General features: G+C 71.7%; 35 protein-coding genes, 1 tRNA gene and 2 pseudogenes (1 of these 38 only partly in view). 22 read left to right on the top strand and 16 right to left on the bottom strand.

Annotation, left to right across the window (positions count from 1 at the left end; genetic code table 11):
• Both SH587_RS05265 and SH587_RS05270 read left to right on the top strand, forming a co-directional pair.
• Nucleotides 1-567, top strand: partial view of an ABC transporter permease gene (locus SH587_RS05265; protein ID WP_320669530.1) — the 3' portion only. Its footprint begins 267 nt before the window's first position; the window shows 567 of its 834 coding nt (coding positions 268-834); its start codon lies off the left edge, out of view; it ends in the stop codon at nt 565-567.
• Nucleotides 564-1,700 (top strand): ABC transporter ATP-binding protein, encoded by a 1,137-nt coding sequence (locus tag SH587_RS05270; protein ID WP_320669531.1) that lies wholly within the window; start codon nt 564-566, stop codon nt 1,698-1,700. The genes SH587_RS05265 and SH587_RS05270 overlap by 4 nt, the downstream gene beginning before the upstream one ends.
• A 46-nt stretch (nt 1,701-1,746) precedes the next feature.
• Here SH587_RS05270 and SH587_RS05275 read toward each other — a convergent pair whose 3' ends face one another.
• Nucleotides 1,747-3,021, bottom strand: a complete 1,275-nt coding sequence (locus SH587_RS05275; protein WP_320669532.1) for an NAD(P)/FAD-dependent oxidoreductase — start codon at nt 3,019-3,021, stop codon at nt 1,747-1,749.
• Between the two features lie 154 nt (nt 3,022-3,175).
• On the opposite strand from SH587_RS05275, the gene SH587_RS05280 reads away from it, so the two are divergent.
• The 3 genes from SH587_RS05280 (at nt 3,176) to gap (ending at nt 5,239) form a co-directional block, all read left to right on the top strand.
• Nucleotides 3,176-3,574 (top strand): cupin domain-containing protein, encoded by a 399-nt coding sequence (locus SH587_RS05280; protein WP_320669533.1) that lies wholly within the window; start codon nt 3,176-3,178, stop codon nt 3,572-3,574.
• A gap of 74 nt (nt 3,575-3,648) precedes the next feature.
• On the top strand, nt 3,649-4,215 hold the full coding sequence (locus SH587_RS05285) for a TetR/AcrR family transcriptional regulator (RefSeq protein ID WP_320669534.1): 567 nt from the start codon (nt 3,649-3,651) through the stop codon (nt 4,213-4,215).
• A gap of 28 nt (nt 4,216-4,243) precedes the next feature.
• Nucleotides 4,244-5,239, top strand: a complete 996-nt coding sequence (gene gap, locus SH587_RS05290; RefSeq protein WP_320669535.1) for a type I glyceraldehyde-3-phosphate dehydrogenase — start codon at nt 4,244-4,246, stop codon at nt 5,237-5,239.
• Between the two features lie 11 nt (nt 5,240-5,250).
• Here the strand turns inward: gap and SH587_RS05295 are convergent, their stop codons facing one another.
• Genes SH587_RS05295 through SH587_RS05315 form a run of 5 tightly spaced genes read right to left on the bottom strand, consistent with a single transcriptional unit; the run spans nt 5,251 to nt 10,865 of the window.
• Nucleotides 5,251-6,468, bottom strand: coding sequence for a cytochrome P450 (locus SH587_RS05295; RefSeq protein WP_320669536.1), 1,218 nt, complete (start codon nt 6,466-6,468; stop codon nt 5,251-5,253).
• Between the two features lie 15 nt (nt 6,469-6,483).
• Nucleotides 6,484-7,413 carry a VOC family protein gene (locus tag SH587_RS05300; protein ID WP_320669537.1) on the bottom strand — a complete coding sequence of 310 codons (930 nt, stop codon included), beginning with the start codon at nt 7,411-7,413 and terminating at the stop codon, nt 6,484-6,486.
• Nucleotides 7,410-8,297, bottom strand: a complete 888-nt coding sequence (locus SH587_RS05305; protein WP_320669538.1) for an SDR family oxidoreductase — start codon at nt 8,295-8,297, stop codon at nt 7,410-7,412. The genes SH587_RS05300 and SH587_RS05305 overlap by 4 nt, the downstream gene beginning before the upstream one ends.
• Nucleotides 8,294-9,856: a bifunctional 3-(3-hydroxy-phenyl)propionate/3-hydroxycinnamic acid hydroxylase gene (locus SH587_RS05310; protein ID WP_320669539.1), complete on the bottom strand. Its 1,563-nt coding sequence runs from the start codon at nt 9,854-9,856 to the stop codon at nt 8,294-8,296. Before SH587_RS05310 ends, SH587_RS05305 begins: the two co-directional genes overlap by 4 nt.
• A gap of 4 nt (nt 9,857-9,860) precedes the next feature.
• Complete coding sequence (locus tag SH587_RS05315; RefSeq protein ID WP_320669540.1) at nt 9,861-10,865, bottom strand: fumarylacetoacetate hydrolase family protein; 1,005 nt, start codon at nt 10,863-10,865, stop codon at nt 9,861-9,863.
• A gap of 99 nt (nt 10,866-10,964) precedes the next feature.
• Between SH587_RS05315 and SH587_RS05320 the strand changes: the two genes are divergently transcribed.
• Nucleotides 10,965-11,576, top strand: a complete 612-nt coding sequence (locus tag SH587_RS05320; protein WP_320669541.1) for a TetR/AcrR family transcriptional regulator — start codon at nt 10,965-10,967, stop codon at nt 11,574-11,576.
• 77 nt (nt 11,577-11,653) lie between these two features.
• On the opposite strand, the gene SH587_RS24600 is transcribed toward SH587_RS05320, so the two are convergent.
• On the bottom strand, nt 11,654-12,133 hold the full coding sequence (locus SH587_RS24600; RefSeq protein WP_375341734.1) for an ATP-binding protein: 480 nt from the start codon (nt 12,131-12,133) through the stop codon (nt 11,654-11,656).
• On the bottom strand, nt 12,126-12,836 hold the full coding sequence (locus tag SH587_RS05325) for a sensor histidine kinase (RefSeq protein ID WP_320669542.1): 711 nt from the start codon (nt 12,834-12,836) through the stop codon (nt 12,126-12,128). Before SH587_RS05325 ends, SH587_RS24600 begins: the two co-directional genes overlap by 8 nt.
• Nucleotides 12,837-13,240: 404 nt before the next feature.
• Between SH587_RS05325 and SH587_RS05330 the strand changes: the two genes are divergently transcribed.
• Together SH587_RS05330 and SH587_RS05335 are read left to right on the top strand one after the other, a co-directional pair.
• Nucleotides 13,241-14,485, top strand: a complete 1,245-nt coding sequence (locus SH587_RS05330; RefSeq protein ID WP_320669543.1) for a PucR family transcriptional regulator — start codon at nt 13,241-13,243, stop codon at nt 14,483-14,485.
• 146 nt (nt 14,486-14,631) lie between these two features.
• A complete protein-coding gene (locus SH587_RS05335; RefSeq protein WP_320669544.1) occupies nt 14,632-16,401 on the top strand; it encodes an FAD-dependent oxidoreductase in 1,770 nt (589 codons plus the stop codon).
• Between the two features lie 61 nt (nt 16,402-16,462).
• Here SH587_RS05335 and SH587_RS05340 read toward each other — a convergent pair whose 3' ends face one another.
• A complete protein-coding gene (locus SH587_RS05340; RefSeq protein ID WP_320669545.1) occupies nt 16,463-17,047 on the bottom strand; it encodes a TetR/AcrR family transcriptional regulator in 585 nt (194 codons plus the stop codon).
• A 130-nt stretch (nt 17,048-17,177) separates the two neighbouring features.
• On the opposite strand from SH587_RS05340, the gene SH587_RS05345 reads away from it, so the two are divergent.
• From SH587_RS05345 to SH587_RS05370, 7 genes and pseudogenes are all read left to right on the top strand, one after another.
• A complete protein-coding gene (locus tag SH587_RS05345; protein WP_320669546.1) occupies nt 17,178-17,498 on the top strand; it encodes a 2Fe-2S iron-sulfur cluster-binding protein in 321 nt (106 codons plus the stop codon).
• A 38-nt stretch (nt 17,499-17,536) separates the two neighbouring features.
• A complete protein-coding gene (locus tag SH587_RS05350; protein ID WP_320669547.1) occupies nt 17,537-18,979 on the top strand; it encodes a cytochrome P450 in 1,443 nt (480 codons plus the stop codon).
• A 29-nt stretch (nt 18,980-19,008) separates the two neighbouring features.
• Nucleotides 19,009-20,250, top strand: a complete 1,242-nt coding sequence (locus SH587_RS05355; RefSeq protein ID WP_320669548.1) for an NAD(P)/FAD-dependent oxidoreductase — start codon at nt 19,009-19,011, stop codon at nt 20,248-20,250.
• A gap of 290 nt (nt 20,251-20,540) precedes the next feature.
• A complete protein-coding gene (locus SH587_RS05360; protein ID WP_320669549.1) occupies nt 20,541-30,443 on the top strand; it encodes an RHS repeat-associated core domain-containing protein in 9,903 nt (3,300 codons plus the stop codon).
• A 10-nt stretch (nt 30,444-30,453) separates the two neighbouring features.
• Nucleotides 30,454-30,693, top strand: coding sequence for a hypothetical protein (locus SH587_RS05365; protein ID WP_320669550.1), 240 nt, complete (start codon nt 30,454-30,456; stop codon nt 30,691-30,693).
• Between the two features lie 220 nt (nt 30,694-30,913).
• Nucleotides 30,914-31,018, top strand: a pseudogene (locus SH587_RS24605) (colicin E5-related ribonuclease); the annotation flags it as partial.
• 169 nt (nt 31,019-31,187) lie between these two features.
• Nucleotides 31,188-31,865: a hypothetical protein gene (locus tag SH587_RS05370; RefSeq protein ID WP_320669551.1), complete on the top strand. Its 678-nt coding sequence runs from the start codon at nt 31,188-31,190 to the stop codon at nt 31,863-31,865.
• 287 nt (nt 31,866-32,152) lie between these two features.
• Here SH587_RS05370 and SH587_RS24610 read toward each other — a convergent pair whose 3' ends face one another.
• The 4 genes from SH587_RS24610 to SH587_RS05385 are packed head-to-tail and all read right to left on the bottom strand — an operon-like array spanning nt 32,153 to nt 34,751.
• Nucleotides 32,153-32,527, bottom strand: coding sequence for a ubiquitination-like system serine protease family protein (locus tag SH587_RS24610; protein ID WP_375341732.1), 375 nt, complete (start codon nt 32,525-32,527; stop codon nt 32,153-32,155).
• Nucleotides 32,515-33,897, bottom strand: coding sequence for a ThiF family adenylyltransferase (locus SH587_RS05375; protein ID WP_320669552.1), 1,383 nt, complete (start codon nt 33,895-33,897; stop codon nt 32,515-32,517). Before SH587_RS05375 ends, SH587_RS24610 begins: the two co-directional genes overlap by 13 nt.
• Nucleotides 33,887-34,285: an E2/UBC family protein gene (locus SH587_RS05380; RefSeq protein WP_320669553.1), complete on the bottom strand. Its 399-nt coding sequence runs from the start codon at nt 34,283-34,285 to the stop codon at nt 33,887-33,889. The genes SH587_RS05375 and SH587_RS05380 overlap by 11 nt, the downstream gene beginning before the upstream one ends.
• Nucleotides 34,278-34,751 (bottom strand): hypothetical protein, encoded by a 474-nt coding sequence (locus tag SH587_RS05385; protein ID WP_320669554.1) that lies wholly within the window; start codon nt 34,749-34,751, stop codon nt 34,278-34,280. The genes SH587_RS05380 and SH587_RS05385 overlap by 8 nt, the downstream gene beginning before the upstream one ends.
• Before the next feature lie 337 nt (nt 34,752-35,088).
• Between SH587_RS05385 and SH587_RS05390 the strand changes: the two genes are divergently transcribed.
• Nucleotides 35,089-36,423: a helix-turn-helix domain-containing protein gene (locus SH587_RS05390; RefSeq protein ID WP_320669555.1), complete on the top strand. Its 1,335-nt coding sequence runs from the start codon at nt 35,089-35,091 to the stop codon at nt 36,421-36,423.
• A gap of 551 nt (nt 36,424-36,974) precedes the next feature.
• On the opposite strand, the gene SH587_RS05395 is transcribed toward SH587_RS05390, so the two are convergent.
• Nucleotides 36,975-38,708 carry an RNA/DNA-binding domain-containing protein gene (locus SH587_RS05395; RefSeq protein WP_320669556.1) on the bottom strand — a complete coding sequence of 578 codons (1,734 nt, stop codon included), beginning with the start codon at nt 38,706-38,708 and terminating at the stop codon, nt 36,975-36,977.
• A 371-nt stretch (nt 38,709-39,079) separates the two neighbouring features.
• On the opposite strand from SH587_RS05395, the gene SH587_RS05400 reads away from it, so the two are divergent.
• Nucleotides 39,080-39,889 (top strand): hypothetical protein, encoded by an 810-nt coding sequence (locus tag SH587_RS05400; protein WP_320669557.1) that lies wholly within the window; start codon nt 39,080-39,082, stop codon nt 39,887-39,889.
• 100 nt (nt 39,890-39,989) lie between these two features.
• On the opposite strand, the gene SH587_RS05405 is transcribed toward SH587_RS05400, so the two are convergent.
• Nucleotides 39,990-40,062 (bottom strand) — tRNA-Ala (locus tag SH587_RS05405).
• A 373-nt stretch (nt 40,063-40,435) separates the two neighbouring features.
• Between SH587_RS05405 and SH587_RS05410 the strand changes: the two genes are divergently transcribed.
• Both SH587_RS05410 and SH587_RS05415 read left to right on the top strand, forming a co-directional pair.
• The gene (locus SH587_RS05410; RefSeq protein ID WP_320669558.1) at nt 40,436-42,145 is read left to right on the top strand and encodes a hypothetical protein; all 1,710 of its coding nucleotides are present in this window, start codon (nt 40,436-40,438) and stop codon (nt 42,143-42,145) included.
• The gene (locus SH587_RS05415) at nt 42,135-43,187 is read left to right on the top strand and encodes a hypothetical protein (RefSeq protein ID WP_320669559.1); all 1,053 of its coding nucleotides are present in this window, start codon (nt 42,135-42,137) and stop codon (nt 43,185-43,187) included. The genes SH587_RS05410 and SH587_RS05415 overlap by 11 nt, the downstream gene beginning before the upstream one ends.
• Nucleotides 43,188-43,205: 18 nt before the next feature.
• Here the strand turns inward: SH587_RS05415 and SH587_RS05420 are convergent, their stop codons facing one another.
• Nucleotides 43,206-44,993, bottom strand: coding sequence for a thiamine pyrophosphate-binding protein (locus SH587_RS05420; protein ID WP_320669560.1), 1,788 nt, complete (start codon nt 44,991-44,993; stop codon nt 43,206-43,208).
• A 150-nt stretch (nt 44,994-45,143) separates the two neighbouring features.
• Here SH587_RS05420 and SH587_RS05425 point away from each other — a divergent pair, with 150 nt between their 5' ends.
• The 3 genes and pseudogenes from SH587_RS05425 to SH587_RS05435 form a co-directional block, all read left to right on the top strand.
• Nucleotides 45,144-45,998 carry an alpha/beta fold hydrolase gene (locus SH587_RS05425; protein ID WP_320669561.1) on the top strand — a complete coding sequence of 285 codons (855 nt, stop codon included), beginning with the start codon at nt 45,144-45,146 and terminating at the stop codon, nt 45,996-45,998.
• 60 nt (nt 45,999-46,058) lie between these two features.
• Nucleotides 46,059-47,930: a diguanylate cyclase gene (locus tag SH587_RS05430; RefSeq protein WP_320669562.1), complete on the top strand. Its 1,872-nt coding sequence runs from the start codon at nt 46,059-46,061 to the stop codon at nt 47,928-47,930.
• Nucleotides 47,931-47,940: 10 nt separating this feature from the next.
• A pseudogene (locus SH587_RS05435) lies at nt 47,941-48,554 on the top strand (hypothetical protein); the annotation flags it as partial.

Consider the following 48,554-nt stretch of genomic DNA (forward strand, 5'->3'; position numbering starts at 1 on the left):
GCGTCTCCGCGCGGGCGCAAGGTCATGGACGGCGCCACCTACGTGCGCCTGATCCTGCCGGAGGTCGTGATGGCCTTCGCGCTGTTCATCGTGCTCCGCGCGCTCAACGTCCGGCTCGGCTTCTGGCCGGTGGTGGCCGGGCACGTGGTGGTCTACTCGGCCTACGCCACCCTGGTGCTGCAGGCGCGGCTGGGCAGCCTCGACCGGACCCGCGAGGAGGCCGCGGCCGACCTCGGCGCCCCGCCGCGGCGCGTCTTCCGGCGCGTGACCCTGGTGCAGCTGATGCCGGGGATCGCCGTCGCCGGGCTGCTCACGTTCACCTTCTCCTTCGACAACGTGGTGATGTCGCGGTTCCTCGGCGGGTCGCAGACCGAGACGCTGCCGGTGCTGATCATCAGCCTGATCCGCCGCTCCGTCAGCCCCGAGGTCAACGCGCTGGGGGTGCTGATCATGCTCGTCATGCTGCTCACCGTCCTGGTGGCCGCGGTGATCACCTACTTCCGCCCGAGCTCCGGCAACGACCGGCTGCTGGTGGATCCGACCAACAAGGACCAGTCGCTTCGATGACCGTCAAGAGCACGTCGCAGACCGTTCCCGTCGATCGCCGCGGCTCGGGCACGCCGTCGTTGCGGCTGCAGGCGCTGCAGCGCCGCTACGAGGACTTCGTCGCCGTCGACGCGATCGACCTGGAGATCGCCGAGGGCGAGTTCTTCTCGCTGCTCGGGCCGTCCGGCTGCGGCAAGACGACGACCCTGCGGATGATCGCCGGGCTCGAGGAGCCCAGCTCGGGCGCGATCGAGCTCGAGGGCGAGCCGATCACGAAGATCCCGGCCCACCGCCGGCAGGTCAACACGGTCTTCCAGAACTACGCGCTGTTCCCGCACCTGAGCGTCTTCGACAACGTCGCGTTCGGGCTCCGCGAGCGGCGGCTGCCGAAGGCCGAGATCCGCCAGCGGGTCGGCGAGATGCTGGAGTTCGTCGACCTCGGGCACCGCGGCGACGCGAAGCCCGACGCCCTCAGCGGCGGTCAGCAGCAGCGCGTGGCGCTGGCCCGCGCGCTGGTGCTGCGGCCGCGGCTGCTGCTGCTCGACGAGCCGCTGGGCGCGCTCGACCTGAAGCTCCGCAAACGGATGCAGCTGTTGCTGAAGGAGATCCAGAACGAGGTCGGCATCACCTTCGTCTACGTCACGCACGACCAGGAGGAGGCGTTCTTCATGTCGGACCGCGTGGCCGTGATGCGCAACGGGCGGATCGAGCAGGTCGCCAGCCCGTCCGAGGTCTACGTGCGCCCGACGACGGCCTTCGTCGCCGACTTCGTCGGCACCTCGAACCAGATCGAGGGGCGGGTCGCCGCGGTCGACGGCGACGGCCGTTACGACGTCGACCTGCTCGGCCACGTCTGTCGCGGGGTGCCGGGGGTGCCGGGCCTGGCGGCGGGCGACGAGGTCGTCACGATCGTGCGGCCGGAGGTGCTGTCGTTCGTCGACGAGCCGGATCCGCGGGCGCTGCGGGGACGGATCGTCGACGTCGCCTTCCTCGGTCCCCAGACCTTCGTCGAGGTGGCGCGCGAGGACGGCGGCGGCGCGGTGACGGTCGCGCTGCCGAGCCGGCACCTGCGCGACGGGCGCACGATGCACGTCGGTGACGAGGGCTACCTCGCCTGGCCGATCGAGCACGCCTGGGTCGTCCCGCGGCCCTGACGCGGGGCGTCTCCCCGGCGCCACCGGGGAGACGCGCCGGCGGCGCTCAGCTCCAGGGGTAGGGGCTGTTGGAGACCGGGTGCAGGTCGCCGCTCTCGAAGCGCGCGAAGCGGAAGGGGTGGAGCAGGCTGCTGTGCTCGCCCTGCAGCACGCGGGCGACCTCGCGGCCGACGGCGATCATCTTGAAGCCGTGGTTGGAGTCGGCGATCACGTAGGCGTTCGGCCGCATCAGGTCGAAGACGGGGAAGTTGTCGGGCGTGAACGCCCCCATCCCGCCGCAGCGGACCTGGCGGTAGCGGGCGCGGCCGCCCTCGAACCGGCCCAGGCAGTGCGACAGCGCGGCGGCCCACATCTCGGGGAAGCCGTCGTCGACGGTGCCGGTGGGGTAGGGGTCGACGGGCGGGTGGTCGGGCAGCGGCAGCGGCTGCGCGCCGCCCTGGATCGAGGAGTGGTCGGGCTTGACGTAGATGCCCCATTGCTCGTCGGTGATCAGGCGGCCGTCGTCGGCGTGCAGCGGGCTGGTGCTGTCGACGTGGAGGACCGGCGACGGTGCCCCGGCGTTGGTGGTGAAGAGCGCGGGCGGCAGCTCCAGCTCGCCCTCCTGCAGGTACCAGTGCTTCCACATCGGCACGTCGGCGGTGACGGTCCCGTCGGGCGAGCGGACGTCGATCGCGGCGGGCAGCTCGAGCATCGCCCAGAGCTGCTGGGCCCACGGCCCGGGCGCGACCACCACCTGCTCGACCGCGACCGCGCCGGCGTCGGTGCGGACCTCGGTGACGGCGCCGCTGTCGTCGAAGGCGAACCCCTCGACGGTCACGCCGGTGACGATCCGCGCGCCGGCGGCCCGGGCCTTGGCGGCGATGCCCTCGATCGCGGGCCGGTTGAGGGCGAAGCCGCCGGCGGTCTCGTGCAGGCAGACGCTCAGGTCGGGGGCGCGCCAGTCGGCGTAGATGCCGCGCATGTGGTCGCGGACCTCGCGCTTGCCGAGGATCAGCTGCGACGGGTAGCCGATCCGCTCCTGGCGCTCGAAGACGGCGGTCAGGTCGGATTCCTGGTTCTCGGGGCCGAGCGCCAGGTAACCGGAGCCCTGGTAGTGGAAGGCCTCGGGATCGGACTCCCAGATCTCCACGCAGGCGGCCATCAGCTCGGACATCGCCGGCTGGAAGTAGTTGTTCCGGACCACGCCGCAGGCGATCCCGGACGCCCCGGCGGCGACGCCGGTCTTGTCCACGACCGTGACGTCGACGCCGTCGCGCGCGAGTTGCCAGGCGGTGGACAGACCGTGAACGCCGGCGCCGACGACGAGCACGGTGGTGGACATGGGCAGGGCGGTGGACATCGGGCTCCATCGAGAGTCGGAAGCGAGCCCGAACAGTATGCCAACTGCTGTTGGCAATCTGGCGAATTTGCCGAAGGTCGGCTATCGTGCGGGCGCGCCATCGCTCGGCGCGGCAACCACCACCGGAGTCGGACGCATGACCTTCCCGAAGATCCTCAACGACCTCCGAGCCGGACGTCAGCCGTCGACGGCGTCGTGGTTCGAGGGCACGGTCCACGAGCTTGAGATCCACGACCCCGGCGACGCGCCCGCGAGCATGATCTGGGCGATCTGGTTCGAGCCGGGATCGCGGGCCAAGCCCCACGTCCACCACTTCGACCAGACGCTGCACGTGATCGAGGGCGAGGGCATCCTGGCCACCGCCGACGAGCGCCGGCCGCTGCGGGTCGGCGACTGGGTGACGATCCCGGCCGGGGTCTGGCACTGGCACGGCGCCACCCCCACCAGCGGGGTCTGCCACGTCACGATCCAGCAGCGGGGGACGTCCGACTGGGACGTCGAGCGCAAGGACTTCGACGAGGGCTACGGCGCCTGATCGCCGGCCCGTCGCCGACGACGAGCGGCCGCCCCGCCGCTCGCCGTACATACTAGTTGTTACAGTGCGCCGCCATGGACTCGCGAGCGCAGCTGACGGGCGCGATGGCGGAGCTGCTCTGGGAGCGTGGGTACGCCGCCACGAGCCCGCGCGACGTGATGGCGCGGGCCGGCGTCGGCCAGGGCAGCATGTACCACCACTTCTCGGGCAAGCACGAGCTGGCGGTCGAGGCGCTCTCGTCGGTCGCCGCCGACCTGGCCGGCGCCTCGGCGATGCTGGAGGGGGAGGGGTCGCCGCTGGAGCGGATCCAGCGCTACCTCTCGCTGCCGCGACCGGGCACCCGCGGCTGCCGCGTGGGTCGGATGACCCAGGATCCGCAGGTGGTCGCCGATCCGGAGCTGCTGGCGGTCGTCGCGGACGCCTTCGACGTCATCCTCGACCGCTGGGAGCGGACAATCGCGGCGGCGGTCGCCGCGGGCGAGCTGCCGGACCGGATCGTCCCGGCCGAGCTCGCCCGGACGCTGGCCGCGGTGCTCCAGGGCGGCTACGTCCTGGCCCGCGCCAAGGGCGAGCAGGGCCCGATGGACGCCGCGGTCCGCGGGGCCCTGGGCCTGCTCGACGCCGCCCGCGACTCCAGCTGATCGACCACCCCGAGGAAGAAGGCTCCCCATGACCGTCCGGATCGGCATCAACGGCTTCGGCCGGATCGGCCGCGGCGTCCTGCGCGCGGTCCTGCGCGGCGCGGCCGACGTCGAGGTGGTCGCGATCAACGACCTGGCCGACGCCACGACGCTCGCCACGCTGCTGGAGTGGGACTCGCTGGCAGGCCACCTGGAGGGCGTGCGGGTCGACGGCGACGCGATCGTCGTCGGCGGGGCGCGGATCACCGTCACCGCCGAGCGCGAGCCGGCCCGGATCCCCTGGCGCGACGTCGACGTCGACGTCGTGATCGAGGCGACCGGCCGCTTCGCCGATTCGCGCCGCGCCCGCGAGCACCTGGCGGCGGGGGCCCGCAAGGTCGTCATCTCCGCCCCGGCCGACGACGCCGTTCCCGCGCTCGTCCTGGGGGTCAACGACGACGCCGTCGACCTGACGGGGGACGTGTTCTCCAACGGCTCTTGCACCACCAACTGCCTCGCGCCGATGGCGAAGGTGCTGCACGAGGCGTTCGGCGTCGAGTCCGGCCTGATGACGACGATCCACGCCTACACCAGCGATCAGCGCCTGCACGACGCCCCGCACGGCGACCTCCGCCGGGCCCGCGCCGCCGCGCTGTCGACGATCCCGACCTCCTCCGGCGCGGCCCGCACGATCGGACGGATCATCCCGGAGCTCGACGGGAAGCTGACGGCGGTCTCGCTGCGCGTGCCGGTGCCGGTCGGATCGATCACCGACCTGACCGCCAAGCTCACGCGGCCGGCGACCGTCGAGCAGGTCAACGCCGCCTTTCGCGCGGCCGCCGCGACCCCGGCGCTGTCGCGCTACCTGGCCTACTCCGAGGCGCCGCTCGTCTCCGCGGACATCGTCGGCAACGCCCACTCCGCCGTCTTCGACGCGCCGCTGACCCAGGTCGTCGGCGATCAGGTGAAGGTCTTCGCCTGGTACGACAACGAGTGGGGCTTCTCGAACCGGCTCGTCGAGCTGTCGCGGCGCGTCGGGGCGTAGGGCGGTGGCGCTCAACCCTCGCGTCGTTCCGGGTCGAGCGAGTGCAGCCGCGCCGGCAGTCGCTCGATGCCCTGGAGCGTGTTGTTGTGCAGCCAGGTCGGCTGGCCGGTCTCGACCGACGCGACGCGGGGGACCATCGCGTGCAGCAGGGCCTGCATCTCGAGCTTCGCCAGGTGGATGCCGACGCAGGTGTGCGGGCCGTTGCCCCAGCCGAAGTTGGCGGCGGGCCGGCGGTCGAGGTCGAAGCGCCGCGGCTCGGCGAACTGGCGCTCGTCGTGGTTGGCGGCGGCGTAGAGCACCGCCACCCGGCTGCCGACGGGCAGCGTGGTGCCGTCGACGACGGCGGGGCGGGCCACCCGGCGGGTGAAGCCGCGGATCGGGGACGACAGCCGCACCGACTCCACGACCGCCGCCGGGATCCGGTCCGGCTGCTCGCGCAGCCGCGGCCACAACCCATCGACGGTCGCCAGGTCCCGCAGCAGCGCCGCCGAGGCGAGGATCGTCGTGTCGAGGCTGGGGGCGACGAAGTCGATCACCATCGTGCGCGCCTCGCGCTGGCTGATCTCGCCGGCGTCGGCCGCGTCGAAGACGCTCTCGGCCCAGCCGCCGGGGACCACCATCTCGCGCCGCAGGCGCCGGGCGTAGCGCCAGAGGTCGAGCGCGGCCCCGGCGGCGCGCAGGCCGCGGCCGTTGACCGGTCCCAGCCCGTCGAACGTGGCGCGGCCCCAGGCGAGCAGCCGCTCGTGCGGGACGCGGACGCCGACGAGGTCGGCCACGACCCGCAGCGGCAGCGCGCTGGCGAAGTCCTCGACGCCGTCGAACGCGCCGCCCGTCAGCAGCTCCTCGACGACCTGCTCGGCCTCCCGCTGGACCTGCTCGCGCAGGTGGGCCAGCGACTTCGCGCCGACCGAGCGCAGCAGCACGCCGCGGCGGGTGGCGTGGACGTCGCCGTCGGCGGAGATCGTGGTCCGCCGGCCGAGCCGGTTGGCGAGCGGATTGGCGGCCACGCCGTCGCCGCTGGCGAAGGTCTCGGAGTCCTTGAGCGCGGCGCGGACGTCGGCGTAGCGGCCGATCGCGAAGATCCGGTGGCGGGGCAGCCAGACCGCCGGCCCGGCGTCGCGGATCGCGGCGTAGGTGCCGTCGGGATCGGCGAGCGCCCGGCGGTCGTAGAGGTCCAGGTCGAGGACCGGCGCGTCGGATCCGCGCGGCGGCTGATGGCGTCGGCGCACCGGGGCTCCCGTCGCCTAGTCCGCGGCCGGCGGGGACGGCTCGTCGCCCGGGCCGATCGCCCAGCTGGGCCGACCCGGCTCGGGCGGGACGATCGGGTAGCCGGTCAGCAGGAACCGCGCCGGCGGCGGGCCGCCCCACTGGTTGATCGTCGTCGGATCCCAGCGCCAGCGGCGCGGCTGGTAGTCGCCGACCGGCGGCATCTGCGCCAGCTCGGAGCAGTGCTCGATCATCGCCCCGTCCTCGTCGTGGTGGTAGGCGAAGTGGTTGTTGCCCGGCCCGTGCCGGCTGGGGCCCCAGATCAGCTTGCGGTCGCGCTGCGCCAGCCGGTCGGCGACGCGGCCGAGGGCGTTGAGGTCGGGCCAGGCGTAGGCGTAGTGCGACAGCGCGGCGGTCGGCGACCAGACGACCGCGATCCCGTGGTGGTCGGCGTCGGCGTGCCACCAGCTGGCGAACGGGCCCATCCGGTCGGAGAACCGCAGGCCGAGGCCGTCGCGCAGGAACCGCTCGAAGCGCCCGGGGCGCCGGACCTTGACCGAGACGTGCTCGAACTTGCGCGGCCGGTCGCCGGCCGGCGGCGCGGCGACGCGCCGCATGCCGTGGAAGAGCTTGAAGACGTGGCCCTCGGCGCTCGCGATCCGGATCGCGCGATCGATCCCCGGCTCGCCCTCGTAGACGTCGCCGAGGACGCGGCCGCCGAACCGCGCGACGCGGCCGGCGATCGCCTCCAGGTCGGCCGGGTCGTCGACCTCCAGCGCGATGTGGTCGTAGCCGCGGCGGAGCGGGTCCTCGATCAGGATCAGCTCGTGGTGGCGGTCGTTGCAGGTCAGGTACGAGACGCCGGCCAGGCGCTCGCTCTCGACCATGCCGATGACCTCCTGCTGGAAGCCGACGGCGGCGTCGAGGTCGGCGACGCGGAGGGCGATGTGGCCGATCCGGTTGATCACGACGGGGTCTCCTGGAGGGCGGGTGCGGGGGCGTGCCGGGCGCTGGTCCCGGTGAAGGCGTCGGCGTGCTCGGCGAGGAACCCGGCGAGGTCTCGCGGGGGCCGGCCGGTCAGCGCGCGGACGGCGGCGGTCGTGCCGCCCTCGGCGCCGGAGGCGTAGAAGCGCGCCATCCGCAACTGGTGCTCGCGCTCCCACGCGCTGCCGCCGCGTCGGCGCAGCGCGCGGGCGACCAGCGGCAGCGGCAGCCGCAGCAGCCGCGCGTCGAGCGCCGCGGCGATCTGGCGGTGCGTGACCGGCGCCGGGCCGGTGAGCGCGTGGGCGTCGTCGCCGGGGGTCGGGGCGACGAGCAGCGCGGCGGCGCAGGCGGCCACGTCGCGGGCGTCGACCATCGCGATCGGCTCGTCGGCGAACGGCCCGATCAGCGCGCCGGTGCGGGCCACGATCGGCGCGACCGTGTCGAGCAGGTTCTGGAGCAGGAACGCCGGCCGCAGGAACGCGAACGGCACGCCGCTGCGCTCGATCAGCCGCTCGGTCCGCCAGTGGCCCGCGGCGGCCGCGGTCGGGCCGTTCGGCGACAGCGACGCGGCGCAGCCGGAGACCTTCACGATCCGCTCGACCCCGGCCGCGAGCGCCGCGTCGACGGCGGCGCGCTCGTGGGCCTCCTGCTCGGGTCCGTGCGGCGTGAGCAGGAACAGGCCGCGGCAGCCCGTGAGCGCCGTGGCCAGGCTCGCGCGGTCGCGCAGGTCGCCGCGAACCGCCGGCAGCGGCAGGTCGCCGCGGCCCGGGTCGCGGACCAGCAGCCGGGCGTCGACGCCGCGGTCCGCCAGCTCGCGCGCCAGCGGGGCGCCGATCCGGCCGCTGCCGCCGAGGATCGCGATCGTCACGCCACGACCTCCGGGCGGCGGCCGGCCGGGACGCGAGCGGCCGGGCCGAGGTGGCGGGCCAGCGCGGCACGGGCGTCGGCGAGGTCGCCGGTCGCGCCGCTGGCGTAGACCCAGCGGTCCGGCCGCAGCAGCACCCAGGTCGCGCCGCGCGCGCGGAGCCAGCGGGCGATCGCGCCGTCGCGGTCGTCCAGGTCGCGGCCCACCCGAACGGTCCGCCAGGGGCCGTCGGCCGGCTCGTCGTCGCCACCGGTGGTCAGCAGCGTCCAGCCGCGACCGACGGCGTCGTCCAGTCGCGTCGGGACGCCGTCGCGGGTCACGAGCGGCTGCGGGAAGAGCGAGCCGGTGACGCGGCGGAACGGCAGCCGCCGCGGACGGCGGGCGAAGGTGCCGGCGGCGACGTTGGGCCGCGGCATCGCGTGGCGGCGCGCGATCGCGACCACGCCGACGCGGTCCAGCAGCGGCAGCAGCCGGTCGCGCAGCGCCGCCGTCCGCGGGTCGGTCGTCTGCAGCACGCCGCCCCAGCGCACGGCCAGCCGCTGCATCGCCCGGACGTGGCCGCGACGTTCGCGCTCGTAGTCGTCCAGCAGCCGCGACGGCGCGCCGGCGAGCACGGCCTCGAGGCGCCAGGCGAGGTTCGCCACGTCGCGGGCGCCGGACGAGAACCCCTGGCCGATGAACGGCGGCATCACGTGGGCGGCGTCCCCGGCCAGCAGGACCCGGCCGCGGCGCCACCGCGAGGCCGTGCGGGCGTGGAACGCGTAGACGATCGCCCGCTCGACCTCGAGGCCGAGGCCGGCGCTGGTCCACGGCGCCAGCAGCCGCGCGAGCCCGGCGGGCGCGAGCAGCGGCGCCGGGTCCTCGTCCGGGCGCAGCATGAACTCCCACCGGTGGCGTCCGGGCGACATCGGCAGCGACACCGTCGGCCGGTCGGGATCGCCGACGAAGTGCGGGTGCGGCGCGCCGGGAACCGGGCCGTCGACGAGCGCGTCGAGGACGATCCAGCGCTGGGCGAAGGTCGAGCCGCGGAAGCCGGCGCCGATCCGCCCGCGGACCGGACTGCGGCCGCCGTCGCAGCCGACCAGCCAGCGGGCCCGCAGCCGGGCGAGCGGTCCGCCGGTCGCCGGCCGGACCCACGCGTCGACGTGGTCGGCGGCCCGGTCGACCGTCTCGATCCGCGTCCGCCAGCGCACGTCGACGCTCGCGAAGCGGCCGAGCCCCTCGACCAGGCGCCGTTCGATCGACGGCTGGTGGATCGAGACTAGCCGCGGCTGCGCGAGCTCGCCGCGCTCGGGCCGGAGGATGTCGACCGCCGTGCCGTGCTGGGTGACGTAGGTGATCGCGCGCTGGACCTGGGCGTCGCGCAGCACCGCCCGGTCGAGGTCGACGGCCTGGAAGATCCGCAGCACCTCGTCGTCGACGACGGCGGCGCGCGGCAGGTCGTAGGTCCCGGCGGCCTCGTCGACGACGATCGTCGCGACGCCGGCCTGGCCGAGGTGGTTGGCCAGCAGCCCGCCGACCGGTCCCAGGCCGACGATCAGGACGTCGCAGTCCACGGTCATCGCCTCATCGAGCGCCGAGCACGGAGGCCGGGGTGGCCGTCGGCGAGACCGTCGTGGTCAGCGAGCCGATGCCGTCGATCTCCAGCCGGACGGTCTGGCCGGGCGCGATCCAGCGGTCGATCTCCAGCCCGCAGCAGCCGGGCATGGTGCCGGTCGAGACGACGTCGCCGGCGTCCAGGTACTCGCCCTTCGAGGCGTGGGCGAGCATGTCGCCGATGTCCCAGGTCGCGTCGGCGGTGCTGCCCTCGCACCACAGCTCGCCGTCGACGAGCACGCGCCCGGTCGCCCGCCGCCAATCCGGCAGCGCGTCGGCGGTCAGCACGTCCGGCCCGATCGAGTTGGCGAACGTCTTCGACTTCACGACCGGACCGAAGACGCTGGTGCGCGCGTCGTCGGCCTGCACGTCGCGCGCGCTCCAGTCGTTGAGCACGAACCAGCCGCCGATCGCCGCGCGGGCCTCGTCGGGCGTGGCGTCCGACAACGGGCGGGCCAGCACGCAGGCGAGCTCCAGCTCGAAGTCGAGGAAGCGGGTGTAGGAGGGCCACCACAGGTCCTGGCCGTCGGCCAGCATCGCGCTGTGGTTGCCGACGTACATCGGGGGCGCCGCGTAGAAGGCCGCGTTCGGCTTGAGCTTCGGGAAGGTCCGTCCCGTCACCCGCTCGAAGGTCGCGACCGCGCGGGCCTGGGGGGCGGGGAAGAACCGCCGGACCAGCATCCGCGACGACTGCTCGACGTGGCTGGGGAAGACCATGAAGGCCCGCATCGAGCGCGCGCTGAAGGGCAGGCCGGCGTCCGCGGCGTCGACCGCGGCGTCGTCGTCGGCGACCGCGAGCAGCGGGGCCAGGGCGGCGCGGGCCGCGTCGTCGGCCAGCAGCGCCAGCAGGTCACCGTCGTGCAGCGGGCTGTCGGCGGGCAGCTCGGCCGCCGCCGCGACGCGTCGGACGTCGAGCCAGCGATCGCGGGCGGCGTCGTGGACGGCGGGACCGGAGGGAAGGGTGCGAAGGAGCATGCGGCCAGTGCGTCGGAGAGCGGGACGCGGCCAGCGTACGGCAAGACTGATGAACTTGTCAATATTGATGTCTGGATCGATAGCGATAGGATCATGCCGATGAGCACCTCCCGGATGGCCCGGCGGCGGGCGGAGACGCGGGCGCGGCTGACGAACGCCGCCCGCGAGCTGTTCGCCGAGCAGGGCTTCGACGTCACCCGGATCAACGAGATCACCGACCGCGCCGACGTCGGCTTCGGGTCCTTCTACAACCACTTCGACTCCAAGGACGCGATCGTCGAGGCGGTGATCGAACAGGCGGTCGAGGCGCACGCCTCGGCCGTCGACGCGCTCACCGAGTCGCTCGACGACCCGGCCGAGGTGATGGCGGTCGCCCACCGCTACTTCGTCCGCCTGGCGGGGCGCGACCCCGTGTGGGCCTGGCTGCTGGTGCGCCTGGACACCTCGCACGACGTGCTGCGCCACGTCCTCGGGGCGCGCGCCACGCGCGACCTGCAGCGCGGGATCGACGAGGGCCGCTTCGCCGTCGACGACGTCCCGACGGCGCTGTTCGCGATGGGCGGCGCGCTGCTCGGCGTGATGCGCGCGGTGCTCGATCACGTCGCCGGGCCGACCGCCGAGCAGGCGCACGCGGCGGGCGTGCTGCGGATGCTGGGAGTCGACGCCGCCAACGCCGCGGCGATCACGGAGCGGGCGCTGCCCGAGGGGTAGGGGTGGCGGACGGCGCGATCCCGCGGCGGGCGGCGGCCGGCGAGGAAGGCGAAGCCCGGAACTGCTGTCGCGCGGGCTCAGATCGCGGCGCGATCGGGCGTCTCGACGGCTCGGCGGGCGCGCCATCGGTCCGCCCGGGCGCGGGCGGCGGCGCGCGGGCGGGCCTGGGGGCGCGGACGCGCGGTCGCGTCCTCCGGTCGTGCGAGCAGGGCAACGGCGGGGATCAGGGCGGTGGCGACCGTGCCGCCGGTGGGCGCGGGCCGCACGCTCAGGCTGCCGCCCCGGCGCGCGAGCCGGGCCCGGAGCAGGGTGAGCCCCGTGCCCGGGATGATCTCGTCGGGGCAGGTCCCGTCGTTGCGGACCTCGACGCGGATCCCGTCGCGGGCGGACCGCAGGTGGGCGGAGACGGACGGGCCGTGCCCGTGCCGCGCCGCGTTCGTGAGGAACTCCCTCGCGGCGTTGAGCGCGAGGGGGTCGATCGTCGTGAGGTGGCGGTCGATGTGGATCGACCAGGTCAGGGGCCGCCGTGTGGACAGGACCTCGCACCAGTCACGCAGCGCCTGGGCGGTGGCGGCTCTCGACTGCGGCGTCGGCGATCAGCGCGCGCAGTTCGATCGCGGCCCGGCGGAGGAGATCGGCGGTGTCCGTCGCCCGTCGCGGGTCATCGATGTGGAGCGCGGCGGCGTAGAGCGTCTGCAGCGGGCCGTCGTGGATCTCGCCGGCGACCTGCAGGCGTGCGTCGCGCTCGAGCGCGACGGCCTCTGCGGTTCGGATGCCGGTGGCGCGCGATCGGGCGCTGCCGGTTGCCCTGCCCCGCCAGGCCCCGGCGATGAGGGCCGAGCCCAGGGTCAGCCAGAGGCCGTTGACGATGACGATGACGATCGACGGCCAGGGGTCGCCGTGGGCGACGCAGACGCCGGTGAGCCCGGTGGTGAGCAGCGCACCGAGCAGCAGCGGGGTGCGAGGAGGGTGGCCCAGGGTCCAGAACAGGATCGCCCCGAAGGCCGCGAGATGCACCAGGTGGCTGGGGCTCGAGCCGGCGACGACGAGCGCGCCGAGCAGCGTCGGCAGCGCGGCGTAGGGCCGGTTGCGGAACGGCCCGGTGGCGAGCACCGCGGTGGCGAGGCTGGTTCCGGCCAAGGCGAACCACCCGCCGGTCCAGAAGCCGGGCTCCCGTGAGCCGACGATGAGCAGCGACCAGCCGCCCCCGAGTTGGACGGCCCTCCCGTAGGCGTCGGCCGCTCCAGCGCGCGCCTCCAAGCATCGAAATTCCCCCGTCGGACAAGGCCCATCCACCAGATCGAGTCGCGCGCGGCCGGGGGAGGTGCACCGAGACGGACCTCGATGCGGACAGCGCACACCTCGATCATGACAGACCGTCAAGATTCGGGCCACGCGAAACGTCGCGACGTGGAGCGGCCGTCGCGGCCAGACCCGATCACCGGCTACTTACATATGAACTTGACATCTTGTCAAGCCATACCGTAACGTGCGGGTGTGACTGGCACGTCAGGACGGCTCTTCGCCGCGCTCTCCGGGATCTGTCGACCCGGCGCTTCCGCGTCCGGAACGAGTCGGCGAGGTGACGCATGAGCTCCCGGGCCAGGCCCGGGGACCCGCAGCCCGACGCGCCGCCGTGGGGCGCGGGCCGGACCGGGCGTGGGGTGGACGTCGGCGCGCTGGTGCCGCAGCTCTCGGGGGTGCTGCACGTCGACCCGGCGGTCGAGGCGGTCGGCATGGCGCAGCACATCCTGGACCACGTGCCGGAGTTCGCCGAGGCCACGGCTCGCCGTCCGCTCCTGCGTGAGCTGCGGGCCTGCTGTGCGGTGAACATCGAAGCGGTCATGCGACTCATCGACCGCGGGTCGGGACCTGCGGGCACGATCGTGGTTCCCGACGTCGCTCGGGAGTTCACGGTCGCGATGGTCCACCGCCGCGTGCCCAAGGCGGCGTTGATCCGGGGCTACAGGATCGGGCACAGCTACCTGTGGAGCACGCTGATGCGGCGCCTGAGCGCCGACCCGGAGGCGAACCTCGCGCTCGCCGATCAGCTCGCCGACCTCCTCTTCGCCTACGTCGACAACGCGTCCGAGGCCCACGACGAGATCTACGAGGTCGAGCGCGCCTCGTGGGTGCCCAGCGCCGACGAGCTTCGCCTGCAGACCGCGCAGAACGTGCTCTCGCGCGAGGTCGTCGACCCGCACGCGGCGTCGGGGCGTCTGTCGTACGACCTCAACGGCGTGCACGTGGCGATGGTCGTCCACGCCGACCCCGGCGACCCGGACGTCCCCGGCCGGCAGCAGCTCGTCGCCGAGGCCACCGGTGCGCTGTCCGCGATCGGCCCCGTCGGGCGGCTGCTGATTCCCGCCGCCCCGTCGGAGCTCTGGGTCTGGGCGGCGGTGGAACCGGAGCGCGCCGGGGCGGCGCTCGAGCGTCTCGAGGCGCGCGCGGCCGCGGCGGGCCTGCACATCGCGATCGGACGTCCGCGCCCGGGGATCGAGGGGTTTCGGCTCTCCCACGAGGAAGCCCGGAAGGCGGCGGACCTCAGCCGTCCGAGCGACCGATCCCCCGTCTCGTACCGGCACGTCGAGTTCTTCTCGCTGCTCCTGGCGGACGACGAGCGGTGCGGGCGGTTCGTCCGCGAGACGCTCGGCGAGCTCGCGGGACCCGGGACCTCGCAGGCCGCGCTGCGCCGCACGCTGCTGGCCTACTTCGAGGCGAGCGGCAGCTATGTCACGGCCGCCGAATCCCTCTTCCTGCACAAGAACACCGTCTACGCCCGCGTTCGACGGGCGGAGACCGTGCTCGAGCGGACCATCTCTCCGGCGGACGTGACCCTCCACGCCGCCCTGAAGCTGGCCGCGGTCCTGCCCGAGCTCGTCCTCGACGAGCCCGCGAATCCGCTCTGAGCTCGGCGCCTGTCACATCTACTTGACATGTTGTAAATACGTCACGTATGGTCCCGAGCGGGCGTCGTGTCGACGTCCCTCGAGCAGCCATGCGGGCCGGTCGCCCCGCGCGGGCGCTCGGTCGATCACGTCGAAGGGCCCCTCACATGCTTGACCCCGTTTCCTCGTTCGACACCGATTGGCTCGTCATCGGCTCCGGGTTCGGGGGCAGCGTCTCGGCGATGCGCCTGGCCGAGAAGGGCTACGACGTCACCGTCCTGGAGCGTGGCGAGCACTTCCGCACGGAGGACGAGATGCCGCGCTCGTCGTGGGATCTGCGCAAGTGGCTCTACATGCCTCGCGCGGGCCTCCGGGGGCTGTTCAAGCTGACGTTCTTCAAGGACGTCTTCGTCATGTCCGGGGCAGGGGTCGGTGGTGGCTCGCTGGTCTACGCGATGACCCTCTACGTGCCGCCCGACGCGTTCTTCCGGGACCGTCAGTGGGCGGGCATGGCCGACTGGCGCGAGGAGCTGGCGCCGCACTACGAGACCGCGCAGCGGATGCTCGGCGTCACCGACGTGGCCGAGGACGACCTCGCCGATCAGCTGCTGAAGGAGTACGCGGCGGAGATCGGGGTCGAGGACAGCTACCGCAAGGCGCGCGTCGGGACGTACCTCGACACTCCGGGCGAGGAGGTCGCCGATCCGTACTTCGGCGGCGAGGGCCCCGCACGCACCGGCTGCTCGCGGATCGGTCGCTGCATGCTGGGGTGCCCCCAGGGCTCCAAGAACAGCCTCGACAAGAACTATCTCTGGTTCGCCCAGCGCGACGGCGCGAAGATCGACGCCGGTCGCGAGGTCGTCGCGCTGCGCCCCCTGAACGGCACCGACGGCGCCGACGGGTGGGAGGTCACGCACGAGCGGACCGGCCGCCGGTTCGACAAGGACCGTCGCGTCACGCGCGCCCGCGGCGTCGTCATCTCCGGTGGCGCCTTGGGCACCAACGAGCTGCTCGCCCGCTGCAAGCTCAACGGCGACCTGCCGAAGGTCTCCGACCGCCTCGGGCACCTGGTGCGCACCAACAGCGAGGCGATCCTCGTCGTCACCGTGCCCGACGGTCGCGCGGAGGCACTGACCAAGCGGGTCGCGATCACCTCGTCGATCTACCCCGACCCCCACACCCACATCGAGACCGTCACCTACGGCTCCGGGGGCGGCGCGATCCGCAACCTCTTCACGGTGCTGACCGGCGGCGGCACCCGCCTCACCCGGCCGCTGAAGTGGCTGGGACAGATGGTCCGCCACCCCGGCTGGGTCGCGGAGCTGCTGTTCAAGCCGCGGTGGGGGGAGCGGTCGATCGTCGTGCTGGTGATGCAGTCCCTGGACAACTCGATGCGGTTCACGGCACGCCTGCGTCGTGATGGCCGCGTCCGGCTGCAGACCGAGCAGGACGCCGACAACCCGAACCCGACCTTCATCCCCGCGGCCAACGCGTTCACGGAGTGGCTGGCCCGCAAGACCGGCGGCGCGCCCGGCTCCGCCGTACCCGAGGCCCTGCTGTCGATCCCGACCACGGCGCACATCCTCGGAGGCGCGCCGATCGGCTCGAGCGCCGAGCACGGCGTGATCGACGAGCAGCACCGCGTCTTCGGCTACGAGAATCTCCTCGTCTGCGACGGGGCCGCGATCCCGGCCAACGTCGGCGTCAACCCGTCGCTGACGATCACCGCGATGAGCGAGCGCGCCATCGATTTCGTGCCCGCCAAGGACCCCGACGCCACGATCCACCACCGCGGGCGCACGGCGATCGCCGGCAAGACCGCCAGCGGCCACCCCGAGGCGCTGCCGGCCTCGGCGACGCTCGAGGGTGCCGTGGAGGATCAGGCCGCGGCGACCACGGGCGCCGCTCGGCGTCGCTCCCGCGCCTCGGCCGACTGACCCGGGAGATCCACGGGCGGGCGCTCGGGGCTCCGGCGTCCGCCCGCGGCGGCGACGGGGCTCAGGTCGCGGCTCGCCAGAGCCACGCGACCTGGTCGACGAGGGCTCGCTCGTCGACGGTCGGCCGGCCGACGTGCTCGACGAAGGTCCGCTCGGTCATGTAGACGAGGGCGTAGGCGCGAGCGGCGACGGCGGCGTCGTCGAGGTCCGGGCTGCCGGAGGCGATGCGGCGCTCCGCACCGGGGCGGAAGCGATCGTGGAACGCCTGCCAGAACGCGGCGACCGCAGGGTCGTAGGTCGCGGCCTCGGTGATCGCTCGGACGCTCGCGCGGTGCCGGGTGAACACGGCCAGCACCCGCGCGAGCGTGTCGCGGAGCGGGACGTCGGCGAAGCTCAACCAGGGCTCGGCCGCCTCGGCGAGGTCCGTCTCCAGCGCTTCGCCGAGCTTGAGGACCAGTGCCCGCTTGTCGTCGAAGTAGGTGTAGAACGTCGGCCGCGAGAACCCGGCCCGGCGCACGATCTGCTCGATCGAGACGTCCGCGTAGGCCGTGCCCTCCTCGAGCAGCGAGACGGCGGCTCCCAGCAGCTCGGCCTCGGTGGCTTTGCGGGTCTCGGCCGTGCGGGCCCGCCGGGAGAGTGTCGCCATGCCCAGAGTCTAAACAAGATCATTATGACTTGACATGATGTAAAGCCATATGGGAAAGTCGTTCCGCGGCAGCCGTCACCCGGTCGGAGCCGTGGCGGGCCGCACCTCCACTCCTCAGAAAGGACCACGCATGGGAACCATCACCTTCGTCGAGCACGACGGAACGAGCCATGACGTCGACCTCGTCGACGGGGTGTCGCTCATGGAGCTGGCCACGGGCAACGGCGTTCCCGGCATCGACGGCGACTGCGGCGGCGAGGCGTCGTGCGGGACGTGTCACGTGATCGTCGACGACGCGTGGATCGCCACGACCGGGACGCGCTCCGACGAGGAGAGCCAGATGGTCGACATGTCGGCCGAGTGCGTGCCGAACTCGCGCCTGGCCTGCCAGGTGAAGGCGTGCCCGGCCCTCGACGGGCTCAAGGTGCACCTGCCCGAGTTCCAGATGTGACGTCGGGCCTTCCCATACACGACAGACGAGCGAACACCATGACGACGACCAACAGCGTTCTCGAGCGGGCCAGGGCCCGGGTGGCCGACAAGGTGCAGTCGGCCGTTCCCGTCGACCGGCAGGTGCGGGCCGCGCACCTCCTGCAGAAGGCCAAGCGCCTGGCCGGCTTGAGCAAGCCGCTGGTCTTCACCGAGCGGCCGATCCCCGATCCGGCCGACGTGCCGTTGACCGAGATCGACGTCAGCAACCCGTTCATGAACCGGCAGGGGAAGTGGTACCCCTACTTCGCCCGGCTCCGCGAGCAGGCCCCGGTGCACTACCTCGCCGACAGCCCGTTCGGTCCCTTCTGGTCGATCACCCGCTACGCGGACATCCAGGCCGTCGACTCCAACCCGGCGGTCTTCTCGGCCGAGCCGTACATCGTCCTCGGGCCTCCGCCGCTCGAGATCGAGATGTTCATCGCGATGGACCCGCCCAAGCACGACGTCCAGCGCAAGGCCGTCCAGGGCGTCGTCGCGCCCCGCAACCTCAAGGAGATGGAGTCGCTGATCCGCGAGCGGGTCCAGGAGGTGCTCGACGGCCTGCCGACCGACGCGCCCTTCGACTGGGTCCAGCTGGTCTCCAAGGAGATCACCGGTCGCATGCTGGCCACGCTCCTCGACTTCCCCTTCGACCAGCGGCACAAGCTCACGTACTGGTCGGACACCATCAGCGGGACGGCCGAGGGCACGGGCGGCACGACGCACCAGGACGACTTCTACGCCGCCACCCAGGAGCTCGCGACGAGCTTCACGGCGCTCTGGCACGACAAGGCGGCGCGGCGAGCGGCGGGCGAGACGGACGGCTTCGACCTGATCACCCTGATGCAGACCTCGGAGGACACCAAGGACCTGATCAACAAGCCGCTCGAGTTCCTCGGCAACCTCACGCTGCTGATCGTGGGCGGCAACGACACCACCCGCAACTCGATGTCCGGTGGCGTCTACGCCCTGAACCAGTTCCCCGACCAGTTCGAGAAGCTGAAGGCCGATCCGTCGCTGATCCCGAACATGGTCTCGGAGATCATCCGCTGGCAGACCCCGCTGGCGTACATGCGCCGGGTCGCCAAGCAGGACGTCCACTTCGGCGGGCAGTTCATCCGCAAGGGCGACCAGGTCGTCATGTGGTACGCCTCGGGCAACCGCGACGAGCGCAAGTTCGAGGACCCGGACGCCTTCATCATCGACCGCCCCAACGCGCGCAACCACATGTCGTTCGGCTTCGGCGTGCACCGCTGCATGGGCAACCGGCTCGCGGAGATGCAGCTGCGGATCCTGTGGGAGGAGCTGCTCGCGCGGTTCGACCGGATCGATGTCGTCGGCGAGCCCACGTACGTGCAGTCGAACTTCGTCAAGGGCTACGAGCGGATGATGGTCCAGCTCACGCCCAAGGACGAGCGCCGCGAGACGACCGCCCACGCCGAGGAGACGTCGGCCGCCTGAGCGCGGGCGACGGCGATCGGGGAGCGAGAATGACGTCCAATCGGGTGGTCATCGTCGGGGCCAGCCACGCCAGCGCGCAGCTCTGCACGAGCCTGCGCCAGAACGGCTGGGCCGGCGAGATCCTGTTGATCGGCGACGAGCCGTCGCTGCCCTACCAGCGTCCGCCGCTGTCGAAGACGTTCCTCGCGGGGACGACGACGCTCGCGGACCTGCTGATCCGCAAGCCGGAGTTCTACGAGAAGGAGCAGGTGGTCTTCCGCAGGGGCCGCGTCACCGGCATCGACCGCGAGGCCGAAGCCGTGCGCCTGGAGGACGGGGAGACGTTGGGCTACGACAAGCTCGTGCTCTGCACGGGGGCCCGACCGCGTCCGCTGACCGTTCCCGGAACGGACCTGGCGGGCGTCCACTACCTGCGGGACGCGGCCGACATCGAGGCCATCCGCGGCAGCCTCGCCGCCGCCGACCGCGCGGTCATCGTCGGCGCCGGCTACATCGGGCTGGAGGCGGCGGCGTCGTTGCGCAAGGCGGGCGTCGCCGTCACCGTGCTCGAGGCGGCCGAACGGGTGCTGCAGCGGGTCACGGCCCCCGAGGTCTCCGCGTTCTACGACCGCGTGCACCGCGAGGAGGGCGTCGACCTGCGGGTCGGCGTCGGCGTCGCGGAGCTCGTGGGAGAGGTTCGCATCAGCGCCGTCCGGCTCGCGGACGGCACCTCGATCGCGGCCGACCTGGTCATCGTCGGCGTCGGCGTCCTGCCGAACGTCGAGCTGGCGCACGACGCCGGGCTGGCGGTCGACGACGGCATCGTCATCGACGAGCACGGCCGGACCGAGGATCCGCGCATCTTCGCCGCGGGGGACTGTGCGAACCACTTCGATGCGCGGTACGACCGCCGGCTGCGGCTGGAGTGCGTCTCCAACGCGGTCGAGCACGCCAAGAGCGTCGCCGGCGCGATCTGCGGCAAGGAGAAGCCGATCTCCGCCCTCCCGTGGTTCTGGTCCGACCAGTACGACCTGAAGCTCCAGATCGCCGGCCTCAGCACCGGCTACGACGACATCGTGCTGCGCGGCGACCCGACCTCCGGCCGCGGCTTCGCCTGCTTCTACTTCGCCGACGAGCGCCTGATCGCCGCCGACTGCGTCAACCGGCCGCAGGAGTTCATGTTCAGCAAGCGCGCCATCACGGAAGGCCTGTCGCCGGCCCGTTCGTCGCTGGCCGATCCAGAAGCGTCGCTGGCCGCCCTGCTCAAAGCGTCGATGAGCAGCGCGACCTGAACCTCGACCATGCCCGAGGCGTGGGCCGTGGCGGTCGCGGCGGGCGCGCTGCACCGGTTGGCGCTGGCGCCTTGGTTCTGATGCTGGGGAGGAGGGTGAGGTGGGCGTTTCCCCCCTTTCGGGTGGGCGCTGGATCGGACGTTCGTCGAGTTCGCCCGGAAATAGCGGTCGCATCCGTCGACGTTCTTGACGGTGCCGGTGCCGGTTGCGAGGGTCGCCCCCTTCGTGCGGTCTCGGGCGTCCTGCGTGTCGCTCCGCCAGGGTCTTCCCTTGAATGAGGACGGGTTTCGGTGTTTCAACGCTCACCGCTGGGTCTGATTGGTCGACGTCACGGCTCGCTGCTGATCGCGCTGTGTGCGGTTGTGGCCGGCGGGGCGGTCGGAGGGATCGCCGTCGCGGCGGACGACGAGGCTGAGCGACCAGCGGCGTTGCCGGTGCCGCAGCTGCAGGGCGTGCAGGAGTTCATCGATCGGCAGGCGGCCGCGGATCGCGAGCGGGTCGCCGGCGCGGAGCGCGTTGGTCCTCGGGAGCTGGCGGGGCTTTCCGACGATGCGGCGTTGCGGGCGCTGCGCAAGCACCTGAAGGGGCTGGTGGGTCGTAAGGTCACCGCGCAGTTGGATGCGGAGAAGGGCGAGCGGGTCAAGCGCTACATCGGTGGTGGGTCGCAGGCGTTGGTGCAGCAGGAGGGCGGTGAGCGGCGCAAGCAGTTGGTGCAGTCGACGCTGCCGCTGCGGGTGCCGGTGTCGGACGAGAAGGATGCGCCGCTTGCGCCGTTGAGCACCGAGGTCGAGGCTCGCGGTGCGAACGTGGCGGCGGAGAACGTGCCGTCGCGGTACCGGATCGCTCGTCGGCTGGGCGCGGGGAGCGCGTTGCCTGAGGACGCCGGGACGTGGTTCTCGGAGTCGAAGTTCGGGGTCGTGCCGCTGGCGGACGGCCGGCCGCTGGGCGGCGGCAGCGCGACGCTGTTGGGCGACAAGGCGATCGTGCCAAACGCCGCGCAGGATCTGGACTACGTGACCGCGGCGGCCGCTGGCGGCAGCCAGGGGATGTTCGTGCTGCGGTCTGATCGCAGTTCGACGCGGTTGGCGATGCGGATCGTCGGGGAGTTCGACGAGCTGCGGGAGGGCGAGCACCGGTTGGGGGCGGAGGTCGTTCGCGGCAAGACGGTGATCGGTCGGTTGCAGGCGCCGATCGCGGCCGGCGCCAACGGCACGCCGGTGAAGGTCGAGTGGCGCCTCGTGGGCCGTGAGATGCGGATCTCGGTTGATCTCGACGACGACGTTCAGCTGCCGGTGGTGGTCGATCCGTCGTTGGTCGAGGATCAGCGCTACTGGGTGTCGGGGACGCCGGCGGATCGCACCGGGTGGGAGTTCGCGACCAACGCCCCGGCGGCGTTCTACCCGTCGGTGAACGGGCAGGGGTTCGACGGGTTCGGCCTGACGATCTACTCGACGACGGCGAACACCTATCCGGCGGGGACGTGGGGGCAGTGGTTCTTCCGCTCGCCGGGTGATCCGGCCCACCTGGACGAGAACGCGCACATCATCAACGTCGACTACGGCTACGTCGCGCACGCGCCGGCGGGCGGCACCGGCAGCTGCATGCAGGAGGGGCTCTACGACCCGCGGAACACGAGCCTGCCGGCCGGTGCGTTCGAGAGCGCGTGGTGGAAGAACTCGACCGCGACCGACACGACGGCCGGGCCGTACACCCAGTACGGCGGTGCGTTCGGCCGCGTCGGCTGCGCGGCGGAGGGTCAGGCGTGGAACACGGTCACCTACAGCCAGCGCTCGCACGGCATGACGCAGCCGTTCGGGTGGGGCGGCAGCACCCCGACGGCGGGTCGGCCGGGCAACCTGGCGGTGTTCGGGCTCTCCAACGGTGCCGGGAAGCCGACCAGCAACGGTCTGGCGTTCCTCGGCTCGTCGATCATCCGGATGAGCGAGCAGGTGGCGCCGCACCTCTCGACCACCGGCCAGCCGGCCGGGTGGGTCGACGCCGGTCCGACGTTCACCGCGACGTCGACCGACTACGGCCTGGGTTCGGTGTCGCTGCAGGCGACCGCGACGGGGATGACGACCCAGTCTGCGGCGACGCCGGCGTGCATGAGCACGGCGCTGAACCCCCGCGACGATCGCGGGACCCCGACGACGGGCAACCAGGGCGATCGCAACAACCGTTGCCCGCAAGCACTGTCGACCCAGGTCAACACCAGTGCGCTGCCCGAAGGCGCCAACACGGTGACCCTCACGGGCAAGGACCTGATGGACAACCAGGCCACCCTGGCGGTCCCGGTCAAGGTCGACAAGTCCAAGCCGACCATCGAACAGCTCAACCCCGGCCAGGCGATCCGTCCCGCCGCGCCTCCTGGTGGCAGCGCGCCGACGAAGATCACCGTCAAGGCGAAGGACCAGTACTCCGGCGTCAAGACCGTGACGGTCAAGATCGACGGCCAGCCGGTGACGGTCACGCAGCCGACCTGCACCGCGACCCAGTGCCCGACCGAGCACCAGGTCGACATCTCGGCCGACGGACTCACCGCAGGCAACCACCGGGTCGAGGTCACGGTGGTCGACCTCGTCGGCGGTGCGTCCCACACGGCGACATCGGCGTTCGACGTCGCCGTGATGTATGACGCAGGTTCGACGCCCCCCAACGACGTGTCGCGGACGCCGGAGCGTGGTCTCGGGTTCGAGGACTGGATGACCTACGACACCACCGCGACCGGTGCCGGGAGCAACCTGCGGGTCAATCTCGCGACGGGCAACGCGTTGTGGTCGGTCACGCCGGTGTCGAACCCGGGCGTTGGGCTCGACACGGTGATGCGGTTGACGTACAACAGCTTCGAGCCGTCGGGGCTCGTCCCGCTGCTGCTGAAGGGCGGCGCGTTCGGGTATGGCGTCGTCGGTCGCGGCTTCAGCCTGCAGCTCGGCTCGATCACGCGCGTCAACGAGCCGCTCTGGATCCAGAACGACCTCGGTGTTCCGGTCGGGGATGCCGCCGCGGGCGCCAGCGCGCGGAGGATCACGCTGACCGACGGCGACGGCACCCGCCACGTCTTCGAACGCGACGACAGCAGGGCCGGGCTGCGGTTCAAGCCGCCCGCGGGCGTCGAGCTGGAGCTGCGGCGCTACTCCACGACCGACGCCGACCGGCGCTGGGCCGCGACGCGTCCCGACGGCACCACGTTCTTCTTCGATGCTGAGGGCTACCCGAGCTGGACCGAGGATCGCCACGGCAACAAGCTGCATCTGGAGTACGAGACGCAGATCGGGCTGGCGGGTTGTGGCTTCACGCCGGTCTGCACCAAGCGCCTGAAGCGGGTCGTGGATGCCGCGGGCCTGAGCGCCGCGGAGCTCAGCGGCGTTCCGGCATCGGCGGTGGATGATCGTGCCTGGACGCTGACCTACGACGACCAGACAGGCCCGTCGGACACCGACTACAACCCGAACCTGCTGGTCGCGGTCAAGGACCGCAAGCTGATCGGTGGCCAGCGGCGCGTCACGAAGCTCGGCTACGACTCCAGCCAGCGCCTGACGTCGTTGACCGTCGCCGAGAACGCGCCGGTGGTGGAGCAGCGCCGCACGTGGTCGTTCGGCTATCTGAAGCTGACGTCGCCGATCACGGTCGAGACCGGCTACCTGAATCGGATCACCGATCCGCGAGGCCACGACACCAACGTCGTCTACGCCACGACCGCCGACCCGGTGCAGTCGATCGTGGAGAGCCTGCTGGGGGCGCTGGGTCTGTACGAGAACCGGCAGAAGGTCGTGTCGGTCGACGACCGCTCGTCGACCAGCGGCTCGCGCCGAACGTCCTACTCGTTCGACGCGCCGGCCAGCGGCAGCCGCATCACGCGGGTGCGCGACGCTCGTGGCCACGTCGACCGGGTCACGATGGACGACGCCGGCCGCATGACTGAGCTCACCCAGGGCGTCGACGACCCGTCCACGCCCGCCGAGAACGAGACGGCGCTGGCCCCGCGCAAGACGATCCAGGCCTGGACCAACGACAACTACGTCGACTACGTCACGGTCGGCGCGAACGAGCCTGCGAAGGCGGTCACCACCGACTACAGCTGGGGTTCGCTGGGGCAGTTGGAGCAGCAGGTCCAACACGCCGGCGGCCATGGTGCCAGTGGTGGCCAGGCCCGCGAGCGGTATTGGGGCTACCGGACCCACCCGGGAACGCTCACCGGCACCGGAGCCTCGGGCGACACGCCCAGCCACGACGCGGACTACGAGTTCGTCTACGACTTGACGAGCGAGACACGGTGGCTCCCGCTGGGCACCAACCCGGGCGACCGGGGGCCGAAGACCACCTCCTACGACTACGGCAGCACGCCGAACCTGGGCGACGTCCGAACGATCGATCGTCCGGCCCGGGGCCACGAGGAGTTCGACTTCAACGGCCGTGGCCTCATGACGGCGCACCGGACACGTCTGTGGGGTTCGTCCGGAGACCGTGGATCGCTCAACGCCGATGAGGGCGAGGCCACCGTCGTCTCGGAGTCGTGGAGCACCTTCGACGGCAACGGCAGCCCGCAGAAGCGCGTCGACGAGCGCGGCAAGACGTGGCGGACGTTCCGTGACGAGGTCGGCAACGTCACGCTGCTGGCGGATCCGCGCTCCGACCCGGCCTACGAGCCGTTGCCTAACGATCCGCCGTTCAAGGAGGCCGTCGCGGCGACCAGCGGCAATCCCGTTGCGGCGGTGGGAGGCACGCCGCAGATCGAGGCGCGCTACAGCGGCCCGAAGTTCGTTGCGCGGTGGACCTACGATGCGCTCGATCGCCAAGTGGCCCAGGCGATCCCGAAGCGCTCCTCGTTGACGGCAGAGGCGGGCAAGGACCGTTTCCGGGTCTCGGCGACGACCTACGACGCGAACGACAACCCGATCCGCCAGCGCGATGCGGTCGGCAAGGTCTCCGAGACGGACTACACCGCGACGGACAAGGTCGCTGAGGAACGCACTGCCGACGTCGCGCACTACGACCCCTCTTCGACGGACGCCAACCCGGGTACCGCCACAGCCGCCCCAGAGGTCACGCGCTACCGCTATGACCCGGTCGACAACGTCGAAGTGCGCAGCGATCCGCTGGGGAGTCCCGGCAGCGCCGGGCACCGCACGACGTGGACCTACAACGAGTTCGACGAGGCCACCGTCCAAACCCGCGATGCCCCGTCCCCGGGAACGGGCGGCCCGGCGAAGATCACGACATCACGGGCCTACGACGTTCGCGGCAACGTGGTCGCCGAGGCGGACGCGAACACCAACGGCGATGTGTCGGCGCAAGACGCCGAGGCGAACGCACGCAACTCCGACCTGCAGCGGAAGCTGTACGTCTACGACGCCTTCGATCGGCTGACCGACGCGACCGAGAACCCGGTCAAGTTCGGGAACGAGGCCGACGACACCGTCGGGCTGAACACCCACTACGGCTACGACGAGAACGACCTGCGGGACAAGACGACCCCGGCAGGGCGCAAGACCAGCTACGAGTACGACGACGCCGGCCAGCTGACCAGGCGCAAGGACCCGTTCAGCGCGCCGGGAGCCGGCACGACGGTGACCGCGGACACCACCTACCAGCGCCGCGACGACGGGCAGCCGTACGCGATCACCTCGCCGCGCGGCAACGACGGCGGCGGCGCGAACGGGTTCGTGACCCGGCTGGCGTACTGGCCCACCGGTGAGCTGAAGGCGCGGGAACTGCCGCGCCGCAACGATCAGTACGGCTCCCCGATCGTCGTGAAGTACTCCGTCCTCAGCGACGTCGGCGACCCGCTGACGATCGTCGACGGCCGCGGCAAGACGCTGACCAACACGTTCCTCGACACGGGCGAGCTGGCGAGCACCACCCGCCCCTCGTGGTGGATCTACGACCAGGGTGACGTTCGCGAGCGCAACGAGGACGATCCGGCGCCGAGCACGCAGACCGCCGGCGACCTCCCGGCGACCGACGGCAAGGGCGACTTCGGTGAGGTGCAGCCGCAGGACCTACCGGACATGCTCCCGCGGGCCGGGGCGACGACCCTCGACTACGACGAGGAGCTGCGGCTGCGCAGCGTCACCAGTCAGGACGACAAGGCGCCGGCCGAGAACGAGCCCGAGGAGTACATCACTCAAAACCTCGCCTACGACCCCGTCGGCCGGCTGGTCGAGCGCACGATCCCGTACCAGTCGGGGGCCTCGGACCTGCGGCTGCAATGGCAGTACGACGCGGCGGGCAACGTGCGAGCGACGATCGATCCGGCAGGGCAGCGGACGCTCACGACCTACGACGAGTACGACCGCGTGCTCTCGCAGGACGCGCCAGCGCACTGCGACACGACCAAGCCGGGCTGCGTACGGCCCGTCACGAGCCAGGTCTACGACCGCAACGGCAACGTGGTGCGGCAGGACCTGCCGGCCAAGAACGACACCTACGACACCGACAAGGGCGGGACCAGCACCGGCACGATCGTAACCGCCTTCGACGCGGTCGACCGGCCGGTCGAGACGGTCGACGCGTCCGGATCGACGACCAAGCAGGTCTACGACAAGGACGGCCTGGTCGCCAAGACGATCCGTCCGCAAGCGTTCGCCGTCGCCGGCCGAGATCCCGACGACTACACGACGACCTACACCCGCGACGGCGGCGGCCGCGTGACCAGGCGGGAGGAGCAGGTCACCGACAGCACCGCTTCGCAGACGCTGGTCACCGACTCGACCTACGACCGCAACGGGAACCTCACCCGCGTCGAGGCACCCGGAGCCGCGAAGAGCGGCAACGACCCGGTCCGCCAGGTCCAGGTGCGCGAGTACGACGGTCGCGACCTGCCGTGGACGACCACGGTCGGCGACGGCGCCGATGCCCGGACGACGGTCACCGAGTACGACGGCAACGGCTGGCTGCGGCGGACGGTCAAGCCGAAGGGCGTCGACAGCAACAAGCGGCCGCTCGAGTCCGACGCGCCGGGCTTCCCCCGCGACGGGCAGCAGGCGCGCAACGCCGAGGTTCTCGAGTACGACGACGACGGTCTGCTGAAGGCGCGGAACCTGCCGTGGGGTGCCGGCGACGCCGACCAGAACGCGGCCAACCGCGTCCGCTGGCGCCAGCGCTACGACTACACCGCGCGCGGGCTGCTGAAGCGCGTCGTCGGGATCTACGACGACAAGACGAACGCCACCGGCGCGCCGGGCGCCGAGCACGACACGATCATCAAGCACAACGACGCCGGGTGGATCACCGACACGACGACCAATGATCTGGAGGGCAGCGGTCCGTCGATCCACATGGAGTTCAAGTACGACCGACAGGGCAACCAGACCGAGTGGAACGCTCCCGGCGGCCTGCGATCGGTCAACACCACGTTCTGGCCGTCGGGCCAGATGCGCGCGCGCTGCGGCCTGCGGCGAACGGGCAGCAACCAGGTGACCGAGGAGCAGATCTACAGCTACCGCTACGACCGCTCCGGGGCGCTGCGGCAGATGACGGATTGGTCGCACCACAGCCCGGAGAACCTGGCCGGTCAGTGCGAGGAGAAGGCCCAGACCGACAGCGACCCGGACGGCCAGAACCTCGACAAGCGCCGCACGACGATCCTTCGCGATCGCGCGGGCCGACCCGTCAAGGTCGACGAGGAGTGGTCCAGCGGCAAGGACACGGTCTACGACTACGTCGACAAGACCCCGAACCTGATCGGCTCGGTCAAGACCGACGGACGGCTGGTGCCCGACCCGCAGGACCCCGACGATCTGGACAAGGCGAGCTACACCAGCGGCACCCGCACCAAGTACGGCTACGACGAGCTGGACCGCAACACGGCGGTCAGTGTCTGGACCGACGCCGGAGACAGCGGACCCGCGGACCGGACGACGGAGCTGCGCTACTGGCCTTCCGGGGCCCAGCGACAGATCACCAAGCCGAAGACCACGGCGGCCGGCGAGCATCACACGGTCGAATCGCGGTTCTACGACACCGCCGGCTTGATCCGCACGCGTCAGGTCGACCCCGCCAGCGGAGCGAGCAGGACCACCACCTACAAGTACGACGAGAACGGCAACCGCACCCACGACGAGCGGGGGATCGGGCACTACAACGCCCGCGACCAGCTCACCAAGTGGGAGCGGCGTCAGCAGGACGGCGACGACCCTGCCCAGACCGAGAAGGATCCCGGCAAGACCGTCACCTACACGCTCGACGGATCCGGCCGACAGCGGGCGGTGAAGCAAGAGATCTGGATCGATGACGATTCGGACGACGCGGGTGGCAGCGCCACCGACTACGGGGTCATCAAGACGCAGGTCGAGACGACGAACGACTTCGTCGGTGATCGCCTGACGCGGTCGCGGCAGACGGTCACCGTGCCGTCGGCTGAGCACATTCCGCCCGGGATCCCCCCGGAGGAGGCGTTGCCGGATCCGGTCTACCAGACCGATTGCTATGCCTACGATCCGATGGGGTCGCAGACGGCGGCGCTGCGCAGGAAGCAGGATTCCGAGTCGGATCTGAACGGGTCGGCGGGCAACTGCCCGGCGAACCTGACGCCGACCAGCACGTGGCGTCTGGAGGCCCAGAACACCTACGACACGTTCGAGCGGATGGTCGCCACGCGCAAGCGCGATCACGCCGACGACGATCCGCACGGGACCGAGAGCGGGACGCTCCAGAAGAACCAGGTGATCTGCTACGACGGCCTGGATCGCCGCGATCGTCGCCTGACTGGCCTGGACACCTCCCAGGATCCGGGCGAGAACGACGACAACACCACGGCGTTCCAGAAGGCACGGGCGGCGTGCGCCCAGCAGGCCTCGTCGGCCGAGCTGAAGGTCTTCGACTACAGCTACCTGGGCCTGGGCCAGCAGCTGACGCGGGAGAAGGAGGAGAACGGCAAGGCCAAGACCTACGAGTACACCGCTACGGGGCAGCGGCTCGGCCAGTTGTCTCGTCCCTCGTCGGGGTCACCGTCGTGGCGCTCCTACGAGACCGACGCCCAGGGTTCCGTGGTCGGACTGGAGTCGCCCTCGACCGGTGATGTCGGCACCGACGACCGCTACGACAGCGACCCCTACGGCGCGCTGGTGAAGCCGGAGAAGGGCCTGTCGGAGGACGCGAAGGAGAACCCGTTCCGGTACCAGGGCTTCTACGTCGATGCTGCGACCGGCGTTTACGACATGCAGGCTCGTGCCTACGACGCCAGCCTTGGCCAGTTCCTGCAGCAGGACCGGTTCCAGGACCCGACGGGGGATCTGGGCCTAGCGGTCGATCCGCTGACCTCGTCGCGCTATGCGTTCACGGCAGGCAACCCCTCGACGCGCAGCGAGTGGGACGGGCACGCGACGATCGGGATCCAGACGGGGCAGGTCGATCCGTCATGGCGGAAGTCGCACGGCTACTACAAGAACAACCCGCAGCAGTACCAAAGGGATGTTGCGGCGCAGACGCAGTGGGGTCGGACGACGAGCCGAACGGTCGCGCGGGGTGAGCTGCCGCAGGTGGTACCGAAGCCGAAGCCGGCCCAGGCGGCGGTTGCATCGAGCTGTGCACCGAAGGGTGGCTGCAGCGTGCCCGGCCGCCCGTTCGGAAACGGTGGTGACGGTCAGACGCTGGCAGGGTTGATACAAGCCGGAGCGGGGGAGCTTTACGCACAGACCGTCGGCCGATTCTACGGTTGCGCGACCCAGTGGATGTCGATGTCGCAGTGCGACAAGGGCTCGGCGATGGAGGAGCGGCGTCGGGTTGGCGAGCAGATTCCTGGGGCGCTGGTCCGAGCCTTCGATCCGCGGTGCAGCGACGCGCTGGAGTGCGCGATGACGCTGCCGTGGTTTAAGGGGCTTCGTGTCGGCCGGGCCTTGGAGGAGGCTGAGGAGGCCCGCGAGCTCGTTGTCGACGCCGCAAAGGGCGCAACAAGCGCGGCAGGTCGGTTCGAGGTTCATCCCCGGGTCGCCGGGCAGCTCCAGGACTTGCGATTGGGTCGCTTGGCAGGGAAACTGGATGACGACGATCTTCAGCGACTGATTCACGAGCCGAATGCGCAGCGGCTGTTCGACACGAGGACCGGCAACATCAATGTGGTGCAGGAGGTCGAGGGCGTCACGCTACGGATCACGACGCCGCGTGACGCGTTCAAGATCATTTCGGTGGGCCCGATGCGGCCGCGCCAGATCCCGAATGGGATCCAGTCCGGGCGCTTCGCGCCAATGCCGTAGGAGGCCGAACATGGCGACGATCCACATCTCCGAGATTCAGCGGCTCTTGGCCGCGCGAGGCGAGTCCGACGCGGTACCCGATGGCGACGGCGGGCTTTTTCTCGAGATTCGCTTCGATCGACCCGGAGTGTCAATCGGCGTTGTTGACCCCGAGTTCGTCGACCGAGTTCTGACTGCCGATTGCCCGTTCGGCACCGTGACGATCCAGTTCGACGGCGAGGGACAACTCCGCTCGCTCGATCTGAGCTGACGCCGAAACGTGCTTGATCGGTCGCGCTGCGCTGGGGTCGCTGTCAGGCGGCGCAGCGTTTGAGTTGTGTTTGAGAAGGGGTCCGACGGTCGCCGCCGGCTCGGCGATCTGGGCCCGAGGCTCCTGGCGCCCGGTCGAGGTCTTCCGGACGGCCGGTGGTGCGCGTGCGGCGCCTAAACAGACCTCGACACCATCCAGTGCCTAGTGGCGGGGGCGACGGATGGACGATCCGGCGACGGTCTACTACAGCCGTCGTGGCGGAGACGTTGTACGTAACGATCGAACTGGTGACGTTGTTCAGATCTCCGATCGAACTGACCAGAACTGGAGGGACCCCCTGGAACAATCCATAGTTCGAGAGATCGCAGAAGCGGCATCGGTGCCGATTCGGTCTGTCGGAAACTCGAGGAGATTTCGCGCGATCCGCGGACGCCTTCATCCAGGCCGGTGCACTGCGGCCTCAGTCTCGGATCGTCGCGGTCGAAGGCTTCACTGTGCTGGCCGGCGACAAGTATCAGCTAGCGATAGAGTGGATCCTCGATCTGTCAGGCGTCGCAGATCCGGTCATGTGCCGAGAGGAGGCGCAGACCTTCGTCGAGGATGCTCAGGACGATCTCTTGTTCGTCTTCGATGTCGAGCAACTGACCGTGATCAGGCGCGGGACCTCGATCGGAGCGGGCTGGCTGACATTGGCGAGCCTGTCCGTGACGCTTCGGCCCTGCTCGGTCGTCGATACTTCGTCACGAGCGCGCTGGCGACAGCAGCCGCAGATGGGCCACATGGTCGGAGCTTGTCGCGACCGAGCCCAGTTCTGGGCGTTGCGGCCGGCAGGACGATGGTCAAGCCAGATCCCGCGATCCATGGCTATTCGGCGAACTTGGACTACTTCAATGCACAGTGACGTGGTCGATCGATGCCGAGTCTGCGGGCTGGCGCAGTCAACTCCTCCTTGGGGCGAGGGCGGGCGAACTCCGACCTACGAGTACTGCCCCTGTTGCGGCACCGAATTCGACTACCAGGACGCGACGTTGGTGGCTGTTCTTCGCCAGCGGCGAGCGTGGCTTTCGGCGGGTGGGGCCTGGAGCGACCCGAACGCGATGCCGGTCGGTTGGCGATTGGACGAACAGTTGCGAGCGATCCCGGCCGCGTGGCGTGACGACTATCGGCCCTAGCTCTCCCGCCACCCGTCCAAGGCCTCAGGCATCGTGCGGGCGAGGCCGCCCTGTCACGCGTGACTTCTTGCCTTGCGGCCTGCGCCTGCCGGGCGTGTCTTGCTACGTGGGTACCGCGGCGGTCCGCAACCGCGACAGGCGCGCGACCGCCGTACGTTCGGCACCAAAGCTGGCCGAAGGCTCGTGAGCGCAGATGTCGAGGGACATGAGTCACGGATGGACGCCTTGTTCTTCCGTAACGTAGGACGTTGAGGCGAGAAGACAGCGCCCCAGAAGGACAGGTCAGCTCAGGTGCGACGATCTTGGTCTCGCTCGCGGGCCCAGCTGACCCGCCCGTTCCGAACCCAGAAGTGGCATCGGCGCTCGTCGGTCACGGAGTCCACCGATGGATGCAGCGTTGCGCGACCGTGCCCGACGTTCACGGTCCAGGCGGGACGTCGGGTTGGGGCGAGGTTGAGCGCGATGTCGTGCCCTGTGCCGCATGGGCAGGCGAAGATGGCCCACTTTGGCCGGTCGGGGCTTCCGACGATGGCGATGGTTCGCCGCTTGAGGTCGGTGGGCAGGTCCGCGCGGCTGTCGCAGTAGGCGACCTGGACGTAGCGCGGCGCCGTCCAACGGCGGCGGCGCCACCAGTCGATGAGCCGCGACGTCACGCGGGCCACGCCCGGACGCCGAGGAAGTCGGGCTGGTCGCCTTGTCCCCAAAGCCGTCGGTCGGCGCAGAAGTGCTGCGAGTCGATCGGCCGCGATCGGGTGGCCATCTTGCGATCGGCGACCCGGACCACCATCCCGGGTGCCGGGCGCTCGTCCCCGAAGCCGAAGAGGCGCTCGATGAGATCCGCGATACCCCAGGCGGCGATCATCGTCGTGTAGGCGATCACGGACGGATCGGGCTCGCCGAGCCCGACGGCGTAGCCCTCGCCCGCGAGGCGCTCGCGTTCGCGATCGGTGTAGCTCTCTTCCCTGATCCGGTCCAGGTCGATGTCGCGACTGCAGACCAGGCATGGCCCGCCAGGGGCAACGTAGGTAAATCGGCCAGAGATGCTGCGGATCTGCCCGGACGGCGCGTCGATCGCGATGCCGAGGTCGATGACCGGGATGAGGTAGTGGATCGCGAGCCGGCAGAGGTTGAGCCGACCGGTGTGGTCGTCGGTGCAGCCGAAGACGATGTCACGGTCGCGCAACAGCTCGAGCGCCTCGCGGCGATCGATGCGGCCCTCGTGGCCGCGCACCTTGGTTCCGAGGCCGATGCGAGTCGCGTTGGCTTCGGCGACTTGGACCTTGGGCTTCCCGTCGTCTGCGAGGGAGGAGCCGTAGACCCGGCTGACGTTCGTCGGGCTGATGGTGTCGTCGTCGATCACGACGATGTCGCCGACGCCGATCCGGACGAGCTGCTCGACGACTGATGATCCGGTGCCGCCCGCGCCGACGGCGCCGACTCGGAGGTCCGCAAGGATCCGCTGGCCGTCCTTGCCGAACGCTCGGACCTGCCGCTCGTGCACCGCGCTCTGGGCCGCCGCGCTTGCGCTGTCGAACGCGGCCAGGATCTGGATTCGATCGCCCACGATGCGCGCATGCGAGATCGGGACGGGGTCCGCGCCGTCGGAGAGGACGTGGCCGGTGAACGCCGGCCGTCCGGCGGCTCGTCCGAGAACGAACGAGGCGTATCGCGGCACCGCCGCGCGGGACCGGAACGAGCCGGCGATGGCCTGATCGACGCGGTCGTCGTGGATCGACGGCGTCGGTTCCCCTCCGGGGTGGGTGTGGAAGAAGATCGGGTGCAGGCCGTCGTTGAGGGCGGCCTTCAGCGCCGGCATCCAGCCCGACGACGCGATCTCGAGGTGCTTGGCCTCCCGCGACAGGTAGCTGCCGTCGGGGACCCATTCGATGCGGTTGACGGTGAACGTCAGCCGGTTGTCCGTGTCGGCGACGCCGGCCAGGAGGATCCCGGCGGACTCGACCTCGCGATCGAGGGCGTCCGTGATCTCGTCCCATACCGTGGCGGGGAACGCGATCGTCGTGTCACGCGGCACGAGCGGCGACCTCCCGCGTCAAGACGGCACGGATGAGGGTCAGGAACGACCGCAGGTTGTCCACGCCGGGTCGCCACGGCGACGTGGTGAAGTGCCGGGACCAACGCTGCCAGTCGCGCTGCACGATGGGCTCTCGCTGCTCGGTTGCTGGGGGCTGGCCGCCGTCGGCGTAGCTGACGAACGGCAGCATCCAGAACATGTCGGGGCCGATCTCGGGGAACTGCGGATGCAGGCGCAGCAGGAGGTCGGTCGTCGCCGGCGCGTACCCCTGGGGCAGGGGATAGTCCTTGATGACCAGGACGATCATCTGGTTCTCGAGGTGCGTCTCGTAGGCGAGGCTGCTCTCCCGGAGGAACGCGACCTCGCTGTCGGGCAGGAGATCAGACATGCCCGGGGGTGATCGTCGCCGGGGTCGAGTAGAAGTCCAGCCCGTCCTCGATCCGGATCTGGTCGGTGTCGGCGATCAGGCGGTCGTCGACGTCCCGGTCCTCCTCCAAGTAGAGATCGACGTCGGGCCCAAGCGGAGGCTGGGGGAGTTGTCGGATCTCGGCCCCCGTCAAAGGGGAGCGCTCGAGGTCGTAGCGCTTGCGGTCGATGCGAATCATCCACGGTCCCGTCCGGGGCTTCGAGTAGAAGTGCATCCCGTCCTTGAGCCGGATCTGGGCGTCGTCGGCGACGAGGCTGTCCTCGGTGTCGCCGTGCTCTTCGAGGAAGAGGTCGGGCTCCGGGCCGAGGGGCGGCTTCGGCAGTCGGCGCAGCTCGGCACCGCTGAGCGAGTGGTGGTCGATCGAGTAGGGCTTGCGGTCGAGGTGGATCGTTAGGAGCTTCGGCGGCTTGCCGGAGATGGTGGTCATGCGAAACTTCTTCCTGCCGGGATGCACCCCGGCGACTTGGGTGTTCTGAACGAGGAACTGCCTGAACTGGTGGCCGGCTGCCGTTGGCGCGGCAGCCGGCCACTCCCTAGCTAGCGCTTCTTCCCGCCCTTCGGGGCGCGCTGAGACAGCGCGCTGGCCGCGGCGGTCTTCGACGCCTTGCTGGTGCGGCCGTCCCGGAGCACCTTGCTCGCGGCCTTGGCTGCCTTGGGGGAGGTCTTTCGCGAGCCCGCCATGCGGGCCTCCTTCATGGTTCCGGGCCCCGGCGGGGCCTTCCACCGGAAGCTAAGCGCTGTCCGCGCCAGATGTCAAGCAGTCGATGACGCTCGTGAAGCATCATCATCTGATTGATCTTTATCGTCGCGCCTGGCAGACTGGTCGGGTGAGCGAGAAAGAGCAGCCGCAAGCCACGCTCGGCGCAGAACTGCGGTCGATCCGGGAGACGAAGGGCGTCAGCCTTCGGGCCATGGAACGTGCCTCCGGGATCAACAGCGGCTATCTGTCGCAGTTGGAGCGCGGCGAGATCGCGAATCCGACACCGTCCGTCTTGCAGAAGGTCGCGAAGGCGTACGACCAGCCCATGGGCTTGCTCATGAGATGGGCGGGCTACGTCGAGGACGGGTTGTCGCCGAATGCCCAGCGAGCTCTGAGCGTGCTTGGGGACGATCTCAGCAGCGACGAGGTCCAGGCGCTCAAGGCTGTGCTCGACGTCCTTAGAAGCAAGGGCTCCGCCTCGTTTAGTCCCCTCCAGCACCGAACAGATCTCGTGCTCGACATGGACGATCACCGCACGGTACGAGGGGCCGCCCTAGGAGTCCTGCGGGAGCTTGACGCTCTAGATACCCCTGTAGCCGTCGATCTCGACGCCGCAACGCTTGTGGCGAAGCTCGTGTCGGTTGGCGCCATCGAGTTGGACACGCACGACAAGCGCAAGCTTCGTGAGCGGTTCGGCGATCTTGCCGATCGCGCGCTGTCGGCGCTTCAGGGCGTGGTGCATCTGGACCGCAACGAAGTCTTCCTCAACCCGACTTTGCACGCCTCCCGTCGTAGATTCGTGCTCGGTCACGAGATCGGGCATGCGGTGCTCGAGGATCACCGCATTACGTTTGCTCACTTGGATGACTTGACTCGCTTGGCCCCTGATTTCCACGACCGCCTAGAGCGCCAAGCCAACCAGTTCTCGATAGAGCTTCTTGCGAAGGGCGATCTGCTCAGAGATGATTTCGATAGTTCAAGCCCCTCGGTCAAGCGCTTCGAGGAGCTAGCCGACCGATACGGGATCTCTCTCCAAGCAGCCGCACGCAGGCTGGCGGAAGAGAGTCGCCATCCATGCGCGATGGCAGTGGCGTACCGAGGCCAAGAGGGGGCCGGATCGCTCTTGGTGGACCGGCACAAGATCTGGTCTTCGAAGGCTTTCGAGGAGCGGCTGCGATGGAACGCGCTTGGTAGACCTCAGGCCGCGATTGAAGAGCGATTGAGGTCCGCGGCGCTTGGTGTCGAACTCGAGGCACTCGAGGCCGAAGATGCAGACGGGCGACGCATAACGATCGAACTCGAAGGCAAGAACTCGCCCTTCGCAACCTTCGTCCTAATGAGGTGCCCGCCGGCCCCGAAGCCGACTATCCGCCGACTTCGGCGGCGCGTCAACTCGTAGGCGTTCTGGGCCTGGCACGCCATGGGCCTGCTGGAGCGCGACCGCCTGCTCGTCTGGGAAACTGCTCGGCACGTAGTGCGGCTGGCTACTAGGCGCCCGGGTCTTGGCTTCTTTGGCCGTGGCGTGAATCCGTGCCGAAGGTCGCGAATTGCGTTCGTTCCGGAAGGGCCGGCTATCGGGCGCGCTTAGTGAGGAACACGGGCCTCAAGAGTGCTGGCGGGAATCCGGACCCATCCCGACCAATCCGGGCCACTCCGCCCCGATAACGGCACTAGTGGCTCGCCCCGGCCCCAGAGTGGCCCCCACGCGGCGCCCCCTCAGAACACAGAAAGGCCCGCTTTCGCGGGCCTTTCGTCCTTATGGAGCTAGCCGGGCTCGAACCGGCGACCTCCTGGGTGCGATGCGGGATGTCGGCTAGGGAGGCAGCGGCGGTTTGCAGGGATTTCTCTGCGCGAACGCGAGGTACGAAGGCCGGAGATGCGCGCGGATAGCCAGCGGGTTCAGATGATTCAGGCACTCGCGGCCGCGAGTGCCTGGCGCGACGCCAGGGCCTACCGCCCGCGAAGTTCGTAGGTCGTGCGGAGGCCACGCCCACCTGCCTGGATCTGCACCTCGTCCCGGTTACGGAGCTTGCCGAGCGCGTAACGCACCTGACGGGCGGTCAACCCCGTAGCGGCCACGAGCCCGTTCACGTCAGTAGCTCCCTCCTCGAGCACTGCGCGAATCCGGGCTTCGTTCGAAGAGCCGGGGGGTGGGGGGACGGCCACTGTTTCGTCATCGATCCAGAGGGTCGGCTGGGGGACCACGACCTTGGCCTCGGTCCCGGCGAACCGGTAGGTGCGCGAGCCGCGTTCACCGTCTCCGACGGCGAAGCCCCTGGCGACGAGTTCGCTGAGAGCGGCATGCGCGCGCCGGGAATCCATCGGGAACAACTTCCGGAAGCTGCGGTTCGTGAGCGCGGTGCCGCCGCGGAGGGCAACGAGCGCGTGCCGTTGTGCGTCGCTGAGGCCGTCGATGCTGGATCCCAGCGACCGGAGCCATTCGAGGTCCGCGGCGCTGAGCAGCGCGTGGTTGGGGACGAGAACGGTGAAGCGGATTCCCTGGTCTTGGAAGACCGGAGGGGTCATGTTCGCGTGCTTCAGGGCGCGCAATACGGTGGGGATGCCGGAGGCGAGGGCCTCGGAGACGCGTCGTCCGCCGTCGAAGCGGACGTTCTGGCAGATCCGGATCAGCGTGCCGTTCCGGGCGCTGGTGGTGCCGTCGAGCCCGAGTCGGTCGACGGTGATGCCGAACAGTCCACCGGGGTTCGTCAGGACGAGTTTCGTCGTCTCCAGGTGGAGGCTGATCGGTAGCCCGAGTGCGTGCTCGCCCAGGTCGCGGTGGACGAGTGCGTTGGAGAGCAACTCGCGAATCGCCTCGGCGGGGTACTCGGGCGCGTCGCGGCCGTGGCCATCGTCGCCGAAGACGACCCGGGACCGGGTGTTGCGACGAACCCACGCCATCGCGTCGCTGAGCATGGTCGGGATCGGGCCGTCGAAGCGGCGAGCGTCCGTGGCTCGGGTGCCCGGCGGATCCTCGGGGCCCGGCCGAACGTGAGCCTGGATGACGAGGTTCGGGAAGAACTGCTGGGGATAGAGGCCAAGGGCAAGGAGCCCCGCGACCGAAGGACGGTGAGGGTCGCCGGCCAGCACGCCGGTGCGGAAGAGCGTTTCCTCCCGGTCGAACCTCCGCAGCGCGGTCGAGGACTCATGGCAGGCGGCGACGTAGGCGTCGACGAGTTCCGGATCGAGGTCGTCGATTGTCGCTTCCGGGACGACGGCGGCATCGAAGCGTGGGACGGTGCGCGACACGAGGAACGCCTGCTCCTCGTTCTCCGACAGGGCGAAATCGCCATCGTGCTGGCGGAGATACGCCTTGCCTTCTGCCTTCACGCGAATGGGCTTGGCGGTCGCGTGCGCTTCCTGGATCTCGGCGACCACGACATCGTGTCCATCGACGGTCTCGATCTGTGACGTGGCCGTGACCGGCGGGTCCAGCGCGTCGCGGCACGTGGTGGCGAGGGCCTTTCGGCAGCCCTTCGCGTCCCAGACGCCGACCGGTGCGAAACCCGAGGCTTCGTCGATCCCGAAGACGACTGTTCCGCCGCCGGGCGTGTTGGCGAAGGCCGAGAGCGTCCGCGCGATGTCGTCAGGCCATCCTCCGGAAGCACGCTTCGCCTCGATTGCGGCTGAGTCGTCGCCGTCGGCGCGGAGCACCGCAAGAAGATCATCGAGCGAAGGGCGCACGAGCCAAATGTACAAATGGACGACGAGTGCGTGTCAATTTGTACATTTGGTGCCTGCGCTCCTGGGGGGATCGGTGCGTGCGCCGCGCTGGCTGGCGTCGCTTCGGCGATGGTCGACGGAGTCACTTCCGTCTCTTGTCCGATCGGATTGTGTGTACGCTGGCCCGCCACGGATGTGCGATGCACGCAGACGCTTGATCAGGGAGCCACATGACAGGACTGATTTGGTACGAGAGCAATAGTGGCCCAAGGGCCCGGGCGGAAGTTGCGCCAGACCTCACCTCCGCCGCTCGAGCAGTAGCTCGATGGGTCTATGACCCTGATGATCCCCGAGAAGCCAGGCGCGCGATCGCGAAGCTCGACCGTGCTGGGGTGGCCGCTGCCATCCGCCACGCAATGTCAGATCACCCGCTTCTTCTATCCCCCAAGGCGCGTCAGCGTGTCTTGGAGTTGCCCGACGCCGCGGACGGTCGACTCGTCCCGATCGCGCGCGATCGCATCCGGGAGCTGTACCCCGAGATCGAACGGCAAAAAAGGCGCGCTGAGCAGCCCTTCTGTGATCGCGACCACCCAGCCGTGCGCTTGATCCTCGACGGCTATTACCCCGGTAGCGGGGGCGGTCGACCTCGCGTGCCGAGGGTCTACCCGGTCTTGCTCGACAAGATCGAACGCGGCCTGCTGGACGTAGCGTTGTCCGCAGACTCGAAAGAGCACCCGGATCTCAAGCAGCTCGGCGACGACGCGATGGACTGCTATTCGCTGTGCTCGGATGTCAATCAGACATGTGGCGTGGTACGTGAACGAGGACGCGAGTTGAGTGCTGAGCTGCGGCGAGTCTCCATGAATGACACGAGCCGGCTGAGGGCGTCACAAGCCGAGGTGCTCGATGACGTGCTCGACGCAGGGGAGCTGCCATACGCAAACAGTCAGATCCTGCCGGTCGGGCCATATGGGATGAGTCCGAAGTGGGGACTCGATCCGCTCGTGCTGCAGTTTGCCAAGGACAATCAGTCTTTGTACGAAGAGATCGACCGCTACGGACAAACCGCCATGGGATGGGCGAGGCGCATCGCGCGACGTGCGCGGGCTCTTCCCCTCGCGCTGCGACCGCGCGGCGTCTCGGCCGAACCCCGTCACGAAGACTCGGATCTCCCGCCGGGCGAGGCGGATCGCGTGCGCTGAGACCCGCTGCCCCGGGCCTGAGAACGTCCACCGGCACCAGCACCCGAGATCCGCCCCCAGAACGACGGAACCCCCGCTCTCGCAGGGGTTCCGTGTCCTATGGAGCTAGCCGGGCTCGAACCGGCGACCTCCTGGGTGCGATCCAGGCGCTCTCCCAGCTGAGCTATAGCCCCGAAGGGACTCAGAAGGATAGCTGGCTCGGTCGCCGCGGTGTCGTGCGATCGGGGGCGGCGGGGCGTTGGGGGCAAAGTTAGGGGCTGGTCCCGGAGGCTCGGGGCGGATACTGCACGTGGGGGTCGGGGTGGCCCCTCGGGGCTGGGGTCGGCCTCGCGGGCAGGGCAGGTTCGAGGGGGCCGGATGACATCGCTCGGGGTGGACCGGGAACCGTTCGTTGGTCGGGCGGCGGCGGAGGGGTGGCTCCGTCGCCTCCTCGATCCCGCTGGCCCGCACAGGGTCGGCATCCTCCACGGCCCGCCGGGCAGTGGGAAGACCGTCTTCGGCCGTCACGCTCGACGGGTCGCCGCCGCGGCCGACCGGCCGCTGGTCGTGATCGACGGGCTGCGCACCCTCGCCGAGGCCGCCGCGCGGCTGCGGCGGGCGACGACGGCACCGGCACCCGCGCCCGACACCACCATCCTGCTGCTCAGCCGCTGGGCTCCCGAGACCGGCTGGCTGCCCGACGACTGGTCCCACGCCATCACCGAGCACGAGCTCGACGAGCTGCCTCCCGACGAGGCCGACCGTCTGCTCACCGCCCTCGGGGTCGAGGACGCCGGCGCCCGCACCCGCATCTCCTCCTGGGCCGGCGGCTGGCCGCTCGCCCTCGTCCTCGGCGCCGAGGACGCCCCCGCCGCCACCACCGACACCAGCTGGCTCGCTCCCGCCGCCGAGGAGCGCCGCAACCGCCGCCTGCTCCGCCGGCTCGTCCCCGCCGCGCTGCCCCTCACCCACCACGAAGCCCTGCACGTGGCCGCGATCGCCCGCACCGTCGACCCCGCCCTGCTCGGCGCCGTCCTCGGCATCGACGGTCACGCCGGCTTCGGCTGGCTCGCCGAATCGGGCCTCGCCCGCGCCACCCGCGGCGGCCTGCGCCTCTACGCCCTCCCGCGCCGCGCCCTCGCCTTCGAGCTCGCTCGCAGCGAGCCCGCCACCGAGCTGCGCCTGCGCCGCGCTATCGTCGAGCACCTCTACGAGCAGGCCCGCGACGGCCGCACCTCGCTCTGCGTCGAGCTCGGCCGGCTCAGCCGCAACGAGGCCCTGCGCGTCGGCTTCGAGTGGCTCGACGACCCCCGCTACCGCTTCCGTCCCGCCCGCGCCGCCGACGCCGAGATCCTCGGCGCCGCCATGGCCACCGCCGGTCGCGGCCGCTGGTGGGACCAGGCCCGCCGCTTCGTGCTCGAGGCTCCGGAGCGCGTCACCGTGGTCTCCGACGCCGAGCACGGGCCCTTCGGCTACTGCATCGCCGTCACGCCCGAGAACGCCCCCACCCTCGCCCTCGACGACCCCGTCCTCGGCCCCCGGATCGACCACGCCCGCCGCGTCCTCGGCACCCGCAACGCCGTCGTCTGGCGCGAGGCCGCCGACTCCAGCCGCGTCACCGGCCACCCGCTGCCCTTCCTCTCCAGCGCCCTCCACGTCGCCAGCGTGCTCCGCTGCGGCCTGCCCAACCCGCGCTTCGCCTACCTCTCCGTCCGCGCCGGCAGCCACCGCTGGGCCGCCTTCCTCGCCGCCACCGCCGCCGAGCACCTGGCCGAGCTCGACGTCAGCCACGCCGGCGAGCAGCTCGAATGCCACCTGGTCGACTTCGGCCCCCGCGGCCTGCTCGGCGCCCAGCGCGACGTGATCCTCTACGAGCTCGGCGCCGCCCCGCCGCCGTTCGGCGTCCGCGCCGGCCGCGGCCGTCCCGCCGCCGAGCCCGACGGGGTCGAGGAGCACGTCCGCGCCGCCCTCCGCACCTTCCACCGTCCCGACCGGCTGGCCGACAACCCGCTCGCCGTCGGCAGCACCGTCGAGGACCGCGTCGCCTCGGTCCGCGTGCTGCTCGAGGACGGCCTCGCCAGCGCCTTCGGCGACGCCCCCGCCGAGCAGCGCCTGGAGCAGGTCCTGCGCCGCTCCTACCTCGACCCGACCGGCAACCACGAACGCGTCGCCCTGGAGCTCCACATGAGTCGCACCAGCTACTTCCGCTGCCTGCGGCAGGCCACCGCCCGCCTCGCCGCCCACGTCGAGCAGGGACTCCAGGGCGATGTCCGCTGAGGCCCGCGCCCGCCTGGCCGCCCTCGCCGTCGCCGTCCCGCGGACCGTCCTCGGCAACGACCAGCTGGCCGTCGAGCCGGTCGTCGCGCGCGGCCTGGAGACCGCCTTCGCCTCGGCCGACGGCGCCCGCTCCGACGACGAGCGGATCTTCCAGGAAGAGCGCGCCCGCTACGGCGACGACCCCTTCGCCGGCACCGTCCGCCGCCACCGGCTGGCCGACGACCAGCCCGCCTCGGCCCTCGCCCTCGCCGCCGCCCGCGAGGCCCTGGCCCTCGCCGGCCGCGACGCCGCCGAGGTCGACCTGCTGCTGACCGTCGCCGTCCCCGCCGACCGGGTCTTCCCCGGCGACGCCGCCGCGCTCTCGCACGCGCTCGGGATCGACGGCGCCGCCTGGACCGTCGAGGCCTGGAACGCCGGCGCGCTCAGCGCCTGGATGACCGCCGACGCGCTGATCGCCGCCGGCCGCGTCCGCCGGGCCCTGATCGCGATCAGCTGCGCCAACACCCGGATCGCCGAGCCCGGCGACAGCTTCGGGCGCTTCCTCGGCGACGCCGGCGCCGCGCTGCTGCTCGACGCCGACGCCGACGAGGGCGCCACCCTGACCGCCGGCGCGATGCGGGCCAACCACGTCGCCCGCGACGCCTTCGCCGTCGCCCTCAGCGTCGATCCGCCCGGGATCCGCGTCCGCGCCCGGCCCGAGACCGGGGCCGAGCTGGTCGGCTCGAACTTCGCCAGCCTCCGCGCCGCCCTCTCCGGCCTGACCGCCGACCCCGACCTGGTCGTCGCCTACGCCCCGACCGCCTGGCTGGCCGCCGCCGCGGCGCGGATCTACGGCTGGCCGGCCGAGCGCGTGATCGACGTCCACCCCGAGTACGCCAACGTCGGCCCGGTGCTGCCGCTCGCCGGGCTCCACGCCGCCGCCACCGCCGGCCGCCTGACCCCCGGCGACGCGGTCCTGGCCTACGCCCTCGGGCCGGCCTCCGGGGTGGCGGCGATCCAGCTCGAGTGGGGGACCACCCCCGTCGGCCGGGTCGTGGTCTGACCCGGCCGACGGCTGGTCCTACGCCTCGGCCCCCTGCAGCCGCAGGGTCACGATCCGGCTGCCCATCGGCACCGTCACCCGCGGGTCGATCCGGACGTCGACCACCACCGGCCCGCCCTCGCCGAGCGCCCGCGTCAGCGCGTCGTCGAGCTGGTCCTCGCGCGTGACCCGGATCCCGCGCACGCCGAGCGCCTGGGCCATCCCCGCCACGTCGACCCGCGGGAACGACGTCTCCGAGCCGTCGAAGTCGCGCGCCAGGCCCTGGCCGCGCATCCCCTGCTCGACCATCCCGTAGCGGGCGTCGTTGAGCACCACCCAGATCGCCGCCAGGTCGTGCTGGGCGGCGGTGTTCAGCTCGTTGAGCATCTGCATCGCGCCGTCGCCGACCAGCGCCGCCGCCGGCCCGCCGCGGGCGTGCGCGACGCCCAGCACCCCGGTCGTCCCGTGACCCATCGACGCCCACGCCGTGCTCGGCCGCAGCCGCCCCGGCGCCGCCGCCCGCAGGTGGTGGATCCCCCACGGCAGCGCGCTGCCGCCGTCGGTCAGCAGCGGCACCCCGCGGTCGACCAGCCGCCGCTGGACCGCCGTCAGCAGCACCGGCGGCCGTACCGCCCCGGCCCCCCGCCGCGCCGGCACAGGAGCCGGCCACGGGTCGACCGGCAGCGGGCGCGGGCGGGGCGGCGGCGGCTCGCGCTCCAGCTCGTCGAGCAGCGCCCGCAGCACCAGCCGCACGTCGCCGACCACCGGGGTCGTCGGCGCGTCCGGATAGGCGATCCCGATCGCGTCCGGGTCGAGGTCGACCTGCACGAACCCGCCCGCCGGCACCAGCCCCGGATCCCAGCCGGACGAGCCCTCGCTCAGCCGCGTCCCCAGCACCAGCGCGAATGCCGGTGCCGTCCGCGCCAGCGTCTCCCGCACCTGCGGATGGCCGCCGAGGCCGGTCACGCCCGCGCAGCGCGGGTCGCGCTCGTCGACGATCCCCTTCCCGCGCGGGGTGGTGATCGCCAGCGCCCCCGTCGCGTCGAGCAGCCGCCGGACCTCGGCCGCCGCGCCGCGGGCGCCGAAACCGGCCCAGACCACGAACGGCTCGCGCCGGATCCGCGCCGCCAGCGAGGCGATCGCCATCGGGTCGGGACCGGGCGCCGCGCGCTCCGGGACGGTCGCCGAAGGCCACGTCGCCCCCTCGGCGACCGGCGCGGCCTGGAGCGCGGTGGCCAGGCAGACGTGGGCCACGAAGCCCTGCGGCCGCGCCAGTCCGTGGGCCAGGCGGCGGGCGACCAGCGGCAGCTCGTCCTCGTCCTCGACCACCGCCACGTAGTCGAAGATCGCGCCGGCCTCCAGCAGCCCGGTCGCCCCCAGCCGCTGGCTGCTCGTCTCCTGGAGCGCGCCGCGGCCGCGCTGGGGCGACGCCGTCGCGGCCGACAGCAGGATCACCCGCGCGCCCTCCCAGCGGGCGGCGACCAGGCCGGTGATCGCGTTCGTCAGACCCGGCCCGGTGGTGGTGAAGACGACCGCCGGGGCGCCGTCGGTCAGCGACCGCTCGAGCGCCGCGAACGCGCCGCCGGCCTCGTGGCGGACGTGCAGGACGTCGATCGGGCTCCGTTCGAGCGCCGCCCACTGGGGGCCGATCCCGCCCCCGGAGACGCCGAACGCGGCCCGTACGCCGAGCTGGTGGAGGAGCTTGGCGACGGCGTCGCCGACGGTTGCGACGGGTGCTTCGGGACGCTCGATCTCGGGGACGGCGATGGGGCTGTCGGCGGGCTCTTCCTCGATCGTGGCGGCTGGTGCGGGACGGGTGGTCGTCATCGGGTCCTCCCTCGGGACTGGTAGGCGCGCACCACCGTGTCGAAGCTGGTCGCCAGCGACCAGTGCCGCGAGGGTGCCGGATCGGTTCCACCCCTGTGCCACGACACGGCCCCGGCCGGGGGCGGTCGCGGCCGGTACGCTCGCCCGGCCATGGACGACGGCTTCACCCCGATCACCGGTCCCGACGGGCGCACCCACGTGGTCGCGGACGACGGCGAGGGCCCGCTCGTCGTCCTGCTGCACGGCTTCCCCGACACCCCGCACGGCTGGGACCCGACCGCCCGTGCGCTGGTCGCCGCCGGCTTCCGGGCCGTCCGCCCGTGGCTGCGCGGGTACCACCCGGCGACCACCGTCCCCGGCCGCCCCTACGACGCGCTGACGATCGCCGAGGACCCGCTCTCGCTGCTCGACGCGCTCGGCGAGCGGCAGGCGATCGTCGTCGGCCACGACTGGGGCTCGGTGATCGCCTACGGCGTCGCGACGCTGGCGCCCGAGCGGATCCGGGCGATCGTGCCGGTCGGCCTGCCACACCCGACGCTGCTGCCGCAGAACCTGGCGACGCTCTGGGCGGCCCGCCACTTCATGGTCCACAAGCTGCCGTTCGCCGAGGCCCTGGCCCGCCGCAACGACTTCGCCTACATCGACCGGCTCTACCGCCGCTGGTCGCCGAGCTGGAGCGGTCGCGCGCGCGAGGCCTGCGTCGACCGGGTCCGCGCCTGCTTCGCCGACCCGCGCTCGCTGCACGAGGCGCTGAACTACTACCGGGCGCTCTCGACCAAGGTCGAGCCGCGGCTGGCGACCCCGCCCGCCGTGCCGGGCCTGGTGGTCGGCGGCGGCGGCGAGCACGTGCTGGAGGGGACCTTCGACCAGACCGCCGAGCGGCTGGGGGAGGGCTCGTCGGCGCTGGTCGTCCCGGGCGCCGGCCACTGGCCCCACCGCGAGGGCGAGGAGCGCTTCCTCGCCGCCCTGGTCCCCTTCCTCCAGGGTCTGCCGCCGGCCGCGTGACCGTCGATCCGGCCACGTCCGGACCGTGACGTACGACCGCACGGCTAGGCTCCGGCCTTTGTGAGCTTCCGGGCCCGGCTCAACCTCTTCTTCCTGCTGCTCGTCGTCGTGCCGCTGATCGCGGTCGGCGTCGTGCTGCTGCGCACGATCGACGGCGCCGCCCGCGGCAAGGTCGAGTCGGCGCTGGCCTCCGAGGCCCGCGCGGTCTCGAGCCTGGCGCGCGAGGAGCAGGAGCAGGCCGACGGCGTCTCGGCCCAGCTGGCCCGCGACCGCGAGCTGGCGGCGGCGCTGGAGAAGGGCGACGTCGCGGCGGTCCGCGCGCGGGCGGCGAAGCTGCTCTCGCCGACCACCGACGCGCGCCGGATCCGGCTGACGCTGCGGCGCGGCGAGGGCGTGGTCGACGTCGGCAGCCGGACCGCGATCCTGCCCGCCCAGCACACGCTGATCAGCCCCGACGACCGCCAGCCGCTGGCCGACCTGGAGACCTCGGTCGCCGGGCCGAAGGCGTTCGTGCGGCGGCTGACCCGGCTGACCGGCCGCCAGGTCCAGCTGCGCGAGGCCCGCGACGGCCGGGTCGTGGCCGGCGCCACCGTCGCGACCGGGGTGATCCCCGGCCCGGGCGAGGTCGGCGCGACCGGCGAGGGCGGCTTCACCGCCGTCACCATCCGCCAGCGCGGCTTCGGCGGCCAGGCCCAGGACGTCGTGCTGCTCGCCTCGGGGGCCCAGGCGAAGGCCTCGCGCGCGGACCGGCTGGCGCTGGTCGGCACGCTGATCCTCTTCCTGACGCTGGCCGCGGCCGGCGCGCTGGCCGTCTCCCGTTCGCTCCAGCGCCAGGTCGGCGAGCTGCTGGCCGGCGCCCAGCGGCTCGGCCGCGGCGAGTTCGACCAGGAGATCGCCGCCACCGGCGACGACGAGCTGGCGCAGCTGGCCGAGGCCTTCAACGCGATGAGCCGCCAGCTGCGGCGGCGGCTCGACGAGCTGCACGCCGAGCGCGGCCGGCTGCGGGCGGCGATCCGCCGGATCGGCGAGACGTTCGCCGCCAACCTCGACCGCGAGGGGCTGCTGGAGATCGTCGCCCAGGCCGCCGCCGACGGCGTACGGGCCGAGGTCGGCCGGGCGCGGCTGACCGTCGAGGGGCGCGACGAGGTCGCCCTGACCGGCGAGCTGGACGGCCTGGAGACGGTCCTCGACGCGGCCGAGGCGCGGGTCCTGGGCGGCAACGACGGGCTCGTCTCGGACGGCGACCTGCACGCGCTGGCGGTCGTGATGGGGACCGAGGGCGGGCTCCACGGCGTGGTCGCGGTCGCCCGCCGCGAGGTGCCCTTCACCGCCGCCGACGCCGAGATGGTCGCCTACCTCTCGGGCCAGGCCGCCGTCTCGCTGGAGAACGTCGGCCGCCACGAGGAGGCCGAGCGCGAGGCCCACACCGACGCCCTCACCGGGCTGGCCAACCGCCGCCGCTTCGACGAGCTGCTGGCGGCCGCGGTCGATCGCGCGCACCGCGACGGCCGGCCGGTCTCGCTGCTGGTGCTCGACCTCGACCGCTTCAAGGAGATCAACGACCAGCACGGCCACCAGACCGGCGACCAGGTCCTGCGCGAGGTCGCCTGGACGCTGCGCTCCGGGGTCCGCGGGATCGACGCCCCGGCCCGGCTCGGCGGCGAGGAGTTCGGCGTGATCCTGCCCGCGACCGACGCCGCCGGGGCGATCACGCTCGCCGAGCGGCTGCGGATCGGGGTCGAGCAGATCCGGATCACGACCGCTGCCGGACGCGAGCTGCGGGTGACCACCTCGGTCGGGATCGGGACGGTCCCGGGAGCCGCCGCGGAGAGCGGCGAACTGGTCGCGCTGGCCGACGGCGCGCTCTACCGGGCCAAGCGCGAGGGACGCAATCGTACGATCACGGCTGACGCCAGCCGCGAGCAGGGGTAGGGTTAGAGCGATGGGCGTGCTGGACGACGCGATCCGCGAGCACCTGGAGCTGAAGCGCCGCCACGGGGCCGACCCGGTGGTGGTCGCACGGCTCGAGCGTGAGGCCCTCGGCCCGGTCACCGCGGCCGAGCTCGAGATCGCAGACGACGACGAGCAATGGGCGGACGAGCCGGGTCTCGGATCGGCGCCGTACGACGACGCCGATCCCCACGCGACGGCGTTGATGGAGCAGCCCCCGACCGAGGCCTACCAGGCCCCGCCGGAGGCGGCCGCTCCGCCGCCCGCGCCCGCGGCGCCCGCTCCGGCGCCCCCGGTCTTCCACCCGCCGGCCGCCCAGGCGCCGCCGCCCCCGCCGCCCGCCGCGGCGCCGCCGGCGGCCGCTCCGCCGGCCGCTCCGGCCTACGACGCGACGGTCCCGCCGCCTCCGCCGCCGGCCGAGGTCCGCACCTCCGCGGCCCGCTTCCGGGACGAGGACGAGCTGGACGAGGAGTTCGAGTTCACCGGCGAGCTGGACGAGCCCGTGACCGGGCAGCGTCCGCCCGCGCCGCCGGCCCCGCCGGCCGCCCAGGCGCCGCCGCCCCCGCCGCCCGCCGCGCCGCCGGCGGCTCCGCCGGCTGCACCGCC

The organism is Patulibacter defluvii (assembly GCF_034096925.1).
GTDB lineage: Bacteria > Actinomycetota > Thermoleophilia > Solirubrobacterales > Solirubrobacteraceae > Patulibacter > Patulibacter defluvii.

Bases quoted from the DNA above. Each gene is read 5' to 3' on its own strand.
- SH587_RS05270 (WP_320669531.1), top strand. From the start codon at position 564: ATGACCGTCAAGAGCACGTCGCAGACCGTTCCCGTCGATCGCCGCGGC.
- SH587_RS05275 (WP_320669532.1), bottom strand. From the start codon at position 3,021: ATGTCCACCACCGTGCTCGTCGTCGGCGCCGGCGTTCACGGTCTGTCC.
- SH587_RS05280 (WP_320669533.1), top strand. From the start codon at position 3,176: ATGACCTTCCCGAAGATCCTCAACGACCTCCGAGCCGGACGTCAGCCG.
- SH587_RS05285 (WP_320669534.1), top strand. From the start codon at position 3,649: ATGGACTCGCGAGCGCAGCTGACGGGCGCGATGGCGGAGCTGCTCTGG.
- gap (WP_320669535.1), top strand. From the start codon at position 4,244: ATGACCGTCCGGATCGGCATCAACGGCTTCGGCCGGATCGGCCGCGGC.
- SH587_RS05310 (WP_320669539.1), bottom strand. From the start codon at position 9,856: ATGACCGTGGACTGCGACGTCCTGATCGTCGGCCTGGGACCGGTCGGC.
- SH587_RS05315 (WP_320669540.1), bottom strand. From the start codon at position 10,865: ATGCTCCTTCGCACCCTTCCCTCCGGTCCCGCCGTCCACGACGCCGCC.
- SH587_RS05320 (WP_320669541.1), top strand. From the start codon at position 10,965: ATGAGCACCTCCCGGATGGCCCGGCGGCGGGCGGAGACGCGGGCGCGG.
- SH587_RS05335 (WP_320669544.1), top strand. From the start codon at position 14,632: ATGCTTGACCCCGTTTCCTCGTTCGACACCGATTGGCTCGTCATCGGC.
- SH587_RS05340 (WP_320669545.1), bottom strand. From the start codon at position 17,047: ATGGCGACACTCTCCCGGCGGGCCCGCACGGCCGAGACCCGCAAAGCC.
- SH587_RS05345 (WP_320669546.1), top strand. From the start codon at position 17,178: ATGGGAACCATCACCTTCGTCGAGCACGACGGAACGAGCCATGACGTC.
- SH587_RS05350 (WP_320669547.1), top strand. From the start codon at position 17,537: ATGACGACGACCAACAGCGTTCTCGAGCGGGCCAGGGCCCGGGTGGCC.
- SH587_RS05355 (WP_320669548.1), top strand. From the start codon at position 19,009: ATGACGTCCAATCGGGTGGTCATCGTCGGGGCCAGCCACGCCAGCGCG.
- SH587_RS05365 (WP_320669550.1), top strand. From the start codon at position 30,454: ATGGCGACGATCCACATCTCCGAGATTCAGCGGCTCTTGGCCGCGCGA.
- SH587_RS05380 (WP_320669553.1), bottom strand. From the start codon at position 34,285: ATGTCTGATCTCCTGCCCGACAGCGAGGTCGCGTTCCTCCGGGAGAGC.
- SH587_RS05385 (WP_320669554.1), bottom strand. From the start codon at position 34,751: ATGACCACCATCTCCGGCAAGCCGCCGAAGCTCCTAACGATCCACCTC.
- SH587_RS05390 (WP_320669555.1), top strand. From the start codon at position 35,089: ATGACGCTCGTGAAGCATCATCATCTGATTGATCTTTATCGTCGCGCC.
- SH587_RS05415 (WP_320669559.1), top strand. From the start codon at position 42,135: ATGTCCGCTGAGGCCCGCGCCCGCCTGGCCGCCCTCGCCGTCGCCGTC.
- SH587_RS05420 (WP_320669560.1), bottom strand. From the start codon at position 44,993: ATGACGACCACCCGTCCCGCACCAGCCGCCACGATCGAGGAAGAGCCC.
- SH587_RS05425 (WP_320669561.1), top strand. From the start codon at position 45,144: ATGGACGACGGCTTCACCCCGATCACCGGTCCCGACGGGCGCACCCAC.